This window comes from Methylobacterium sp. WL64, assembly GCF_008039945.1.
Classification (GTDB): Bacteria; Pseudomonadota; Alphaproteobacteria; order Rhizobiales; family Beijerinckiaceae; genus Methylobacterium.
On record NZ_VRVA01000021.1, the window covers coordinates 1 to 56,218 of the forward strand.

The 56,218-nt window shown below is 68.7% G+C and carries 57 protein-coding genes, 1 tRNA gene and 1 pseudogene (1 of these 59 cut by a window edge); 28 read left to right on the top strand and 31 right to left on the bottom strand.

All coding sequences use genetic code 11. From position 1 onward, the window contains the following. On the top strand, positions 1-1,107 hold a 1,107-nt coding region (locus FV242_RS12275), incomplete at its 5' end, for a histidine kinase (protein ID WP_147939129.1). A gap of 37 nt (positions 1,108-1,144) precedes the next feature. Here the strand turns inward: FV242_RS12275 and rpoH are convergent. Both rpoH and FV242_RS12285 read right to left on the bottom strand, forming a co-directional pair. Next, on the bottom strand, positions 1,145-2,038 hold the full coding sequence (gene rpoH, locus FV242_RS12280) for an RNA polymerase sigma factor RpoH (protein ID WP_147853264.1): 894 nt from the start codon (positions 2,036-2,038) through the stop codon (positions 1,145-1,147). A gap of 259 nt (positions 2,039-2,297) precedes the next feature. Next, positions 2,298-3,278 carry an RluA family pseudouridine synthase gene (locus tag FV242_RS12285; RefSeq protein ID WP_246692685.1) on the bottom strand — a complete coding sequence of 327 codons (981 nt, stop codon included), beginning with the start codon at positions 3,276-3,278 and terminating at the stop codon, positions 2,298-2,300. A 106-nt stretch (positions 3,279-3,384) separates the two neighbouring features. Between FV242_RS12285 and FV242_RS12290 the strand changes: the two genes are divergently transcribed. The 3 genes from FV242_RS12290 to FV242_RS36075 all read left to right on the top strand — a co-directional run bounded on the left by FV242_RS12290 (position 3,385) and on the right by FV242_RS36075 (position 4,559). Continuing rightward, positions 3,385-3,460 (top strand) — tRNA-Glu (locus FV242_RS12290). 307 nt (positions 3,461-3,767) lie between these two features. After that, entirely contained in the window at positions 3,768-4,133 is a 366-nt protein-coding gene (locus FV242_RS12295) for a cytochrome c family protein (protein ID WP_147939131.1), read from the top strand. A 291-nt stretch (positions 4,134-4,424) separates the two neighbouring features. Then, entirely contained in the window at positions 4,425-4,559 is a 135-nt protein-coding gene (locus FV242_RS36075) for a hypothetical protein (protein ID WP_281407059.1), read from the top strand. Positions 4,560-5,176: 617 nt separating this feature from the next. Here FV242_RS36075 and FV242_RS12305 read toward each other — a convergent pair. The 14 genes from FV242_RS12305 to pyrH form a co-directional block, all read right to left on the bottom strand. Then, a complete protein-coding gene (locus tag FV242_RS12305; protein ID WP_147939133.1) occupies positions 5,177-5,509 on the bottom strand; it encodes a hypothetical protein in 333 nt (110 codons plus the stop codon). 318 nt (positions 5,510-5,827) lie between these two features. Beyond that, complete coding sequence (locus tag FV242_RS12310) at positions 5,828-6,814, bottom strand: ABC transporter substrate-binding protein (RefSeq protein WP_147939134.1); 987 nt, start codon at positions 6,812-6,814, stop codon at positions 5,828-5,830. Between the two features lie 145 nt (positions 6,815-6,959). Then, entirely contained in the window at positions 6,960-8,225 is a 1,266-nt protein-coding gene (locus FV242_RS12315; protein WP_147908139.1) for an adenylate/guanylate cyclase domain-containing protein, read from the bottom strand. Next, positions 8,222-8,620, bottom strand: coding sequence for a response regulator (locus tag FV242_RS12320; RefSeq protein ID WP_147939135.1), 399 nt, complete (start codon positions 8,618-8,620; stop codon positions 8,222-8,224). Before FV242_RS12320 ends, FV242_RS12315 begins: the two co-directional genes overlap by 4 nt. Further along, positions 8,617-10,656 carry an ATP-binding protein gene (locus FV242_RS12325; RefSeq protein ID WP_147939136.1) on the bottom strand — a complete coding sequence of 680 codons (2,040 nt, stop codon included), beginning with the start codon at positions 10,654-10,656 and terminating at the stop codon, positions 8,617-8,619. Before FV242_RS12325 ends, FV242_RS12320 begins: the two co-directional genes overlap by 4 nt. Beyond that, a complete protein-coding gene (locus tag FV242_RS12330; protein ID WP_147939137.1) occupies positions 10,653-11,630 on the bottom strand; it encodes an ABC transporter substrate-binding protein in 978 nt (325 codons plus the stop codon). The genes FV242_RS12325 and FV242_RS12330 overlap by 4 nt, the downstream gene beginning before the upstream one ends. Before the next feature lie 119 nt (positions 11,631-11,749). After that, positions 11,750-14,062, bottom strand: a complete 2,313-nt coding sequence (locus FV242_RS12335) for a TonB-dependent receptor (RefSeq protein ID WP_147939138.1) — start codon at positions 14,060-14,062, stop codon at positions 11,750-11,752. A gap of 65 nt (positions 14,063-14,127) precedes the next feature. Further along, positions 14,128-14,520: a DUF2946 domain-containing protein gene (locus FV242_RS12340; protein ID WP_147939139.1), complete on the bottom strand. Its 393-nt coding sequence runs from the start codon at positions 14,518-14,520 to the stop codon at positions 14,128-14,130. 25 nt (positions 14,521-14,545) lie between these two features. Next, positions 14,546-15,928: a PepSY domain-containing protein gene (locus FV242_RS12345; protein WP_147939140.1), complete on the bottom strand. Its 1,383-nt coding sequence runs from the start codon at positions 15,926-15,928 to the stop codon at positions 14,546-14,548. A 39-nt stretch (positions 15,929-15,967) separates the two neighbouring features. After that, positions 15,968-16,360, bottom strand: coding sequence for a hypothetical protein (locus FV242_RS12350; protein WP_246691983.1), 393 nt, complete (start codon positions 16,358-16,360; stop codon positions 15,968-15,970). A 54-nt stretch (positions 16,361-16,414) separates the two neighbouring features. Then, on the bottom strand, positions 16,415-17,593 hold the full coding sequence (dxr, locus tag FV242_RS12355) for a 1-deoxy-D-xylulose-5-phosphate reductoisomerase (RefSeq protein ID WP_147939141.1): 1,179 nt from the start codon (positions 17,591-17,593) through the stop codon (positions 16,415-16,417). Positions 17,594-17,625: 32 nt separating this feature from the next. Continuing rightward, positions 17,626-18,483, bottom strand: a complete 858-nt coding sequence (locus tag FV242_RS12360; protein WP_147939142.1) for a phosphatidate cytidylyltransferase — start codon at positions 18,481-18,483, stop codon at positions 17,626-17,628. A 19-nt stretch (positions 18,484-18,502) separates the two neighbouring features. Next, positions 18,503-19,066 carry a ribosome recycling factor gene (frr, locus tag FV242_RS12365; protein WP_147855135.1) on the bottom strand — a complete coding sequence of 188 codons (564 nt, stop codon included), beginning with the start codon at positions 19,064-19,066 and terminating at the stop codon, positions 18,503-18,505. A 171-nt stretch (positions 19,067-19,237) separates the two neighbouring features. Next, positions 19,238-19,960 carry a UMP kinase gene (gene pyrH / locus FV242_RS12370; protein WP_147908130.1) on the bottom strand — a complete coding sequence of 241 codons (723 nt, stop codon included), beginning with the start codon at positions 19,958-19,960 and terminating at the stop codon, positions 19,238-19,240. A 188-nt stretch (positions 19,961-20,148) separates the two neighbouring features. On the opposite strand from pyrH, the gene FV242_RS12375 reads away from it, so the two are divergent. The 3 genes from FV242_RS12375 to FV242_RS12385 all read left to right on the top strand — a co-directional run bounded on the left by FV242_RS12375 (position 20,149) and on the right by FV242_RS12385 (position 22,639). After that, a complete protein-coding gene (locus tag FV242_RS12375; protein WP_147939143.1) occupies positions 20,149-21,051 on the top strand; it encodes a diacylglycerol kinase family protein in 903 nt (300 codons plus the stop codon). Next, the gene (locus tag FV242_RS12380) at positions 21,048-21,863 is read left to right on the top strand and encodes a metallophosphoesterase (protein WP_147908128.1); all 816 of its coding nucleotides are present in this window, start codon (positions 21,048-21,050) and stop codon (positions 21,861-21,863) included. The genes FV242_RS12375 and FV242_RS12380 overlap by 4 nt, the downstream gene beginning before the upstream one ends. A gap of 377 nt (positions 21,864-22,240) precedes the next feature. Continuing rightward, a complete protein-coding gene (locus FV242_RS12385; protein WP_246692686.1) occupies positions 22,241-22,639 on the top strand; it encodes a nuclear transport factor 2 family protein in 399 nt (132 codons plus the stop codon). A 216-nt stretch (positions 22,640-22,855) separates the two neighbouring features. On the opposite strand, the gene tsf is transcribed toward FV242_RS12385, so the two are convergent. From tsf to FV242_RS12405, 4 genes are all read right to left on the bottom strand, one after another. Then, a complete protein-coding gene (gene tsf, locus FV242_RS12390; RefSeq protein ID WP_147908127.1) occupies positions 22,856-23,782 on the bottom strand; it encodes a translation elongation factor Ts in 927 nt (308 codons plus the stop codon). A gap of 118 nt (positions 23,783-23,900) precedes the next feature. Then, positions 23,901-24,968, bottom strand: a complete 1,068-nt coding sequence (locus FV242_RS12395) for a 30S ribosomal protein S2 (protein ID WP_147908126.1) — start codon at positions 24,966-24,968, stop codon at positions 23,901-23,903. Between the two features lie 267 nt (positions 24,969-25,235). Beyond that, positions 25,236-25,976, bottom strand: coding sequence for a pseudouridine synthase (locus FV242_RS12400; protein WP_147939144.1), 741 nt, complete (start codon positions 25,974-25,976; stop codon positions 25,236-25,238). Next, complete coding sequence (locus tag FV242_RS12405) at positions 25,973-26,878, bottom strand: class I SAM-dependent methyltransferase (RefSeq protein WP_147939145.1); 906 nt, start codon at positions 26,876-26,878, stop codon at positions 25,973-25,975. Before FV242_RS12405 ends, FV242_RS12400 begins: the two co-directional genes overlap by 4 nt. A gap of 254 nt (positions 26,879-27,132) precedes the next feature. Here FV242_RS12405 and FV242_RS12410 point away from each other — a divergent pair, with 254 nt between their 5' ends. Then, complete coding sequence (locus FV242_RS12410) at positions 27,133-29,211, top strand: prolyl oligopeptidase family protein (RefSeq protein WP_147939174.1); 2,079 nt, start codon at positions 27,133-27,135, stop codon at positions 29,209-29,211. 77 nt (positions 29,212-29,288) lie between these two features. On the opposite strand, the gene era is transcribed toward FV242_RS12410, so the two are convergent. The 5 genes from era to FV242_RS12435 all read right to left on the bottom strand — a co-directional run bounded on the left by era (position 29,289) and on the right by FV242_RS12435 (position 33,272). Continuing rightward, the gene (gene era / locus FV242_RS12415) at positions 29,289-30,275 is read right to left on the bottom strand and encodes a GTPase Era (RefSeq protein ID WP_147939146.1); all 987 of its coding nucleotides are present in this window, start codon (positions 30,273-30,275) and stop codon (positions 29,289-29,291) included. Next, entirely contained in the window at positions 30,272-31,036 is a 765-nt protein-coding gene (gene rnc / locus FV242_RS12420) for a ribonuclease III (protein ID WP_147908157.1), read from the bottom strand. Before rnc ends, era begins: the two co-directional genes overlap by 4 nt. Positions 31,037-31,047: 11 nt before the next feature. Next, on the bottom strand, positions 31,048-31,848 hold the full coding sequence (gene lepB, locus FV242_RS12425; RefSeq protein WP_147853668.1) for a signal peptidase I: 801 nt from the start codon (positions 31,846-31,848) through the stop codon (positions 31,048-31,050). 252 nt (positions 31,849-32,100) lie between these two features. Further along, on the bottom strand, positions 32,101-32,511 hold the full coding sequence (acpS, locus tag FV242_RS12430; RefSeq protein WP_147939147.1) for a holo-ACP synthase: 411 nt from the start codon (positions 32,509-32,511) through the stop codon (positions 32,101-32,103). Further along, positions 32,508-33,272, bottom strand: coding sequence for a pyridoxine 5'-phosphate synthase (locus FV242_RS12435; RefSeq protein ID WP_147939148.1), 765 nt, complete (start codon positions 33,270-33,272; stop codon positions 32,508-32,510). Before FV242_RS12435 ends, acpS begins: the two co-directional genes overlap by 4 nt. Positions 33,273-33,648: 376 nt before the next feature. Here FV242_RS12435 and rpsF point away from each other — a divergent pair, with 376 nt between their 5' ends. The 14 genes and pseudogenes from rpsF (at position 33,649) to FV242_RS12510 (ending at position 46,260) form a co-directional block, all read left to right on the top strand. Then, a complete protein-coding gene (gene rpsF / locus FV242_RS12440; protein ID WP_147939149.1) occupies positions 33,649-34,125 on the top strand; it encodes a 30S ribosomal protein S6 in 477 nt (158 codons plus the stop codon). Between the two features lie 3 nt (positions 34,126-34,128). After that, the gene (gene rpsR / locus FV242_RS12445; protein ID WP_091712669.1) at positions 34,129-34,386 is read left to right on the top strand and encodes a 30S ribosomal protein S18; all 258 of its coding nucleotides are present in this window, start codon (positions 34,129-34,131) and stop codon (positions 34,384-34,386) included. Positions 34,387-34,513: 127 nt separating this feature from the next. After that, positions 34,514-35,545, top strand: a complete 1,032-nt coding sequence (locus FV242_RS12450; RefSeq protein ID WP_147939150.1) for a DUF2232 domain-containing protein — start codon at positions 34,514-34,516, stop codon at positions 35,543-35,545. Positions 35,546-35,586: 41 nt separating this feature from the next. Continuing rightward, complete coding sequence (rplI, locus tag FV242_RS12455; protein ID WP_147908117.1) at positions 35,587-36,159, top strand: 50S ribosomal protein L9; 573 nt, start codon at positions 35,587-35,589, stop codon at positions 36,157-36,159. Between the two features lie 303 nt (positions 36,160-36,462). Next, the gene (locus FV242_RS12460) at positions 36,463-37,950 is read left to right on the top strand and encodes a replicative DNA helicase (RefSeq protein WP_147853662.1); all 1,488 of its coding nucleotides are present in this window, start codon (positions 36,463-36,465) and stop codon (positions 37,948-37,950) included. A 204-nt stretch (positions 37,951-38,154) separates the two neighbouring features. Continuing rightward, positions 38,155-38,595, top strand: a pseudogene (locus FV242_RS12465) (DUF29 domain-containing protein); the annotation flags it as partial. Positions 38,596-38,686: 91 nt separating this feature from the next. After that, on the top strand, positions 38,687-39,136 hold the full coding sequence (locus tag FV242_RS12470) for a cupin domain-containing protein (protein ID WP_147908115.1): 450 nt from the start codon (positions 38,687-38,689) through the stop codon (positions 39,134-39,136). Positions 39,137-39,146: 10 nt separating this feature from the next. Then, entirely contained in the window at positions 39,147-40,049 is a 903-nt protein-coding gene (locus FV242_RS12475; protein WP_147939152.1) for an SMP-30/gluconolactonase/LRE family protein, read from the top strand. Further along, positions 40,046-40,948, top strand: a complete 903-nt coding sequence (locus tag FV242_RS12480; RefSeq protein WP_147939153.1) for a VOC family protein — start codon at positions 40,046-40,048, stop codon at positions 40,946-40,948. Before FV242_RS12475 ends, FV242_RS12480 begins: the two co-directional genes overlap by 4 nt. 82 nt (positions 40,949-41,030) lie before the next feature. Next, complete coding sequence (gene lgt, locus FV242_RS12485; RefSeq protein ID WP_147908112.1) at positions 41,031-41,936, top strand: prolipoprotein diacylglyceryl transferase; 906 nt, start codon at positions 41,031-41,033, stop codon at positions 41,934-41,936. Further along, complete coding sequence (locus tag FV242_RS12490; protein ID WP_147939154.1) at positions 41,933-43,003, top strand: class I SAM-dependent methyltransferase; 1,071 nt, start codon at positions 41,933-41,935, stop codon at positions 43,001-43,003. The genes lgt and FV242_RS12490 overlap by 4 nt, the downstream gene beginning before the upstream one ends. A 377-nt stretch (positions 43,004-43,380) precedes the next feature. Further along, on the top strand, positions 43,381-44,151 hold the full coding sequence (gene pgeF / locus FV242_RS12500) for a peptidoglycan editing factor PgeF (protein ID WP_147939175.1): 771 nt from the start codon (positions 43,381-43,383) through the stop codon (positions 44,149-44,151). Between the two features lie 291 nt (positions 44,152-44,442). Then, positions 44,443-45,282, top strand: a complete 840-nt coding sequence (locus FV242_RS12505) for an outer membrane protein (RefSeq protein ID WP_147939155.1) — start codon at positions 44,443-44,445, stop codon at positions 45,280-45,282. 210 nt (positions 45,283-45,492) lie between these two features. After that, a complete protein-coding gene (locus tag FV242_RS12510) occupies positions 45,493-46,260 on the top strand; it encodes a DUF2076 domain-containing protein (protein WP_147939156.1) in 768 nt (255 codons plus the stop codon). Between the two features lie 348 nt (positions 46,261-46,608). Here the strand turns inward: FV242_RS12510 and FV242_RS12515 are convergent, their stop codons facing one another. Next, positions 46,609-46,881: a hypothetical protein gene (locus FV242_RS12515; RefSeq protein WP_246692687.1), complete on the bottom strand. Its 273-nt coding sequence runs from the start codon at positions 46,879-46,881 to the stop codon at positions 46,609-46,611. Positions 46,882-46,992: 111 nt separating this feature from the next. Next, positions 46,993-47,271, bottom strand: coding sequence for a hypothetical protein (locus FV242_RS12520; protein WP_246692688.1), 279 nt, complete (start codon positions 47,269-47,271; stop codon positions 46,993-46,995). 145 nt (positions 47,272-47,416) lie between these two features. On the opposite strand from FV242_RS12520, the gene FV242_RS12525 reads away from it, so the two are divergent. The 4 genes from FV242_RS12525 (at position 47,417) to FV242_RS12540 (ending at position 49,915) form a co-directional block, all read left to right on the top strand. After that, positions 47,417-47,638 carry a hypothetical protein gene (locus FV242_RS12525; RefSeq protein ID WP_147939158.1) on the top strand — a complete coding sequence of 74 codons (222 nt, stop codon included), beginning with the start codon at positions 47,417-47,419 and terminating at the stop codon, positions 47,636-47,638. Between the two features lie 15 nt (positions 47,639-47,653). After that, the gene (locus tag FV242_RS12530) at positions 47,654-48,142 is read left to right on the top strand and encodes a CinA family protein (protein WP_147939159.1); all 489 of its coding nucleotides are present in this window, start codon (positions 47,654-47,656) and stop codon (positions 48,140-48,142) included. Positions 48,143-48,227: 85 nt separating this feature from the next. Continuing rightward, the gene (locus FV242_RS12535) at positions 48,228-48,992 is read left to right on the top strand and encodes a histidine phosphatase family protein (protein ID WP_147939160.1); all 765 of its coding nucleotides are present in this window, start codon (positions 48,228-48,230) and stop codon (positions 48,990-48,992) included. A gap of 38 nt (positions 48,993-49,030) precedes the next feature. After that, positions 49,031-49,915 carry an NAD(P)H-hydrate dehydratase gene (locus tag FV242_RS12540; RefSeq protein WP_147939161.1) on the top strand — a complete coding sequence of 295 codons (885 nt, stop codon included), beginning with the start codon at positions 49,031-49,033 and terminating at the stop codon, positions 49,913-49,915. Positions 49,916-49,979: 64 nt separating this feature from the next. Here the strand turns inward: FV242_RS12540 and FV242_RS12545 are convergent, their stop codons facing one another. The 4 genes from FV242_RS12545 to FV242_RS12560 all read right to left on the bottom strand — a co-directional run bounded on the left by FV242_RS12545 (position 49,980) and on the right by FV242_RS12560 (position 54,544). Next, on the bottom strand, positions 49,980-51,731 hold the full coding sequence (locus FV242_RS12545; protein WP_147939162.1) for an ABC transporter ATP-binding protein: 1,752 nt from the start codon (positions 51,729-51,731) through the stop codon (positions 49,980-49,982). 10 nt (positions 51,732-51,741) lie between these two features. Beyond that, on the bottom strand, positions 51,742-52,449 hold the full coding sequence (fhuF, locus tag FV242_RS12550; RefSeq protein ID WP_147939163.1) for a siderophore-iron reductase FhuF: 708 nt from the start codon (positions 52,447-52,449) through the stop codon (positions 51,742-51,744). Continuing rightward, positions 52,446-53,705 carry an MFS transporter gene (locus FV242_RS12555; RefSeq protein WP_147909817.1) on the bottom strand — a complete coding sequence of 420 codons (1,260 nt, stop codon included), beginning with the start codon at positions 53,703-53,705 and terminating at the stop codon, positions 52,446-52,448. Before FV242_RS12555 ends, fhuF begins: the two co-directional genes overlap by 4 nt. 200 nt (positions 53,706-53,905) lie before the next feature. Then, positions 53,906-54,544 carry a TetR/AcrR family transcriptional regulator gene (locus FV242_RS12560; protein ID WP_147909828.1) on the bottom strand — a complete coding sequence of 213 codons (639 nt, stop codon included), beginning with the start codon at positions 54,542-54,544 and terminating at the stop codon, positions 53,906-53,908. 137 nt (positions 54,545-54,681) lie between these two features. On the opposite strand from FV242_RS12560, the gene FV242_RS12565 reads away from it, so the two are divergent. Then, positions 54,682-55,923, top strand: a complete 1,242-nt coding sequence (locus FV242_RS12565; RefSeq protein ID WP_147939164.1) for an HlyD family secretion protein — start codon at positions 54,682-54,684, stop codon at positions 55,921-55,923. A gap of 8 nt (positions 55,924-55,931) precedes the next feature. Further along, on the top strand, positions 55,932-56,218 hold the start of the coding sequence (locus FV242_RS12570) for a DHA2 family efflux MFS transporter permease subunit (protein ID WP_147939165.1). 1,297 nt of this gene lie beyond the right edge of the window; the window shows 287 of its 1,584 coding nt (coding positions 1-287); the start codon lies at positions 55,932-55,934; its stop codon lies off the right edge, out of view.

The following is a 56,218-nucleotide window of genomic DNA, read 5'->3' on the forward strand; positions in this document are numbered from 1 at the left end:
CCGCCAACCCCGTCCCCCGAGCCCATCCTGGTCCAGACGCCGGAGCCGGTTCTACCCGCCGCGCCGCCGCCCTTCGCCCCAGCGGCTGCGCAGGAGCCGGAACTACGCGACGCGCCGATCGCGATTTCCTCACGGCGGCCGGGGCCGTCGCCGGCCGCTGCGACTTTTGAGGAGCCGCAGCCCGAGGCCGATCCGGCTCCCGACACCGGGGATGATGCGGATCCCGCGGCGGCATCGGGCGACGGCGGCAACGGTCGCCAGCGTCCACGGATCGAGGTCGTCCCGCCGCGGTCGGGGCGCTCGCGCATCCTGCGCAACGCCTTCGTGGGAAGCGTCCTGGCGATCGTGATCGGATTGATCGCGGTGGCGGCGTTCCTGCTTCGCGACCGGCCCCCGAATCTGCCGTCCGGCTCGACCGAGACCGCAGATTCGCAGCAGACGGACAGTGAAACGAAGTTCGGCGACCGGGTCGGCGGCGAGTCCGCACCCGCACCGCGGACGCCCCCACGTGCGGAGAACGGCACGCCGCCTCGCGTCGCGCCGGCGCCGGCCCAGTCAAACCTTGCCGTCGCCCAGCGTGCGGAACTGATCGAGGAGGGGACGGGCACCGACAATGCGCAGCCGACGCGGACGACCGGCCGGGTAACTTGGCGGCTCGACACGGTGAATGGCGAGCAGGGTCAGCCGCTCCAGAACGCCGTGGTCGCGACTGTGACGATCCCGGATGCCGGGCTGACGCTGGTGATGACGATCCAGCGCAATCTCGACGCGACGCTGCCGGCCTCACATACGGTGAGCCTCGCCTTCACCCAGCAGAGTGGGACGGGGAGGACGGTGCAGGATGTCGGCCTGCTTCAGGCCAAGGACGACGAGAACGGGCGCGGTTCGCCGGTCTCCGGCCTGCCGGTGCGGGTCCGAGACAACCTGTTCCTCATAGGTCTGTCGTCGCTACAGAACGACGTCGATCGCAACACGGACCTGCTGCTCCACCGCAACTGGTTCGATCTGGCCGTCCGCTACACCTCGGGCAAGCGCGCGGTGCTGACCTTCGAGAAGGGCAGCGCCGGCGCCCAGGTGTTGCAGAGCGCTTTCGACGCCTGGCAGTAATCGTGGCCGGCGCGCTCCGGCGCGCCGGATTGCACGGTCAGTGAGCCTCGATGCCGGTGCGCGGCAATTCGCGGTTGGCGATGTTGCGCTTCACCGCCTCCTGCACCTTCTCGAACGCCCGAACCTCGATCTGGCGCACACGCTCACGTGAGACGCCGAACTCGCCGGATAGGTCTTCCAGCGTGATCGGATCGTCCGCGAGGCGCCGGGCCTCGAAGATCCGCCGCTCCCGCGGGTTCAGCACGCCGAGGGCGTCGCGCAGGGCCGATAGGCGGTTCTGCCCCTCCTGTTCACGGGCCAGCACCGTCTCCTGGCTCGGGGCGTTGTCGACCAGCCAGTCCTGCCACTCACCTTCGCCTTCCTCGCGCAGGGGAGCGTTGAGCGACGTGTCACCGGACAGGCGCCGGTTCATGTCGATCACGTCCTGCTCGGGCACGCCCAGGCGAGTCGCGATCTGCTTGACCTGATCCGGCCGCAGGTCGCCCTCGTCCAGCGCCGAGATCTTCCCCTTCGCCTTGCGGAGGTTGAAGAACAGCTTCTTCTGGTTGGCGGTGGTCCCCATCTTCACGAGCGACCAGGAGCGCAGGATGTATTCCTGGATCGCCGCCTTGATCCACCACATGGCGTAGGTCGCAAGCCGGAAACCCTTGTCGGGATCGAAGCGCTTGACCGCCTGCATGAGGCCGACATTGCCCTCGGACACGACCTCGCCAATCGGCAGGCCATAGCCGCGATAGCCCATGGCGATCTTGGCCACGAGACGCAGGTGCGAGGTTACCAGCCGATGTGCGGCCTCACGGTCGCCGGCATCCCGCCAACTCTTGGCCAGCGTAAATTCTTCCGTCGGCTCCAGCATAGGGAACTTGCGGATCTCGTCGAGGTAGCGCGAGAGGCCACCTTCATTGGCGAGCACGGGCAGCGTACCGGCCATGGCATTCTCCTGGACTCTTGTCCCCCTGACGGGCGGACGCGACGGGCAACAGTGCCGTCCACTCGGGCCGCTCTTGAGCCGACCCTCCCGACAACCCATGTCATACGGGTACGTCGGACGGGCCGGTCGCGGTTGGGCACCCCCATATTGCCATCAACGCGCGACCGGCCGATTGGTCGTACCATGTCACGATCTGACGCGGCTCGCCGTGACCTTTCGCACGCCGCGCGGCTACGGTTTCATCCCCGATTCTAAGCCGTCAAGCTTTCGCCAGGGCGTTCACCAGCGCGGCGATATCGGGCGGGATCGGGCTTTCGAACCTGAGGGTCTCGCCGGTGCGCGGATGCCTGAAGCCCAGCAGTTCCGCGTGCAGCGCCTGACGTCCCAGCGTGGCGAGCGCGTCGCGTGCATCCGGCGACAGCCGGGCCGCCTTGGTGCGGAACGCGCCGCCATAGACCGGATCGCCCAGAAGCGGGTGGCCGCGATGGGCGAGGTGGACGCGGATCTGGTGCGTTCGGCCCGTCTCGAGGCGGCAGCGCACGAGGGCGACCTCCGGGTAGGTCTCGGCGACCGCGTAATGCGTGACGGCGTGCCGCCCGGCCTCCTCGGAGACCACGGCGATCTTCTCGCGGTTGTGGCGCGACCGGGCCAGGCTCGCCTGGATCGTTCCCGCTCGCGGATGCGGCACGCCCCAGACCAAAGCCGCGTAGGCCCGCTCCAACGGCCCCGTCCGGCCATGGTCCGCGAACTGCGCCGTCAGTCCCTGATGGGCTGCATCGTTTTTCGCGACCACGATCAGGCCGCTCGTGTCCTTGTCGAGGCGATGGACGATGCCGGGCCGGCGCACGCCGCCGATCCCCGACAGGCTCGCGCCGCAATGGCCGAGCAACGCGTTGACCAGGGTTCCGCTCTCGTGACCCGGCGCCGGATGCACCACCAGCCCGGCCGGCTTGTCGATCACGACGAGGTCGTCGTCCTCGTAGGCGATCACCAGGTTCACGGCCTCGGCCGCGGGTTGGGCATCCGCGGCCGGTGGCACGTCCAGGCTGATCTGTGCTCCGACGGCGACCTTCGCAGACGGGTCGCGCACCTGCGTGCCATCCCGGCGCACGCAGCCCGTGCGCACGAGATCCTGGAGCCGCGCCCGCGACAGATCCGGAAACAGCGCCACCAGCGCCCGGTCGAGCCGGATCCCCCCCTTGGCCACGGTCCCGACCCGTTCTTCGTCGTTTGCGTTCACCACGACCTCAATCTGCGCTCCACCGCACCGAACCGTGCGGAATCTCGAGAGAAGGCCCTTGCTCCCCCGGCGGGGCGTGGCTATAGCACCTGCGCGCCGCCGGAAAGCTCCCATCGTCTAGCGGTCTAGGACGTCGCCCTCTCACGGCGAAAACAGGGGTTCGATTCCCCTTGGGAGCGCCACCGGTGCATTTCTCCACATCGTTGGGTTCGGTCGGGCGCGAGCGAGCGCTCGCGCTGAACCTATTGAGCGAGCCGCACCACCTCGCCAGCCGGTTGGGTGCCGGATAGCGGGTTGTCGACCGATGTTGCGGCCTCTGACAGCAGGTTTCCTGCACACCTCCGGAATGAGTTTTCTGCATCTCGGCTTTGAATAATTTTAATCGGCGTTCCAGCCGAGCGCCGGATTAAGCGGCTTGAGCGGACGTCAACACCTCACTGCGCCAGGCTTCGCATCGCCATCCGTCCCGCCTGGCCGAAGAGGAAATCCATGCGTTCTTTCGTTCTCGGCGCTGTTCTCGCCGCCCTGATCCCGCTTTCGACCCAGGCCCAGGAGACTGGTGACGCGGCTGCCGGCGAGAAGGCGTTCGCCCCCTGCAAGGCGTGCCACAACTTCCAGAAGAACGGGGTGGGTCCGGATCTCAAGGGCGTGGTCGGGCGCAAGGCCGGCACCTACGAGGGCTACAATTACTCTGCCGCGCTGAAGAATTCCGGCCTCACCTGGGACGAGGCCAACCTTCACGAGTGGCTGAAGAACCCGAAGGCAAAGGTTCCCGGCAACAAGATGATCTTCCAGGGCTTCACCGACGACAAAAAGATCAACGACGTGATCGCCTACCTGAAGGCCCAGTCCTGAGGAGGCTCTCGATCGAAGGATCGAGCGCCTCAGCACAGATGAGCTATTCCGTGTCATTGAGGTCGGAATAATCCCTGGTGATCACAAAAAATTTGTGGCAAATATTTCGTTCGGGTAGTCATCAGGATAGCTTTACTTCGGTGACTGGTAGTGCTATCGTTTGATCGGTCGCCGGCGTAACGCACCGAGCGTCATTCTCCTTGAGCCCCGCCGGCATCTGCCGCGCGGGGTTTTTCTTGCTCTCGAATCTTTGGCGCACCGCGTCGGCGACCGAGATCGCAGAAGTCCAACTTGTCGCGACAGCGGATGACCCTGGCGGTCCTGGCCGTCGCGCGTCACCTGATGCTAGCGAAGGCCCAGCGCTTGATGGACCAGAACGACTGTCCGAAACCCTTCGAGACCCACGGCACCGTCTATCTGATCTGAGGCGGCTTGGCCTTAGAGGCTCCGACCTGTCGGACCCGCTCCGGATGCAAATTTGGGTGGAACCGCCCGACGCATGGTTGCAGGTTTACTGCGCGTTCTGCTTGTTGCGCCGGCTTTTGAACCGTTGGGCGTGTGAGTGCGTTCCCGAAGACTTCGATCAATCAGGATAAACGATGCCCATTCGCGTTCTCACGGCTGCGGCCGTCGCCAGCCTCTTCCTTGCCGGGCAAGCGTCTGCACAGGCCCCTGCCACCGCGCCCGCGGCCCCTGGAACGCCGGGCGTCGTGGCGCCTCAGAGCAGCACCACCGGCGGCAACGCTGCCGTGACGGCATCGCCGACAGGTCAGCCGGCCGATACGCGGTCCAACAGCTCCTCGTCCGCCGGAAATGCCAACCAGCCCGAGCGCGCCGTGCCCCAGGGCGGCGGCGGTGGCGGAAGCAGCAAATAACGATCGAGCCTCTTCGGGCTGCGTCGTTCAGCATGTTGAATGGCGCGACGATCAAGACGGCCTCGGATCCCGCAGTGACGCAGGGGTCCGGGGCTAACAGTTCGCCCCAAGAAAAGGGGCTGCATTTTATATCGGCCGGCTTATGAGCCGCAGCGCGTTTGCTGCCAATCAGCAGCTGAGACGGCGGCCTTCGGCCATTCCGATCTTCCGGTAGTGATACAGACCGGACTTCACCTGCCCGCTGATGACCGCACGGCGGACGTCCGGATTGCAGCGCAGATACTCCATCTCGTCGAACGCATAATCGCCTCGTCCGCCGCGGGGTGCACGATCATAATCCCGCCCGTAATCACGGCGGTCCCGCGAATCGTAGTCCCGATCGCGACGGTCATAGTCGCCGCGGTCGTAGCCGTAATCTCGGCCGCCATAGGGTTGGCCCAAGGCCGGGGCCACAGCGCTGAGGAGCGCCAGACCCAAAACGGTCGCTGAAATCGCCTTCATGCGGACTTCCTTATCGGTACGAAGCAAGAACGAGTTTAGGGAAATGTGGTTCGACGCCGGAGACGCAGTCGCTGTCTCTACGTCAGTCGCCATGTTCGTGGTCGGCCTTGCAGGACAAAGCGGCGTACCGGAATAATCTCTCATGTGCGCGGGTTCCGTCCAGGACAAAGAGCTGGAGAAGAACCACGAGACCGGTTCGTGCCGTTCACGAATGCGCGGCGTTCTGCGTGGTTGGAGGCGCCTGCGGACATCGTGTCGATCATCGCGGTGTCGCGCGGTTAAGTGCGCGCCAGGTGCCGCCCGAAACCACCATCTGTGCTAATCGATCACCTCGTCGGCCGTCGCGAGGAGCGACGGCGTGATCGTCAGGTCGAGGGACGCGGCGGTTTTCAGGTTGATCAGGGTCATGAAGCGCTCGCTCGCCTGCACCGGCAGGTCGCCGACGGACGCCCCGCGCAGGATCCGGTCGATGTAGCCGGCGGCCTGCTGGACGTCCCGGGCCACGCTGGTCGTGTAGGCCGCGAGCCCGCCCATGCGGACCTGGGCCGCGTAGGCGTAGACCGCAGGCATGCGATGCCGGGCGGTCAAGTCGATGATCTGAAGGCTGTAGACTCCGGTGATCGCATCCGGCAGCACGATAAGACCGCCATGAGGTTCCTCGGCGAAGGTGGTGATCGCCCGCTCGATCTCGGCCGCGTCGTGGACGCCGCTGGCCTCGGCCTGGATGTGAAGTTCCGGGCCGATCCGGGCGAGTTCGGCACTGTAGCCGGCAAACCGCGTGCGGTAATCCGGATTGATGATGGCGCGCGCCCGCGTCACGCCGGGGCTGAGTTCCTTGAGGAGCTGCAACCACTTTCCGACGAATGTGTAGTCGAAATTCGTGAACCCGGTCAGGTTGCCGCCGGGCCGCGACAGGCTGGCGACCAGGCCGCCGCCGACCGGATCCTGCGCTTGGATGAACACCACCGGTGTGGTCGTGGTCGCCTGCTGAAGGGCCGTCGTCCCGACGACACCTTGCGCGAAGACCAGATCGGGCTTGGCCGCCATGATCTCGTCGGCCTGCCGGCGCATCTTCGCGCTGTCGCCGTCGCCGTACCGCAGGTCCACGGCGAGGTTCTGGCCCCAGGTCCAGCCGAGCTTCTGCAGGCTGTCCTTGAGCGTGCCGACAATGATCGACACATCCGGATGACCCTCGTCGTAGACCAGGAGGACACCGAGACGGCGCCGAGCCGGGGTCTGGCCGCATCCGGCCGCGGGCCAGGCGATGGCGCCTCCGAGGCCCGCCAGGACGTCGCGTCGCCTCATGCGCGTATTCCCGGAGAACTCCGGCTGAGGCAGTCGCGCGGTCGGCCGATCGAAGGACGCGCCATCCCGCCTGCTGCTCGATTGACAGAGAACCGTGTTTCGCGTGTCGGCCATCGCGGACTGCGGGTCGAGGGCATGATCGGGCTCAACGGACTTCGATGCGCGTTCCGGACGCGCCGTTGAGCAGGCGCTTGAGATGGAACGCCGACAGGGCATCGTCGGGCCGAAGCCCGATCAAGGCTGCGAAAGCCGGCATGGCGCCGGCCTCACCCGCCTCCAGCTTGGCGAAGGCATCGAGATAACGGTCCAGCATCGCCGCGTCGTACTCAGCCTCGGTCAACGGCTCGAACGCACGCAGCGCCCCCTGCTTGCCGCGCAGGACGAGATCGCCGACCGGGCGCCCGCGGAACTGCTCCGTCCGGATCACCACGCTCTGGCTGACGCAGATCCGCGTGCCGAAAGCCTTGTTGGCGTTCTCGAGACGTGCGGACGTGTTGATGGTGTCGCCGTAGGCCGTGTAGTCGAAATACCGGCCCCCCCCGAAATTGCCCACGATGGCCGGCCCGGCATGAACGCCGATCCGGGTCGCGCCGATCTCGATCCCCCTGTCCCGCCAGCGGGCCCGGAAAGCCTCGGAGGCGGTGTCGAGGGTGAGCGCGCAGGCGACCGCCCGCGCGGCATGGTCCGGTTGGTCGCCGGGGGCCCCGAAGAGGACGTGGATGGCATCTCCGACGATCTTGGCGACCGTGCCCTCGTGCGCGAACACGAGATCGGTCATCTCGGCGAAGTAACCGTTCAGGATTTCGGCGAGCTGGGTCGGGTCCAGGCTCTCGACCAAACTGGTGAACCCGGCGATGTCGGTGAACAGCGAGGCCACCTCGCGCCGCGCGCCGCCGAGTTCCAGGCCCGACGCGTCGCCGGCCAAGCGTTCGGCGAGATTGGGCGAAAAGTAGCGCGCCAGGGAGGCGTGCGCGCGCTCGGCCAGCATCTGTCTCCGGCGACCCTCGCGCAGTGTCCCGACGTGCCGGAGCGTCCGCGCGATGGTGGTCTCGAAATCGGTGAAATCGATCGGCTTCGTGAGGAAGTCGAACGCCCCGCGATTCATGGCGGTGCGGATGTTGGCCATGTCGCCGTAGGCCGAGACGATGATCGTCGAGGGCTTGTCGTCGGATTCCTGCAGCTTGGCGAGCAGCGTCAGCCCGTCCATCCCCGGCATGTTGATGTCGGATACGACCATGTCGACGTCGCAGTTCTCGGCCAGCAGGTTGAGGGCCTCGTTGCCATCATGCGCGAACAGGAATCCGACCTGGCCGTCGCGGATCTGACGGCGGAACTTCTGGGTGATCAGCGCCTCGAGATCCGGCTCGTCGTCGACGACCAGGATCTTTGCCGGGGGTGCCTCGGCGATCATGCCGTCCCCGCGATGGCGGCCAGGCGACGGTCGATCTCACCCCGCAGCAGGTCGAAGTCGATCGGCTTGGTGATCAGATCCACCGCGCCGCCCGCCAGGACCTTCTCGCGCGTCTCCGCGTCGCCGTAGGCTGTGATCATGATCACCGGGACGTTGGGGCGTGCGGCCCGAACGAGCGGGAGGAGCTCCAGCCCGGTCATGCCCGGCATGTTGATGTCGGAGAACATCAGGATCAGGCTGGCTCCGTCCGCGGCTTTCACGCAGGCCAGGGCCTCGGGAGCCGAATGCGCGAATTCCATAGCGAAACGCCCGGCGCGCAACTCGCGGCGAAACTGCTGCCGGAACAGGTCGGTGACATCGGGCTCATCGTCCACGACGAGGATGATGACGTTCATGGCTCGCTCTTTTCCGCGGCGACGATCGGCTGCGCGGCCTTTGCGCCGTCGCGCGGCAGCGTGATCGTGAATTCGGTGAACTGGCCGGCCTCGGTGGCCACGTCGATGGCCCCGCCATGCTGCTTCACCAGGATGTCGTGGCTCAGGGACAGGCCGAGGCCCGTACCTTCTCCGGCCGGCTTGGTCGTGAAGAACGGATCGAACATCTTGGCCTTGACGCTGTCCGGGATGCCGGTGCCGTTGTCGCGCACACGGATTTCGACGCTCTCGCCCAGATCGCGGGTCGTCACCGACAGGGAAGGCTCGTAACCCGGCCCGGTTTCCACGGTCTTGCGCTTCTCGGTGGCGTAGAATCCGTTCGACATCAGGTTCAAGAGGACGCGGGTCAATTCCTGCGGGTAAACATCCGCGGCGCCGGCCGCCGGATCGAGATTGCGGTTCAGGGTGATGTTGAAGTCCGGCTGGGCCGCGCGGGCGCCGTGATAGGCGAGGTTCAGGCTCTCTTCGACCAGGGCGTTGATGTCGACCATGCGGTGCTCGCCGGACCCGGAACGGGAGTGCAGCAGCATGTTCTTGATGATTGAATCGGCGCGCTTGCCGTGCTGCACGACCTTCCCGAGGTTGCCCTTGAGCAGATCGGCGATCTCGTCGACCTCCTCGCGGATCTTCGGATCGAGCGCGGCGGGCTTAAGCGCCTCCTGCAGTTCCTCGACAAGTTCGGAGGACAGGGACGCAAAATTGTTCACGAAGTTCAGGGGGTTCTTGATCTCGTGGGCGATCCCCGCGGTGAGCTGCCCCAAAGAGGCGAGCTTCTCGGACTGGACCAGCCGGTCCTGCGCCTTGTGAAGATCGTCGAGGGACTTGTTGAGGTCGTGGGTCCGCTCCTCGACCTTGGCTTCCAGGGTCTCGTAGGATTCCTGGACGCGGCTCGCCATCAGGTTGAATCGGTCGGCCAGGGTCTCGATCTCGTCGCCGGTGCGGATCACGATGCGCTCCGACAGGTCGCCGGACCCGAAGCGTTCCGCGCCGTCCTCGAGCTGGCGGATCGGCACGACCAGGCGGTGGGCGAGGAAGGTCCCGGCGACCGTCGCAAGCATCACGCCGAGACCCATCAGGGCTAGGGTCTGGACCACTGAGGCGTAGAGCGGCGCCATCGCCTCGCTCAGCGGCACCTGCACGAACACGATCCAGTCGACCCGCGGGATGGCGGCATGGGCCGCCAGCACCGAGCCACCGTCGAACGCGGTGGCGATCCCGTAATCCGTCGTGTCGGGATTGGCGCCGGTCCGGCGGGCCGCCAGGGCGGTCGCGACCTCCGGCAGGGTGGAGAGGTCCGTGTCCCGCAGGACGAGGCTCAGATCCGGGTGCGCGATCAGCCGCCCGCTGGCTGTCACCACGAAGGCGTAGCCGCCCGCGCCGTTGTGGATGCTGCTGACCACGTCCCAGATCAGCTTCAGGTTGACCTCGGCCACGGTGACGCCGGGGTTGCGCCCGGTATGGGCGACCGAGACGGTCATGTACGGCTCGGATCCCCGCCGGAAATAGACCGGGCCGAACCAGACCTTCTCGGCGAGCGCTTGGATGAAGCGCGGCGCCGTCGAGAAATCCTTGCCGCTGCCGACGACGTCAGGTTCCAGGCGCGAGATCCGCAGCTGCTCCCTGCCGCTCGGATCGAGATAGGCGACCTCCGTGATCGCGGGCGCCTGCCGCAGCAGTCGGATGAAGTCGTAGCGCTGCTGTTCCGGAGTGATGCGGCGCCACTCGGCCCGGGTGGTCCAGCCGATTTGGCTCTCGACCTCGGAGATGAAGGATTCGACCCGCTCGGCAGCCGCGTGCGCCTTCTCGCGCTGAACCTCGATCGCGGTTCGTTTGGCGTCGCCGTAATTCAGCAGCAGGTCGACCACGCCGTTGATGAGCAGCACCAGGGTCACGAGGCCCACAAAGGCGACCGCGAACTTCGCCGCCAGCGGCAGGCGGAAGCGTCGGGCCCGGATCTCCAGGCCCGCAGGCGTAGGGACAGGGTTCACCCGCATCATTCGACGATCTCGTCCGCTTGGGCGAGCAGCGCCGACGAGATCTCCAGTCCCAGGGTCCGTGCCGTCTTCAGGTTCACGATGAAGTCGAACTTCGTCGGCGCCTGCACCGGCAGGGTCGCTGGCTTCTCGCCGTGGAGGATGCGATCCACGTAAGCCGCCGCACGGCGCACGGCATCCGCCGGGTCGGGACCGTACGACATCAGGCCGCCGCGATGCGCGAAGCGCCGGATCGCGAATACCGCCGGGACGCGATGCTGAGCCGTCAGAGCGACGATGCGGTCACCGTTGGCCTCGCTGAACGTCCCCGGGGCCACGATCAGCCCGGCCTCGCCCCGGCGCCCCAGATCCGCGACGAGCGGCTCGATCGCGTCGGCATGGCTGACCATGACGACATCCGTCTCGATGCCGAGGGAGGCCGCCGCCGTCCCGAGCGCCTCGGAATAGAAGTTGCCGCGCCGGATTTCCGTGTTGGCATTGGACAAGAGCGCGACGTGTCTGATCGTCGGCAGCGCTTCCTTGAGAGCCGCCAGCCATTTCCCGGCCAGGGACGCCTCGTACAGGGTGAAGCCGGTGACGTTGCCGCCCGGTCTCTGAAGGCTGGCGACGTATCCGGACCCGACCGGGTCGGAGGCGCCGACGAAGATGATCGGAATCGTTCGGGTCAGGGACGACACGGCGGAGAGCTGCGCGTTCAGGAACGCGAAGATCACGCGCGGCTCCGACCGCACGATCTCGGCCGCCAACGCGCGGGTATGCTCCACATCCGCCCCACCCCAGCGGTCCTCGACGCGCAAGTCCGCGCGGCCGTGACCGCGCAGGGCCGCCCGGAACAGGGCTGAGAGGGTGCGGCCCTCGGTGCCGCCGTCCGCGAACGGCCAGAGCGCCGTCACCCGGGCCTGCTCCTCGGCCCGCGCAGCCAGCGGCCATCCCGCAGTGGCCCACGACAACCCGGCAAGGACGCTGCGCCGCCTCATCCGATCACCGCGCCGGTGCTTCCGCCATCGCGACCCAAACCCTGATTCCCCCCGACGCCCGATCGAGAACTTACGGCACGCTTGCCCACGCCACCAAGGCTGAGCCCTGGACGCGGTTATCAGAATGCCAGGCGCATCCCCCCGACGATGTTGCGTGGCGCACCTGCGAACACGGACCCCGTGGTGGTCGCCAGTACGGCGGCGCCGTTCTGGAGGCCGGTCGTGCCGCTAAGTGAGTTGGCGATCGTCTGGGCCGATGCGGCGTAGGTCGTGTCGAACAGGTTGCGCACCTCCAGGTAGAGGTTCAGCCGCTTCGCGTAGCCGCCGGTCAGCTCCGTCGCATAGTGCACGTTGGCGTTGACGATCGCGAAGCCGGGTGCCTTCAGCTGGTTGGCGTTGTCGATGTAGAAATCGCCCTGCACCACCGTCTCGACGAACGCCCCGAGCCCGGCCAGCGGCCCCGCCGGCACGTCGTAGCCGACCCGGGCCAGGAGCTGGTGGGCCGGCACGCCGGGGATCTGGTTGCCCGCCCGGTCGAACCGGCGCGTGAAGCTGCCGGCACTCAGCTGCTCGGTGTACCGCGTGTAGATCTGGTCATCGAACGTGTAGGCCAGGACCCCACGCCAGCCCGGCGCGAAGGCCCAGTCGGCCCCGACCTCGAGGCCCCGATGCTCTGAGGCCGGCGCGTTGAACGTGTAGGACAACAGGCCAGCGCCCGGCGATTGCGAGACCAGCTCGTTGCGGAAGAACTCGTAGAAGCCGGTCACGCTGAAACGCAACGTCTCGGTCGGGCTCCAATCCGCCCCAAGGTCGAAGCCGAGATTCTCCTGGGTCTGAAGCTGGGTGTTGTTGCCCGGCAGGCCGGCCGATGTGACGAACAGGTTGCTGGCGGCCGGCGTGGTGTAGCCGGTGGCGACCCGGCCCCGGAGCGCCCAGGCCTCGTCCGGCCGGTAGACCAGCGCGATCTCGGGGGCGACGTTCAGGAAGTTGCGGTCGGCATCCGCCACCGTCCGGGTCGCCCCCCCGGCCGTGTAGCTGTAGGCGAGGTTGCGGCCGGTGATGGCTGTGCCCTCGGCGCTGATCCCGAGCACGCCGGTCCACCGGTCCGACAGGGCGAGCTCCAGCCGCGCCCGCCCGCCGAGATTCGACTGCACCGCGTCCTGGACGCCGATCAGCGCCCCGAGCCTCGGGCCACCATAGGGCGCCCGGTTGTAGGTCGTGCTGTGGTTGTCGATCGTGTTGTAGGCGAGCGCGACGTAGCCCACCGCCGGCAGGCCGAACAGGTCGCCGCGCCGCGTCAGGTCGGTCAGGAAGTTCCAGGCCGGGAACGAGCCGCGGCCCGAGGTCGTGTAGAACGGCTGGTTGAAGTTGCGTTCGTCGAAGCCGAGCTGCGTGCGCCAGGTGGTGAACGCGTCGATGTCGTGCTCCCAGCGTGCCGCCACGACCGTGCGCCGGTCCTTGCGGCCGAACGCGCCCTCGTCGGCGGTGACCGGCACGGTCGCACCGAATGCTCCGTTGCGGAACAGGCTGAAGGTCGTGCAGCCCGGGGCAGCGATCGCGGCCGCCGCGCAGCCGCGTTGGTACGGATTGATCCGGTACTGCGCCAGGGAGGAGCGGGCCGCGAGATTCGTGTCGAGGTTGTTGTTGATGACCTTCAGGGTGAAGCGGTTGTCCGGCGTCGGCGTGTAGCTGGCGAGCAGGTTGATGGTCTGCGTGTTGAAGCTCGAATGATCCTGATACCCGTTGGCGCGGACGTCGCTGGCGAACAGACTGATCTCGAACGGCCCGCTGGCCTTGCCGACGGTGAAGTAGGTGTTCAGGTAGCCGAAGCTGCCCGCGTCGGTGCCGATCTCGTAGCCGTCGATCTCGCGGCCGGTGCGGGTGCGGAACGCGATGGCGCCGCCCGTGGCGTAGTTGCCGAACAGTGGCGATTGCGGTCCGCGGAACACGTCGATGCGGCTGTAGGCCCGCGGGTCGGTCAAGTCGAAGCGGGACGCGCCATCGGGCTGAGTGAGGATGAAGCCGTCCTCCAGCACCACCGTATTCTTGATCACCCCGGTGGACCGGGCATTGTTTCCCCGGATCGAGATGATCACGTCGCGCCCGCCATTGCCCTGGCGGACGGTGACGCCCGGGCTGTTGGCGAGCACCGAACCGATGCTGGTCGCGGGGCGATCGGCGATGGTGTTTTCGCGGCCGATCCCGGTGACCACCTGGCCGACCGGGTGCTCGATGACCGACGGGGCCGAGCCGGGAGGGGCGGCGATGCCGAAGGGTGACGCGATGGCGGTCCGCCCGGAGCCGGGATTGGCCGCACCCTCTACGGAGAGTTCGTCGAGCGTGACGGATTGCTGCGCCGAGGCGGGGAGGGCTCCGCCGCCGAACAGCAGGGCCAACGCGCCGAACCGCGCGGCATTCTGGTGGATCAACATCCTGAATTCTCGTCTGATCGATCTGGGGACCGGACGGCACAGTCGCCGCACGGGAGCGCACGTGATCAGGCGATGAGGGGCGGCGCCCGGGGTTGGCCGGTGATGCGCTGTGGCGCGTCCGGCCGCGATGGGGGCGGGATCGACCACGCCACCGCGATCCAGCGCAGCGGCCGGGCGACGGTGGGGCTGCCCGTTAGGGGCGGGGGGACGATCCCGGCGCGACACAGCCGACAGACCTCACAGGCCGGGGGCGCGACCGGTTGCTCCACGGTGGCGCTGATCGCGTCGTCTCCCGCCGGGTGACCGCACAGGATCGCCCCGGGCAGCATCGCGGGTGCGGTCAACGCCATCCGCAGAGCGGCCATCGGGGCGAGCGCCTGCACCCAGAGGGCGAGCAGGATCAGCCCGGCTCCGAGGAATCGGGTACGCGTCCCAGGATGCGCGAAATCGGTCGTCACGGGCGTCGAGCCCGTCAGTCTGGAGTCAGGCGGTCCTACGCCGGTGGGCGACCTGAACGGCGCAGTCGATCGTGAGCATGCCCAGGATCGCGAGTCCGGTCAGGGGAAACAGCACGCCGAGCCCGGCGATCACCAGGGCGACGGTCGCCACCACCCGCCGGTCCCGCGGCCAGGGCGGCACACCGAGTCCGCCGGCTGGGCGCCGCTTCCACCACATCGTGGCGGCGGTGACGGCGAGCAGGATCGTGGCAAGGCAGAACGCCAGCATGGCGAACTGGTTGATCCGGCCCCAATGCTCTCCCTTGTGGATGCCGATCCCATACTGGATCGCGCGCGCGACCGAGCCAAGGTCGGCAAAGTGGACGTCGACCAAAGGTGCGCCGGTGTACTGATCGAGGGAGATCATCCGTTGCTGCGCGACGTCATGCGGGTAGACGGCGGCCGCGTAGACCCCGTCGACTCCGACCGGGAGCGCGAGTTCGTAGCCCCGCTCCATCCCGAGCCGCTTGAGAATGTCCGCTGCCTGATCGATCCCGATCGGTTCAGCCGTCCGCCCAGCCGGCAGCGAGCGCGGCACCGGCGCATCCTGCAAGGTCCAGCCCGCATCCGGCAGCCGCGCGCGCAGCGGCACTCTCGAGACCGGTTTGCCGGCCCACAGGATCGCCGGCTGGCCAAGGCCTGCGGCGTTCGACCAGGTCCGGAGCTGCTGCCCCCACCAGATCGACCAGGGTAATCCGGTGATCGCCAGGAACAGCAGGCCGCTGCCAGCCACGAGCCCGGTCACCGCGTGCAGGTCGCGCCACCAGACCCGGCGGCGCGGCGTACCCCGCAGGCTGACGATGCCGCCGCCCTGGCCGCGCGGCCACCACAGGTACAGGCCGGTGACGACCAGGATGATGGCGAAGCCCGCCACAACTTCGATCACCGCGTTGGCCAAGGCGCCGAAATAGCTGAGGCTGTGCAGCTGCCGCACCACCATCATGAACTCGCCGTCGCGATCCACACGGTCGAGCACCGAGCCGGTATAGGGATCGAGGTAGACGAGGCGCTTGCGTCCCCCCTCGGACAGCGTGACCACCGCCGATGCGTCGGGCGCGGCCGGGTCCGCATAGGAGACCGGCACCCCACCCGGTTCGGCCTGCAGGGCGTTGAAGATCAGGCGGTCCGGCCCGAGCGGTGCCGTCGCCTGGACGGCCACGCGGGTCCGGTAGGCGAACAGGCTGCCGTTGATCTCGTCCTTGAACAGGTAGAGCGCCCCGGTGGCCGACAGGGTGATCAGGAACGGCAGGCACAGCAGGCCGGCGTAGAAGTGCCAGCGCCACACGGCACGATAGACGGCCTCGCGGGATGCGCGCAGAGCGGCGACGGCCCCGAACGCTGGGGCATCGCCGTGCAGAAGAATCGACATGGGAACGGTCCGGGCCTGAACGATCGGGAAGCGGGATCGTCAGGCGGCGGGCGGACCTCGGGCGGAGGTGGCGGTGCGCGGCGGGCCCGTCTTCGGGCGCTCGGCTTCCGGCTGCCAGGCGAGGCGCGAAGCCGGCGCGAACGGCCACGCGACCACCGCCGGCTCGGACACGGGCAGCGCGACGCTTCCGGCCTGCACGAGCGTGCAACACGGATGGGCGTGGTGCGCGACAGTTTCGTCGTCCGGCGCCCCCGACCCGTGCTCGGCGCACAGGACCGCACCGGGCAGCCCGACCGCGCGGGCCGGCGTCGCAAAGCCGAGGAAAGCCTGAAGCAACAGCGCGTAGAGCGCGACCATCCCGATGATCGCGCGGCCTTGAACCGTCTGGGGCAGGCACCGGCGCATGGCGTCGTTGTTAGGCGTCTCCGCCACCTGCCGTCAACGGGATGCCGGAAGCGCGGAAGCGGCTTCCCACGCGACGTTCGTTCAGCCGGCTGCGCGCAACTCCGGCAGCGCCTCGGCGCTCCAGACCCGGACATGGGCGTCGATAGCCAGCGCCTCGTCCACGTCGGCGGGTGCCGTGCGGTACGGGCCGGCGAAGTGTTCGCAGGCCCGCTCGACGATGTCGCTGATGCCGTAGAATCCGATCCGGCCGGCGATGAAGGCTGCCACCGCCACCTCGTTGGCCGCGTTCATCACGGTGGGCGCCGCACCGCCAGCGGCCAGCGCCGCCCGGGCGATGCGCAGGCACGGAAAGCGCTCCTCGTCGGCCGCCTCGAAGGTCAGCGCGCCGAGCTTCACGAGATCCAGGGGCCGGCCCCGGGCGATGGTCAGGCGGTCGCCGAGCCCGAGGCAATGCGAGATCGGCACGCGCATGTCGGGCAGGGCCAGCTCCGCGGTCACGGCGCCGTCGAGCCAGTAGACGAGGCCGTGGATCACCGATTGCGGGTGCACGACCACGTCCAGGCGCTCGGGCTCGATGCCGAACAGGTGGTAGGCCTCGATCAGCTCCAGACCCTTGTTCATCAGGCTGGCCGAATCGATGTTGATCTTCATGCCCATCGACCAGGTCGGATGGGCCGCGGCCTCGGTGGCGGAGGCGGCGGCGATCCGCTCGCGGGTCCAGGTCCGGAACGGGCCGCCGGACGCCGTGATCATCATGGTGCGGACATCCGCCAGCGGCCGGCCGGCAAGCGCCTGGCTCAGGGCGTCGTGCTCGGAATCCATCGGCAGGATCGTGGCGCCGTAGCGCGCGGCGTCGCGCATGAAGGCGTCGCCGGCACAGACCAGGCTCTCCTTGTTGGCGAGCGCGACCTTGCGGCCGAGCCGGAGCGCGGCGTGGGTCGATTTCAGACCGGCGGCGCCGCTCACCGCGGCGACCACGATGTCGGCGTCCCGGGAGGCGGCCTCCATCACAGCGCTCTCGCCGGCCCCGTTGGCGATGCCGCTGCCCGAGAGCGCCTCGGCCAGCGCCGGGCCGGCGGTCTCGTCGGCCAGCGCCGCGAAGGATGCGCCGAGCTCGCGCGCGACCTTGGCCAGCGCGATCGCGTCGCGACCGCCGACGACGGCGCCGGTGCGGAACCGGTCCGGATGCTGGGCGAGCAGGTCGGCGGTGGAGCGGCCGATCGAGCCGGTGGCGCCGAACACGGTGACGACCTGGGTCACGGGTGAAACTCCCTCATCGTCATGGAATAGCGTCATGGGATCAGGCCGCTCCCGCGCAGGGCGAGATAGAGCCCGGCCAGCACGGCGACTGCGAAAAACCCGTCGAGCCGGTCCATGACGCCGCCATGGCCCGGGATGATCTTGCTCGAATCCTTGACCCCGTAGCGGCGCTTCAGACCGGACTCCGCAAGGTCGCCGGCCTGGCTCAGCACGGAGGCCAGGGCGCTCACCCCGGCGACCATCGGCAAGGAAGCGGCGCTCGGCAGTTCCAGACCGGCGAGGTCGGCGGCCATGGCCGCAAGCGACCCGGCCACGACGGCGCCGATCAGGCCGCCGATGGCGCCCGACCAGGTCTTGTTGGGCGAAACCCGGGGCATCAGCTTCGGGCCGCCGATCTTGCGGCCGGCGAAGTAGGCGGCGATGTCGGTGGACCAGACCACGGCGAACATCCAGGCCGGGCCAATGAGGCCGATCCCGGGATCGTCGCGCAGGGCCACGGGCACCGAGGCGATCGCGGCCGCCCCGAGTACGCCGGCGAGCGCACGCAGGCGGCCGGAGGCGGTGCGGGCCACCGTGGCGCAGGCCGCGGCCCCGAGGAGCAGGACGGCGATGCAGGCGAGGGCGGGTGCGCCGCCACGCTGGCACAGCAGGAGGGCGGCGAGCGTCGCCGCGCCGAGCGCGATCAGCACCTCGCGCGGCTCGGTGCGACTCATCACCATCCACTCGGCGAAGCCGATGATGCCGGCAGCGAGCCAGATCCCGGCGAACGGCCAGCCACCATAGACGAGGGCCACCAGGATCGCGGGGGCGAGCACCACGCCCGAGGCGACGCGCAGCCAGAGTTCGCGCCGCCCGGAGGGGCGTGCGGCCGGTGGGGCGGTGGGGGTCACGCGCGTCTCGGCCTTCGCCTCAGACGTGCATGATCTCCTTCTCCTTCGAGGCGAGCACGCCGTCGATCTCGGCGATGTACTGGTCGGTCGCCTTCTGGACGTCGGCAGCCTGGCGCTTCTCGTCGTCCTCCGAGATGGCGCTGTCCTTCAGGAGCTTCTTGAGGTGGTCGAGCCCATCCCGGCGGACGTGGCGCACGGCGACGCGCGCCTCCTCGGTGTACTTGTGGGCGACCTTGACCATCTCCTTGCGGCGCTGCTCGTTCATCTCGGGGATGCGCAGCCGGATGGTCTGGCCCTCAGTTTGCGGGTTGAGGCCGAGATCGGATTCGCGGATCGCCTTCTCGACGGCGGTGACCATGCTGCGGTCCCAGACCGAGATCGAGAGGAGCCGCGGCTCCGGCACGCTCACGGTTGCGACCTGTGCCATCGGCATCGAAGAGCCGTAGGCATCGACCTGGATCGGATCGAGCAGCGAGGGCGTGGCGCGTCCGGTCCGCAGGGATCCGAGATCCTTGGAGAGCGACGCGACCGCGCCCTGCATGCGGCGCTTGATGTCGTTGAGGTCGAATTCCGGTGTGGCCATGGTGGTGGTCCCGACAGATCTGACGTCGTCTTCTCGCCCGGTACGGGCAGTCGCGGCCTCAATGGCGGAATTTTCCCGGTGCCGCAAACCTCTGGAGCATCGTCCCGAAAGGTGACGACCTGTTTTTGGACACCAACGATGCGCGTCGAGGAGCGCGCGTCCCGGGCCGGATCAGGGCGCCACGAGGGTAGAGGGTGCCTCGCCGGACAGGATCCCGGCGATCGAGCTCGGCGGATGCAGCGAGCCGACCACGATCGACAGCCGGCTCTCGCGGGCGAGCGCGAAGGCTGCGGTGTCCATCACCTTGAGGTCGCGGGCGATCGCCTCGTCGTGGGTCAGGCGGTCGTAGCGCGTGGCGTGCGGGTCTTTCTTGGGGTCGGCCGAGTAGACGCCATCGACCTGCGTGGCCTTGAGCACGGCGTCGCAGCGCAACTCGGCGGCGCGCAGCACCGCGGCCGTGTCGGTGGTGAAGAACGGGTTGCCGGTTCCGCCGGCCAGGACCACCACCTGACCCTTGTCGAGGTGGTGCAGGGCCGGTTGGCGGGCATAGGTCTCGCAGATCGTCGGCATCGATACCGCCGACATGGTCCGGGCCGGCACGCCCGCAGCGTTGAGCGCGGTCTCGATCGCCAGTGAGTTCATCACGGTGGCCATCATGCCTAGGGAATCACCCGTGGCCCGGTCGATCCAGCCGGCCGCTGAGATGCGGGCGCCACGGATCATGTTGCCGCCGCCGACCACGATGGCGATCTCGGCCCCGGACTCGATCGTGCGGGCGATGTCCTCGGCGAGCGCCGCCAGCGTCGGCGGATGGAGCCAGTAGCCGTCCGGGGCGGCCAGGGCCTCGCCCGACAGCTTGAGGAGGATACGGCGAAACGGCGTCGCTTCCGGCATCTCGATCTCCGGTTCCATACCGCATCACCCGAACCCGCGAGGCTTCTACGTCAGCCGCGGGATCGGCGTCGAGGGGCGGACGCCGATCCCGGCGGGGATCACGGGGACGAAGTCCCACCGACACGCGATCGACGTGCAGCTTTGGCAGAGGAGCGGGGCACGCCATCGGGATGAACACCCGGGATTTCATGCGCATCGCACTCGTCATTAACGCCGCGTCCGGGGCCGCGGCGTCCGGCACGACGCCGGAGGCGATCCGGGAGAAGCTCGTGGCGGCCGGGATCGAGCCCCTGGGGGAGGCCGACCGCGGGGCGGCTCTGCCGGTACGGATCGCCGCCGCAGCGTCGGAGCCGGGCATCGACGCCCTGGTGGTCGCTGGCGGCGACGGCACCATCGCGTGCGCGGCCGCCGCCCTCGTCGGGAAAGCGACGCCACTCGGCATCCTGCCGCTCGGCACGCTGAATCTCCTGGCCCGTGACCTCGGCGTGCCGCTCGATATCGATGCCGCGGTGGCGGCCCTCGTCTCGGGCACCCGGCGGCGGATCGACGTCGGTGAGGTCAATGGCCGCACGTTCCTGATCAACTCTGTGCTCGGCCTGCCGGCGCGGGTGACGCGGCACCGGGAAGTCCATCGCCGGCAACTCGGCTCGCGCAGCCTGCTGCGCTGGATCCACGGGGTTTTGCGCCATCTCGTACGCTATCCGCGGCTGACCGTGACCGGCACGATCGACGGCGTGGCGCGGACCTGGCGGTTCCGGCTGCTGGCGGTGGTGATCGGCGACTATGTCGAGCGGCCCGGCCACGTTCTAGTGCGGTCACCGGACGATGCCGGGCAGCTCACCCTCTACGTCCTGTCGCAGCTCTCGCTGGTGCGAACCCTCCGCCTCGCCCTCGGCTTCGCGTTGGGCGACTGGCGGCGGCTGCCGGACGTGGAACGGCTGCCGGCCGCCAACCTGACCATCGCATCGGAGACCCGGGCACTGCGGGTCATGAACGACGGCGAGGTGATGCTGCTCCCGACTCCGCTGCGCTACCGGATTCACCGGCGGGCACTGACCGTAATCGTCCCCGGGATGGGCGAACGCCGGTGAGACGGATCAGTCACATCTCCGACCTGCATTTCGGCCGTACTGACCCGGCCGTGGCGGAGGCCCTGATCAACGAGCTGAACGCCGATGCGCCGGACCTGATCGTAGCGTCTGGCGACTTCACCATGGCTGCACGGCCGTCGGAATTCGCGCAGGCCCGCGCCTTCCTCCATCGCCTGAAGACGCCTTGGATCGGGGTGCCGGGCAACCACGACATCTCGCCGTTCCGGCTGGTCCAGCGCTTCGTGTCCCCGTTCACGCGCTATCGGCGCGCCATCGCGGCCGAGACCGAGCCGTGCTTTGAGGACGCCGAGATCGGGGTCGTCTGCCTCAACACCGCACGGCGCTGGGCGCCGGAGCCGAATTGGTCGCACGGCGTGATCCGCCGCAGCCAGCTCGCCCGAGCGGAGGCCCGTCTCTGTGCGATGCCCGACCAGCTGTTCAAGATCGTGGTCGGCCACCACCCGTTCCTGCCGCCGCCCTGGGACCCGGGAACGCGCACGGTCGGGCACGCCGACCGGGCCTTGGCCTTGTTCCGCCGGTGCGGCGTGGGGCTGACGCTCGCCGGCCACCTGCATCGGCACTATGCGCGCTACGCGGAAGGAGGGGGATCAGTCCCCGATACGCTCGACCGGACTCTGGTCCCAGCGCGCCCGGGGCGGCTGCTGACCATTCAGGCCGGCTCGGCGACCTCGACGCGCCTGCGGGGCAACGAGCCCAATTCCTATAATCGCATCATTGTCGCGGAGGGCTGCGCCACCGTCCGGGTCCGGGTCTGGGACGGGGGCGCCTGGATCGATCTAGCGCCGGCATGACTGAAGCGTTCACGCCGGCGCCGTGTTTCAGCTCCCGGCGAACAATCCGACGGAGCCCAAAAGGGTCATGACCAAACCGGACGCGAACACGCCGATCATCAGGTAGGAGAAGGTTTTCAAAGCCATGGACGGCATGTAGCGCGGCCGTATCGAACCGCGTGTGCGCTGCAGCACGGGGCGTCGGGGATGAGGATCCGAACGCAGCCCGCGCAGCGTCTTATGGGCAGCGATGGGCGGAGATCAGCCCGGCCGCTCATAGGCAAGGTTCGGACCGAAGCAGGCACTTCAGTTCTTCGCAAGACGCCGTCCGGACCTTCTAACTCGCCGTATCCGAGGTTACGCTCGCAACCCGGATTGCCACCGCGAAAGGAAGTGCCGTGCCGGACGGAACGACTGCATTGAAGCCAAATGAACCGGACTACGACCGCCTGCTTCGGGCGAACCTCGAACGGGTGTTCAACGAACGCGACAGCGCCAAGCGTGATCACGCGTTGGATGAACTCTTCGTTGCCGATCCGGTCATGTATGAACCGGCCGACGTCGTCAGGGGACGCGCCGCAATTTCCGCCGTCGCCGGTAAGCTCCTCGAGGAGTTCGGGTCAAACTTCCGCTTCGTGCCTGATGGCGCTGCGACCGGGCATCACGGGTTCGGCGTTCTGCGCTGGCATGCCGGCCCACAGGATGGCCCGGTCACCCTCACCGGCTCGGACGTTGCGGAAATCGTCGAGGGTCGGATTACGCGCCTTTGGGTGATGCTGGACCCGCCGACACAGTAGAGGCGCTTGCTGGACGTCGACACGGTGCATCAGATGCCGCGATGAGCGTCCGCTCGAGGGCCGTGATCGATCGGTGTCGAGGGAACGATTCGAGCCCGCCACCGCCCTGGAACGGCCAAGCCGCGTCGTTCAAATCGTGGCCCCACCCATAAATAACCCCGCCCAGCTCGCGCCGGGCGGGGTTTCGAATTTCCGAACCCAAAGGTCCGAAAAGGATCAGGCGCGGCCGGCCTGCTGGGCGACTTCGGTGGCGAAGTCCGGGCCCTCTTCCTTCTCGATGCCTTCGCCCAGGGCGTAGCGGACGAAGCCGGTCAGGGCGACGGCGCCGCCGACCTTGCCGGCGGCTTCCTTGAGCACCTGGCTGACCGTCTTCGAGCCGTCGTGCACGAAGGGCTGCTCCAGGAGGGTGACCTCCTTGTAGTAGCTCTTGAGGCCGCTCTCGACGATCTTGGCGAGCACGTGATCCGGCTTGCCGGCGTTCTTCTCGCGCAGGATGTTCGACTCGCGCTCCAGGGTTGCGGCGTCGACGCCCGACGCGTCCAGCGCCACCGGGTTGGTGGCGGCGACGTGCATGGCAATCTGGCGGCCGAGCGCCGACAGGGCCTCGACGTCACCCTCGGACTCGAGCGCCACCAGCACGCCGATCTTGCCGAGGCCGTCGGAGACCTGGCTGTGGACGTAGGAGGCGATCACGCCCTTCTTGATCTCGAGCTTGGCGACCCGCCGCAAGTTCATGTTCTCGCCGATTGTGGCGATCAGGCTCTGCAGCTTCTCCGAGACGGTCTCAGTGGCGCCCGGGAAATGGGCGGCCTGGAGACCCTCCAGCGTGCCGTCGGTGTTGAGGGCGATCTTGGCGGCTTCGCGGGCGAAGGCCTGGAAGGCGTCGTTGCGGGCGACGAAGTCGGTCTCGGAATTGACCTCGACGATCGCGGCGTGATGGCCGGCGGATTCCACGGCGACCAGGCCTTCGGCGGCGACGCGGCCGGCCTTCTTGGCGGCCTTGGCGAGGCCCTTCTTGCGCAGCCAATCGATAGCCGCCTCGATGTCGCCCTGCGTCTCGTTGAGCGCGCCCTTGCAGTCCATCATGCCCGCGCCGGTCTTCTCCCGGAGCTCCTTCACCATCGCGGCGGTGATGTTGGCCATGGCGGTCCCTTTCGTATGGTCTGGATGAGAGAGGCCCGGCACGCGGGTGAGCGGCCGGGCCCGATAAGGTTGGATCCGCGACACCCCGATGGCCGGGGCGTCGCGAGGTCCGGAAGGCTTACACCGCGGCGGCGGCCTCGACGAAGCCGCGAGCCTGCGAGACCCACGAGTCGCGGTCGATGCGGCCGTTGAGCTTCAGGTCGGAATCGACCTTGGCGACCTCCTCGGGCGTCATCGCGGCGATCTGCCAGTAGTGGTAGATGCCGGCATCGTTGAGCTTCTGGACGATCTGCGGACCGGCGCCGTGCAGCTTGGTCAGGTCGTCAGGCGCGCCGCGCGGGGCGGCGAGCAGCTCGAAATGCTCGGTGGTCTCGGCGAGCATCGCCACGTCGGCCGGATCGAGCGCGTCGGACTCGACCGAGACGGCGGCGGCGTCGTTGGCCGGCAGCTCCTCGGCCTGCGGCTCCTCGGAGGCGCCCAGATCGACGCCCGACGAACCTTGGGCCCGCGAGATGCCGTCGATGGCGGCCTTCGCGATCAGGTCGCAGTAAAGCGCGATGGCGCGGCCGGCGTCGTCGTTGGCCGGAACGATGTGGGTGATGCCGTCCGGGTTGCAATTGGTGTCGACGATCGCGGCCACCGGGATCCCGAGGCGGTTGGCCTCCTTGATCGCCAGCTGCTCCTTGTTGGTGTCGATCACGAACAGCAGGTCCGGCACGCCGCCCATGTCCTTGATGCCGCCCAGTGCCTTCTCCAGCTTGTCCTTCTCACGGGACAGCATCAGGCGCTCCTTCTTGGTCAGGCCCGGGCCGCCGGTCTCGAGCGTCTCGGTGACCTTGCGCAGGCGCGAGATCGAGCCCGAGATGGTCTTCCAGTTGGTGAGCATGCCGCCCAGCCAGCGGGAGTTCACATAGTACTGGGCCGAGCGCTTGGCGGCGTCCGCGATCGTGTCGGCGGCCTGGCGCTTGGTGCCGACGAACAGCACCCGGCCGCCCTTGGCCACGGTGTCGCTCACCGCCTGAAGCGCGGTGTGCAGCGCCGGCACGGTCTGGGCCAGGTCGATGATGTGGATGTTGTTGCGGGTGCCGAAAATGTACGGCTGCATCTTCGGGTTCCAGCGGTGCGACTGGTGACCGAAATGGGCGCCCGCCTCGAGCAGCTGACGCATAGAGAAATCGACGGCCATATCTTTTTACTCTCCGGTTGGATCCGCCGCGGAGGGATGCAGCCGCCCGAAAGATTCGGTCGGCCACCGGAAGACGCCTCATTCAGGCATGAGGCCGGCTCCGCGTGTGGGATGGGCGGGCGCTTAGCAGAGGACGGGGCTCGATGCAAGGATTCGGGTGACGCGCAGGGAGCGGCTCGAGGCGTTCGCAACCGGTCGCGCTCGGCTCTGACGATGCTCCGATGGCTGCCGTCGCATTCGCTATGCTGACGTTCGCCGGAGGCCGCTTCAAGGGGCGGCAAACACCGCCGCAACATCGGGTTCGTTCATCACCCGATACCCCCCGGCCGGAAGGTCGGTCGGCAGGTCGAGCCCCCCGATTCGGTCCCGATGCAGCGCCACGACATGGTTGCCGATCGCCGCGAACATCCGGCGGACTTGGTGGTAACGGCCCTCGGTCAGCGTGACCGCGCAATGAGTCGGATCTTCCACCTCCAACTGCACCGGCAGCAACGGCCGGTCCTCACCCTCCAGCATCAGCGTGCCGGACGCGAAGGTGGCCGCTTCGGTCCCGTCGAGTGGCCGGTCCAGGGTGACCCGGTAGCGCTTCGCCACGTTCGCCTTGGGGGCGATGATCCGATGCAGCAATGCGCCGTCATCGGTGAGCAGCAGCAGGCCCGAGGTCTCCTTGTCGAGGCGCCCCACCGTCGAGAGCGGCGGGTCGCGCCGCCGCCAGCGCTCCGGCAGCAGCCCGTAGACCAGCGGGCCGGCCTCCTTGTGCGAGCAGGTCACGCCCAGCGGTTTGTGCAGCATCAGGCACAGCCCCGGCAACGGATCGACCGGTGCGCGGTCGATGGTCAGCCGCTGCGGGAGGTCCGGATCGAGGGCGATCCGGTCACCGGCATCCGCCACCTCCGCGCCGTCCAGCAGGATCGCGCCGCCCCGCGCCAGATTCTGGATCTCGCGGCGCGATCCGTAGCCGAGGTTGGCGAGCAGCTTGTCGAGCCGGACGGACTTCGTCGCCTTCATCGGCGCGCCTCGTAGACCCGGTAGCCGCCGGCCTGCACCGTGACCGCGACGTCGCGGAAGGCCGCCCCCAGGGCGGTCTCGTACGGGAGGTGCGCGTTGGCCACGAGCCACAGCGTGCCGCCCTTCCGCAACGCCTCGGCGGCCCGGGCGATGAACGTCCGGCCGAGCGCCTGGTCCTCGGTGCCGCCATCGTGGAACGGCGGATTCATGACGACGAAATCGAGGCTCCCCGGTACCGTGCCGCCCGCCCGGATGTCGGCCCAGACGATCGTGGCGCGCGGGTCGGCGACGTTGCGATGCGCCATGTCTACGGCGCGGCGATCGACCTCGACCAGCGTCAGCGCCGTGACGGCGGGCGAACCCAGGATTACCCGGGACAGGATCCCGAGGCCGCAGCCGAGATCGGCGCCCCGTCCCTTCATCGCCGGAAGGTTGGCCAGGAGCAGCGCCGTGCCGGGATCGAGCCGATCCCAGGAGAAGATGCCCGGCTGCGTGCACAAGGCCAGGTTGTCGACGTGGCGCGGCCCGCCCTCGTCGATCGCGGCCGCGAGCCCGGCCGGTTCCGGCGGCCGCACCAGCGTGCAGATCCGGTGGTGGCGGCGCGGCTCGTCGGCCGCTTGGCATTCGAAGGCGGCCAACTCCTTGGCCAGCCGGGCACCACCCCGGTCCTTCGGGGCGAGCGCAATCATCCGGCCGCCGGGCACGAGGGCCCGCAACGTATGGGCGAGGACGTAGCGCCGCTCGATAGTGCCGGGCGGTGCCAGCACGGTCGCGGCGTCGAGGCTGCCCTCGGACAGATCTTCGAGCCGGGCAGAGCCGGGGATCAAGGGGGACAGCTGGACGGCGTCACCGGGGACCTCGGCGAGGTCAACCGGCGGCAGGCCGTAGACGGCGTGGCGCATGAATGATTCAGGATCTGGAGAGCTGGCATCGGAACGCGAATCCACGGCGGAGCGGGAAACCCGCGCCCGACTCGGATCATCCGGGGGGAACGATGCCTGTTACACTGGAATGGGCCCGGAAGCCCAGCCTCAGGATCCGCGCACCTCGCCGTCCGATCCCGACCGAGCCTCCAACCGGCAACCGGTGCGTGTGTGCAAACTGACGCGGCCACAGCCGTTCACGAAACCCCGGATCCGGGTCTATCGTGTCCGCCATGACCGTTCCGATCGATCCGCGCCCGTCCCTGCAGCATCCGGACGACGATCCCTATCTCTGGCTGGAGGAGATCGACGGGCCGGAGGCGCTGGCCTGGGTCGAGGGGCGCAACACCGAGACCCTCGCCCGCTACGGCGATGCCGCCTTCGCCCGGGACCGCGACCTCGCGCGTGCGATCCTCGATCGGCCGGATCGGATCCCGCTGGTATCGCGGCGCGGCGGACAGCTGTACAATGTCTGGAAGGACGCCGAGCATCCCCGCGGTCTGTGGCGGCGCACCGACGAGGCGAGCTTCCGGACCGGGGTGCCGGACTGGGACATCCTGCTCGATCTCGACGCCCTGGCCGTCGCGGAGGGCGAAGATTGGGTCTGGGCCGGATCGTCGATCCTGAAGGACGGCCATGACCGAGCCCTGCTCTCCCTCAGCCGGGGCGGCGGCGATGCCAAGGTCGTGCGCGAATTCGACCTGACGGCCCGCCGCTTCGTGGCCGACGGCTTCGTCCTGCCCGAGGCGAAGGGCGGGGCTGCCTGGCTCGACCGCGATACGCTGCTGGTGTCGAGCGCCTACGGCGACGGCATGGCCACACGTGCGGGCTACCCGCGCACCATTCGGATAGTATCGCGCGGCTCGGATCCACAGGCCGCCGCGGTGCTGTTCGACGTGCCCGAGACCAGCATGGCCGCATGGGCCTCGGTCGATCGGGAGACGGGCGTCGAGCGGCTCGTCTTCATCGAGCAGGTCGGCTTCTTCGATACGAAGATCCACTTGGGCGACCGGACTGGCCCGCGCACGGAGCTCGACCTGCCCTCCGACGCGGATGTGCAGATCGACCGGGATTACCTCGCCGTGCGACCGCGCCGGCCCTGGTTCGTGGACGGCGTAGAGCACGCGACCGACACCGTGCTGGCGCTGCCGCTTTCCGGGTTCCTGGCCGGACGTCGCGACTTCGCGGTGCTATGGCAACCGGACGAGCGCCGGGCGCTCCAGGACGTGTTCTGGTCGGCGGGGCGCCTGTTCGTGCATGCGCTCGACAATCTGCGCCCGACCTACACGGTTTGCACGCCGGGGGACGATACCTGGACGACGCAGCCGTTGGAGGGGCTGCCGGCGCTCGGCAGCGTCAATGTCTGGCCCCTCGACGGCGATCCCGAGGAGGCGGACGGCACGCTGCTGGCGCTGGTGCACGACCCCGTGACGCCCGCGACGCTCCTCATCATCGCGCCGGATCTCGGAGGACCCGCGGTCTTACGCGCAACGCCGCCGGCCTTCGACGCGCGTGGATTGCGCGTGACCCGGCATGAGGCGATCTCGGTCGACGGAACGCGCGTTCCCTATGTCCAGACCGGCCCGGAGGGCCAGACCGGCGAGGCCCCGGTGCACATGACCGCCTACGGCGGTTTCCGGATCCCGCTGCTGCCGAGCTACGCGCCGGTTCTCGGGAAGCTCTGGATGGAGCGGGGCGGTACGAACGTCGTCGCCAATATCCGCGGCGGCGGCGAGTTCGGGACGCGCTGGCACGATGCCGGCCGCCGCGAGGGCAAGACCCGGGCGCATGACGACTTCGCAGCGGTCGCGGCCGACCTCGTCGCGCGCGGCGTGACGCGGCCGGGCCGGATCGCCGCGGAGGGCGGATCGAACGGCGGCCTGCTTATCGCCAACATGCTGACCCGCTATCCGGAGCGCTTCGGGGCCCTGTTCTGCACGATCCCGCTGATCGACATGCGCCGCTACACCAAGCTCCTGGCCGGGGCGAGCTGGATCGCCGAATACGGCGATCCGGACGACCCGCAGGACTGGGCGTTCATCCGTGCGATCTCGGCCTACCATGCGGCTGAAGCAGACCGGCCCTACCCGCCGATCCTGCTGGCTACGAGCCGCCGTGACGACCGCGTGCATCCGGGCCACGCACGCAAGATGGCCCGGAAGCTGAACGCGCTGGGCTATGACGCGGCCTTCTACGAGCCGGCCTCGGGCGGACACGGCTACGGCAAGGACAATGCCGAGGCGGCGGCGTTCATGGCGCTGGGCCTGACCTTCCTGCGCCGGTCGATCGGCTGGTCCGAACCGGACGCCTGACGAACGCGAGAGCCCTGAATGTCTCAGGGGCTCAGCCGCCGAACCCCGCCAAAGGGCCTCGCCCCTTGATACCCGGCTCAGCCGCGCGGGAATTCGAGACCCATCTCGCGGTAGCGGGCCGGGTCGTCGGCCCAGTTCTCCCGGACCTTCACGTGCAGGAACAGGTGGACCTTCGTGTCAGCCGCCTCGGCGATTTCGATGCGGGCCGCCTGGCCGATCGCCTTGATGGTCTGGCCGCCCTTGCCCAGGACGATCGAGCGCTGGCTCTCGCGCTCGACGAAGATCGTCTGCTCGATCCGCACCGACCCATCCGGCCGGATCTGCCACTGGTCGGTCTCGACCGTGGACCGGTATGGCAATTCCTCGTGCAGCCGGTCGTAGATCTTCTCCCGGGTGATCTCGGCGGCGAGCATGCGCAGCGGCGCGTCCGAGACCTGATCCTCCGGATAGAGCCACGGGCCCGGTGGCATCCGGGCGGCGAGCGCCCGACGGAGATCGCCGACGCCATCGCCCTTGAGCGCTGAGATCATGAAGGTCTCGGCAAAGGGAGAGGCCGCATTGAGCTTGGCGGCGAGATCGAGCAGCCGCTCGCGCGGGATCAGGTCGATCTTGTTGAGGATCAGCATCTTCTCGCGCTTCACCCCGCCCAGTCGGCTCAGGATCGCCTCGACCTCGTCGTCCAGGCCCTTGCGGGCGTCGACCAGCAGGCACACCGCATCCGCGTCGGCGGCGCCGCTCCAGGCCGAATGCACCATCGCCCTGTCGAGCCGACGCTTCGGCGCGAAGATGCCGGGGGTGTCGACCAGGATGACCTGGGCTGATCCCTCGATCAAGATGCCGCGCACCAGCGCCCGGGTCGTCTGCACCTTGCGTGAGACGATCGAGACCTTCGTGCCGACCAGGTTGTTGAGGAGCGTCGACTTGCCGGCATTCGGCACGCCGATGAGCGCGACGAAGCCCGCCCGGGCATCGGCGGGCGTGCCCGGGAGCGCCGAGGGGGCCTTCGGTGCCGAGCCCTCGGCCGGGCCGTCATCCTGTGCGTCGTTGTGATCGTGATCGGTCATGCTGTCTCCGTCGGTCCCGCCTCGGGGACGGTACCGATACCCTCGCGCTCCATCAGCGCGCGGGCGGCCTCCTGCTCGGCGACACGCTTCGAGGTGCCCTCGCCGTGTCCCGGCTCGAGCCCCTCGACCTGTACGGCAATGCGGAACCGGGGCGCATGATCCGGGCCGGTGCGCTCGACCACCGCGTAAATGGGGATCGGCAGGCTCCGGCCCATTGCCCATTCCTGCAAGGCGGATTTCGCGTCGCGGCCGCGATGGGCCGACAGGGGCTCGGTCGGGTGGAAATGCGCCTCGACGATCAGGCGCGCCGCGTCGAAGCCGGCATCGAGGTAGACCGCCCCGAGGATCGCCTCGCACACGTCGGCCAGGATCGTCTGGTTGCGGCGACCGCCGCCCATCACCTCGCCCTGGCCGAGGATCAGGTGCGGCCCGACCTCCCAGGAGGCCGCCACCGCCGCGCAGGTCTCCCGGCGCACGAGGCCGGCCAGGCGACGCGACAGGTCACCCTCGTCGGCGTCCGGAAAGGCGGCATAGAGCCGGTCCGCCACCGCCAGCCCGAGCACGCGGTCGCCGAGGAATTCCAGGCGCTGGTAGCTGCCGCCGCGTCCGATGGCCTTGCTGGTATGGGTCAGGGCCCGGGTCAGCAGGTTCTGATCGGCGAAGGTGTGGCCGATCCGCTCCTCCAGGACGCCGAGCGGCGGCCTGGGCTTGTGGGAACGCCGCGCCCGGGAAGACGGTCGGGCCTGTCCAGCCTCGTCCAAGTCCGGGCCGTTCAATGGATGGTCGAGAACAGGCGCGACCAGCGCACGTGGGCCGGCCAGTTCCAGAGCTGCCAGGCCGGGGTGCCCTCGTCGATCGAGAAGAAGATCATCTCGGCGCGCCCGACCAGGTTGGCGAAGGGCACGTAGCCGACGCTGGCGAGATCCCGCGAATCGGTGGAATTGTCCCGGTTGTCGCCCATCATGAAGAAATGACCGCTCGGCACGGTGTAGAGTTCGGTCTTGTCCCAGAACCCGTTGTCGCCGTCCCGCTCGATCACCCGGTGGACGACGCCGTTCGGCAGCGTCTCGAGGTATTGGGGCACCTTGGTCGCCTGGCCGTAGGGATCGGTCGTCTCGTAATCCGCGATCCGCTCGCGCTTGACCGCCTTGCCGTTGATGTTGAGCACGCCGTCGATCATCTGGATCTTGTCGCCCGGCAGCCCGATCACGCGCTTGATGTAATCGGTTGCATTGTCCTTGGGCAGCTTGAACACCGCGATGTCGCCGCGCTTCGGCTCGGCCGCCCAGACGCGCCCATCCGCCTGAATCGGAATGTATTCCGACAGCGGAAGCGAGTACTTCGAGTACCCGTAGGAGTACTTGGATACGAACAAGTAATCGCCGATCAGCAGCGTCGGCACCAGCGAGCCCGACGGGATGTTGAACGGCTGGAACAGCAGCGTGCGCACCACGAGGGCGATCAGCAGCGCCTGGACGCCGACCTTCAGCGTCTCGCGGATGCTGGCCCAGGTGCCGGTCTCGACCGGTTTCGTCAGCGGCTTGCCGTCGTGATCCACGCGTGCGCGTTCCATCTTCAGACTCAGATTCCGTCGCCGGAGCACGCCCCGGCTCTTCCGTTATCGTACGATGGTCCCGGAAAGCCTGCTTCCGCAATCCCGCATCATACGCCCGCCGCCAGCAGGGCACGGCCCCGCCGCTCGCGGCGGATCAGCGGTTGTCCCGAGGAATGCGCCGCAATCGTGTCCGCTGCGTGCGGCGGTCTAGACCAAGCGCGAGCCCCCCGCAACGCGCGAGGGGTGCGGGGTAATCCGCCATCCCGGATCTTAACCGGATGACGTAGTCGGCAGCGCCTCAATGATCACGAAGGCTTGAGCCATCGGCGGGTCGTCCGTCAGGCTGACGTGCAGGCGGCCCTCATGCCCCACGGGCAGCAGTTCGGAGAGGCGTGCGGCGGCGCCACCGGAGAGCCGCAGGGTCGGCTGGCCGGAGGGCAGGTTCACCACCTCCATGTCGCGCCAGAACACGCCGGCGCTAAGGCCCGTCCCCAGGGCCTTGGCACACGCCTCCTTGGCGGCGAATCGCCTGGCATAGCCGGGCGCCCGCGCGGCGCGGCGATCGCAGCGCGCCCGCTCCCCGTCCGTGAACACCCGGTGTGTGAAGCGATCGCCGTGCCGCTCCAGCGTCCGGGCGATCCGGTCGATGTCGCAGAGATCCGAGCCGATGCCGATGATCATGCGCGCCGGCCACGATCCATCGCGGCCCGCATGTTCCGGACAGCCTGGGCGAGCCCTACGAAGATCGCGTCGGCGATCAGCGCATGGCCGATATTCAGCTCCCGGATCTGCGGCAGCGCCGCCACCGGGCCGACGCTGTCGACCGTGAGCCCGTGGCCGGCATGGATCTCAAGGCCGAGGCCGGCGCCGTGCTGGGCGGCCCGCGTGATCCGGGCCAGCTCGTGGGCGATGCGCCCGTCGTCCCCCGCCACGGCGGCCTCGCAGTAGCTGCCGGTGTGCAGCTCGACGACCGGAGCGCCGAGCGCGGCGGCCGCCTCCATGATCGCCGGTTCGGGCTCGACGAACAGCGACACCCGGATGCCGGCCTCGGCGAGGGCCCGGATGCGGGGGGCGAGATGAGGGCGGCCGCCGACGATGTCGAGGCCGCCCTCGGTGGTGCGCTCCGCACGTTTCTCCGGCACCAGGCAGGCGGCGTGGGGCCGGGTCGCCAGGGCGGTCGCCACCATCTCGTCGGTCGCGGCCATCTCGAAGTTCAGCGGCACCGTGAGGTCGCGCTTCAGCGCGGCGATGTCGGCGTCCCGGATGTGGCGGCGGTCCTCGCGCAGATGCGCGGTGATCCCGTCCGCTCCGGCCTCGACCGCCAGGAGGGCCGCGCGAACGGGATCGGGATACTGCTCGCCGCGTGCATTGCGCACGGTGGCGACGTGGTCGATGTTGACGCCGAGGCGCTGCTTCTCGAAGGGCGTGTTCTCGGACGTCATGGGCTCATCGGTCCCGGGGCCGGCCTGCTCCGGCAGGCGCCCTCGAACCGCCGATATGCTGGCGGCGCGCCCCATCGGCAAGACGGACTGGTACGTTGGCAGAGCGGACGCGTCCGGACCTGCCGCCCTTGCCAGTGCGGGAAAAAACCAGTATGCGCCGCCCCTCGCGTTCGCTCCGGCCGGGGGCTGAACGGACGGTGCCGCTCGCGGCATAGGGTCTTGAACGACCCGTCGTCCGGTGTCTCCGCCTTCGATCAACCGCTCGGGCCTGAAAATCGGCTCGAAGGGCTTGGCGCCGAGCGTCTCGCGAAATGAACCGGCCCGAACCAGCTGCCTTCGGGCGGCCGGGCTCCTTTTGACACTGAAAGGCCCGAATATGCCTCTCTACGAGCACGTGCTCTTGGCCCGGCAGGACGTGACGTCCCAGCAGGTCGAGACGATGATCGACACCTACAAGGGTGTGATCGAGCAGAACGGCGGCCGCCTCGAGAAGATCGAGATGTGGGGCGTGAAGTCCCTGGCCTACCGCATCAAGAAGAACCGCAAGGCGCATTTCGCGCTCCTCAACATCGACGCCCCGCCGGCTGCCATCGCCGAGATGGAGCGCCAGATGCAGATCTCCGAGGACGTGCTGCGCTTCATGACCGTCCGGGTCGAGGATCTCGATCCCGAGCCGTCCGCGATGATGCAGAAGCGCGACCGCGACGACCGCAAGGATCGCGAGCGCGGCCGGCGTCGTGACGATGACGGCTTCGGCGGTGGTGGCGGCGGCGGCTTCGGCGGCGGCGACCGTCCGGACCGTGGCGATCGCGGTGGCGATCGTCCCGAGCGTACGTTTGGCGGGGAGGCCTAAGCCATGGCATTTGGTGCTGGTGCGGGTGCTGGCGGCGGACGCCGTCCCTTCTTCCGTCGTCGCAAGACCTGTCCGTTCTCCGGCGCGAACGCGCCGAAGATCGACTACAAGGACGTCAAGCTGCTGTCCCGCTACGTGTCGGAGCGCGGCAAGATCGTGCCGTCGCGCATCACTGCGGTGTCGGCCAAGAAGCAGCGCGAGCTCGCCCAGGCGATCAAGCGCGCCCGCTTCCTCGGCCTGCTGCCCTACGTGATCAAGTAGGCTGATTCGACCGTCCGGCCCGGGCTAGACCCGGGCCGGTCCTCACAGAGCGATCTGGCATCGCTCGATCGTTGGGGCGCAGTGTCGCCTCTAACCCTGCCTTGATGGCAGCGGGACAGCGGAATCCATGGCACAACATATCGGCATCGGTATCGGCGCGGGCCTCGTCTCCGCACTCCTGTTCGGAGTGTTGTTGAAGGCGACCCCGCTGGCGATCGTGCTCTACCTCGTGGCGCCGCTGCCGATCCTGATCGTCGGCCTGGGCTGGAGCCACAAGGCGGCGTTGGCCGCCGCAGCGGCCGGCAGCCTGGCGCTGGCCCTGGTGATCGCGCCCTTCATGGGCCTCGCCTACGCCGCCTACATCGCCCTTCCGGCCTGGTGGCTCGCTTATCTGACCCTGCTCGGCCGCGAGACGTCTTCCGGCCTCGAATGGTACCCCACCGGCCGCCTGCTCGGCTGGACCGCCGCCACCGCGGCGCTGGCGTTCATCGCCATTGCGGTTCTGTCCTCGCCGAACCACGCGGCCTTCGACGCGCAACTGCGCGGGCTCGCCCGTACGCTGGTCCAGGTCCGCGATCCCGCTGCCCGTCCGACGCCGGACCGTCGTGCCGAGGTGCCCCAGCCGGAGGTGACCGAGTCCGGTTCGGACCCCGCGTCGGACACGGAGCAAGCACCCAAGGCCGGCGCCGACGAGGCCGAGGTGACCCGGACCGAGGTCGCGGACGCGCTCGCGCGCGTCGTCCCGGCCTTCGCGGCCAACGGTCTGGCTTTGCTCCTCACCTTCTATCTCTGGGCCTCGGCCAGGATCGTGAAGATCTCCGGCCGGCTGCCGCGGCCCTGGCCGGACCTGCCGGCGACCGCAATGCCGCGCACCACCCTGGTGACCCTGGCCGCGGCCGTGCTGATGTGCTTCGCCCCCGGCTACGTCGGCGTGTTCGGCGTGGCGCTCGTGGGGGCGTTCAGCGCGGCTTTCGCGCTCCAGGGTCTCGCGGCGTTCCACGACCGCTCGCGCGGCCGGCCCGGTCGCGGGCTGATGCTGTTCGGCATGTACCTCATCCTGTTCGTGACCCAGGGTGTGGCCCTGGTGGCACTCACCCTGTTCGGCTTGGCCGACACCGCCCTCGATCGCCGACGTCCCAAGGACAACCCGGCGCCGTGAGTCCCCGGCCCGCGAGGCCGACCAACTGAAGGAGAAAAACGATGGAAGTGATCCTGCTCGAGCGCGTGGCCAAGCTTGGCCAGATGGGCGAGACCGTGAACGTCCGCCCGGGCTTCGCCCGCAACTTCCTGCTCGCCCGCGGCAAGGCCCTGCGCGCGACGGAATCCAACAAGAAGCACTTCGAGTCGCAGCGCGCCCAGCTCGAGGCCCGCAACCTCGACCGCAAGAAGGACGCCGAGGCCGTCGCCGAGAAGCTGAACGGCCAGAGCTTCATCCTGATCCGCCAGTCGGGCGAGACCGGCGTGCTCTACGGCTCCGTCTCCACCCGCGATCTCGCCGAGGTGGTGGCCAAGGACGGCTTCACGGTCGATCGCGGCCAGTTCATCCTGAACCAGCCGATCAAGACCCTCGGCCTGCATAACGTCCCGGTGGTCCTGCACCCCGAGGTCGATGTCCAGGTCACGGTCAACGTCGCCCGCAGCCCCGAGGAGGCCGAGCGTCAGGCCCGCGGCGAGTCGGTCACCGAGCGCGAGGCGTTCAACCTCGACGACCTCGGCCTAGAGGTCGGCATGGCGTTGGCCGATGCCGGCGAAGGTGCCGACGACCGCGGCTGATTCTCTCGGGACGACCGGTTTTCGCCGCTCCGCAAGGGCCCTCCGGGTCGCGCGGGGCGGCGCAGGCCGGAGCCCTGTATACCGGTGAAGACTGGGGATCGGTCCCTCCGAGACTTGACACGTTCCAGTTTTGTTCCAGCATGGACGCCCGCCCCTCGCGAGAGTCGGCGGGCGTCCGTTCGTCCGGGCCGGGGCCGGACGAACCGGCCGTCGGCTAGGCTTCAGTAACCATACTGAGGCCAAGGTCGCGCGGTGTGATCCTGGTGCGCCCGCCGCGGCGCCTGAATTCGGAGTCGTCCGCCGATGGCCCTGCCCAATGCGCTCACGGCCAAGCTGGAAGCGGTCCAGGCCGAGTACCGCGTCGCCCCGCACAACATCGATGCGGAGCAGGCGCTGCTCGGCGCCATTCTGGTGAACAACGACGCCTATTACCGGGTGTCGGACTTCCTGCTGGCCGAGCACTTCATGGAGGATGCCCACCAGCAGATTTTTTCCGTGGCGGCGTCCCTGATCCGGGCCGGCAAGCTCGCCACGCCCATCACTATGAAGACCTATCTGGGCGACGCCGATTTCGGCGGCCAGACGGTGATGCAGTACCTCGCTCGGCTTGCCGCCGACGCGACTACGGTGATCAACGCCGGCGCCTACGGCCGCACGATCTACGACCTCGCCATCCGCCGTCGCCTGATCACCATCGGCGAGGATCTGGTGAACGGGGCCTACGAAGCTCCGGTCGAGCAGGCGCCCCGCGACCAGATCGAGGAGACCGAGCGGCGCCTCTACGAGCTCGCCGAGGCCGGCAAGTACGATGGCGGCTTCCAGAAGTTCTCCGACGCGCTCACCGCCGCGGTCGACATGGCCGCGAAGGCCTACCAGCGGGACGGCAAGCTCTCGGGCATCGCCACCGGCCTGTCCGACCTCGACGCCAAGATGGGCGGCCTGCAATCCTCCGACTTGATCATCCTCGCGGGCCGCCCGGCCATGGGCAAGACCTCGCTGGTGACCAACATCGCCTTCAATATCGCCAAGGCGTATCGCGGCGAGAAGCAGGCGGACGGCACGATGCAGACCGTCAACGGCGGGATCGTGGGGTTCTTCTCCCTTGAAATGTCAGCCGAGCAGCTCGCCACCCGCATCATCGCCGAGCAATCGGGCGTGCCGTCCTACAAGATCCGCCGCGGCGACATCCGGCCGGAGGATTTCTACAAGATCACCGACGCCGCGCGGGATATGCAGACGATCCCGTTCTACATCGATCAGACCGGCGGCATCTCGATCGCCCAGCTCGCTGCCCGCGCCCGGCGCCTCAAGCGCCAGAAGGGGCTGGACTTGCTGATCGTCGACTACCTGCAGCTGCTCTCCGGCTCCGGCAAGCGCAGCGACAACCGCGTGCAGGAGATGACCGAGATCACCACCGGCATGAAGGCGCTGGCGAAGGAGCTGGCTGTGCCGATCATCGGGCTGTCGCAGCTCTCGCGTCAGGTCGAGAACCGCGACGACAAGCGCCCGCAGCTCTCGGATCTGCGTGAATCGGGCTCGATCGAGCAGGACGCCGACGTGGTGATGTTCGTGTTCCGCGAGGAATACTACGTCAACAACAAGAAGCCGCGGGAGGGCACGGAGGAGTTCTTCGCCTGGGAGGCAGAGATGAACCGCGTCCACGGCAAGGCCGAGGTGATCCTGGGCAAGCAGCGCCACGGTCCGACCGGGACGGTGGAGCTGCAGTTCGACGCGAACATCACCCGGTTCTCGAACCTCGCCCAGAGCGAGCGGCTGCCCGAGCAGATGTGATAGAGACTCGTCCCGAAAGGCGGCAGCCGAATTTCGGGAAAAGGTCACACGGATCAAAAGGCTACCGCATCTTGTGGGTTCTGATACCCGGCATGATGCGGTCGTGTGGCGATGACCGTGTGAACGGGCGGCTGCGAGGATGTGGTCGTGACAGATCCGAACCGGGCGCCGCAGAAGCTGTAGCCGGCGCGGTACGAGGACGATGTCTATGCCTGGACGCAGGAGCAGGTGCATCTCCTTCAGGCGGGTGCTTGGGCGCGTCTCGCCATCGAACATCTTGGGGACGAGATTGCCGAAGTGGGCCGCAGCGAACGCCACGTGCTGACGAGCGCCGTCTGCGTGATCCTGCTTCACCTACCGACGTGGGATCATCAGCCCACGCGGCGGAGCCGCAGCTGGATGACGTCGATACCGACGCAGCGCAGCTTAGTGGCGGAGCGTCTTGAGGACAGCCGAAGCCTCAAGTCGCAGATCCAGGCGTTCATGAATCGGGCCTATCATCGCGCGCGGATCGAGGTGGCAGGGGAGACTGGGCTTGATGAGGGCGCCTCCCCGCCGTTCTGCCCCTACGACTTTACCGCGATCATGACCCGGCCGATTCCCTGGCTGCCGGACGACGGCGAGCCCCGATCGACGCGCAGGTAGGGTCGCCCCCGGCGGTCTGCGGTCGCTGCGAACCATCGCCGGATCCGGCCGTTGAGCGGAAGACGAATGTCCCGCCGCCGCAGGATCGACGATGACCGAGCCGACCCCTCCCAAGATGCCGTATTGGCACGTCTATACCGACGGGGAGGGGGTGAGCCGCCAGGAGCTCTTTTCCATCGAGCGCTTCACGTTCGAAGGGATCAACCCCGAGACCGCGCCGCAATGGAACGACAAGATGGACCCGGCGCCGTCGGTGGTGACCTTCACGGTGCTGCCGGTGGGTTGGGTCGGCGAGTGGCATGAGAACCCCCGACCGCAATGGATCGCGATCCTGTCTGGCCGCTGGTTCGTGGAGACCATGGACGGCCACCGGGTCGAGATGGGCCCGGGCGAGCTGATGATGGGCGAGGACCAGAACACCAGGGTCCGCGATGGTAAGAAGGGCCACCTCTCGGGCACCGTCGGCGACGAGCCCTGTACCATGATCGTGACGGGGCTCCAGGTTGAGCCGACCGTCAACCAGCCCGGCCGCTTCAAGTAGGGCCCGCGGCATGGACGGCTTCGAGCTGACGCAGCCGCGCTTCAAGGCGTATGTGCTGCCGAACGCGCCACTGGAAAAGCTCGCCGACGGCTTTCGCTGGACCGAAGGCCCTGTCTATTTCGGCGACCGCAACGAGTTGCTGTTCTCGGATCTTCCCAACAACCGGGTGATGCGCTGGACGGATCAGGCCGGGCTGAGCGTCTATCGCGAGGGAAGCGACTTCGAGAACGGCCACACCCGGGATCGCCAGGGGCGGCTTCTGTCCTGCTCGCATCGCGGCCGGCGGATCCACCGGACCGAACTCGACGGCCGCATCACCAGCCTGGTCGAGCATTATCAGGGGCGGCGGCTCAACTCGCCCAACGACATCGTCTGCAAGTCCGACGGCACGATCTGGTTCTCGGATCCGCCCTACGGCATCCAGACCGATTACGAAGGCGGCAAGCAGGAAGCCGAGCTTCCTGCTTGCCTCTACCGGTTCGACCCCCGCGACGGGTCGCTGCGCGTGGTCGCAGACGACTTCCAGGGTCCGAACGGCCTGTGTTTCTCCCCCGACGAGCGTAAGCTGTACGTTGTCGAGACCGGGCTGCAATTCGCAACGGACCCGATCCAGCACGTGCGCGTGTTCGACGTCGCCGAAGATGGCGGCCTGTCCGGTGGGGCGATGTTCTGCAAGATCGCGCCCGGCAATGCCGACGGGATCCGCTGCGACGAGCATGGCAATGTGTGGTCCAGTGCCGGCGATGGCGTACACTGCATCGACCCCGGCGGCGAATTGATCGGCAAGATCCTGGTGCCGACGACGGTCGCGAACCTCACCTTCGGTGGCCGCAACGACAGCCGCCTGTTCCTATGCGCCTCGCATACGCTGTACGCGATCTACACCAACGTGCGCGGGGCGCGGCTGCTATGAGCGGCGTCCGGGCCATCGTCGGCTTCGGCCGCACCGTGGCGGACCTCGCCGTCACGGAGGCCTTTTATCGCGACGGTCTCGGCTTCGAGCGGATCGCTCCGCCGGAACCGGTGCCGACCGCCCAGGCCGAGGCGATGGGTCTGACGGGGCTGCAGGCCCGGCAGCTGCGCCTGCGTCTCGGCGGCCAGATGGTGACGTTCCTCACGGTCGAGCCCCCCGGCGCGGCTTACCCGGTCGATCCTGCGGCGACCGATCCGTTCTTTCAGCACCTCGCGATCCCGGTGCGCGACATCGATGCTGCGATGGCGCAGCTCGGCCGGGTCGAGACGACGCCGATCAGCCAGGGCCGCGCGCAGGTCCTCCCCGCGTCCTCGGGTGGCGTCACCGCGTACAAGTTTCGCGATCCGGACGGGCATCCTCTGGAACTGATCTTCTTCCCTGATGGGGAGCCAGCCGCGCGCTGGCGCGCCGCGCCGGGCCTGTTCCTCGGGATCGACCATTCGGCGATTACCGTCGCCGATCTCAATCGGACGCTGTCGTTCCTCACCGGCGCCCTGAACCTGCACGTCGCGCAAACCGGCCTGAACCGGGGGCCCGAGCAGGCGCGGCTCGACGGCCTCGATGATCCCGTGGTCGACGTGATGGCGCTCACGCCGCCCGCACCCGCGCCGCACATGGAACTGCTGCACTACCGTCAGCCGGCCGGCTCGAAGCGGTCAAACACGGTGTTCGGCGCGGCCGACCGTGCCTCTACGCGATTCGTCTTTTCCGTGGCCGATATGGACGGGCTGCTCGAGGTACTCCGTGTCGCAGGGTTTGCACGTCGTTCGTCCGTGGATGGCGAGGCTGCCTATTGTGTGGGACCGAATGGCCATGGGTTCCTGTTCGTGAAGGCTTGAGCCCGCGGACGGACGCTGCGTGTTGCGCACTTGACGCGTCGCCCCTCCGGCGTCCAATCCGGCCGCCCCGGAGGTCAGACCGATGCCGTTCCTCGCACTGCCCTTTCCGGCCATCGATCCGGTGGCGCTCGCGATCGGGCCGATCACGATCAAATGGTACGCGCTTGCCTACATCGCCGGCCTGATCGGCGGGTGGTACTACGCGCGCCGCCTCGTGATGGCCGACAGCCTGTGGGGTGTGGTCAAACGCCCGCAGGTGGTCGACATCGACGACTTGGTCGTCTGGGTCGCGCTCGGCGTCGTGCTGGGGGGGCGGATCGGCTACGTGCTGTTCTACAATCTGCCGATGTACCTCGCCGACCCGATGGAGATCCTGGCGATCCGCAACGGCGGCATGTCGTTCCACGGTGGCTTCCTGGGCGCGATCCTGGCCTTCCTGCTGTTCGCTCGAGCCAAGAAGCTCAACGGCTACACCCTTCTCGACATCGGCGCCGTGGTCGTGCCGATCGGCCTGTTCTTCGGGCGGATCGCGAACTTCGTGAACGGCGAGCTGTGGGGCCGCGTCGCGCCCGACTTCGCTTACGCGATCGTGTTCCCCACCGGCGGGCCGCTTCCGCGCCATCCGAGCCAGCTCTACGAGGCGGCAACCGAAGGGCTGCTGCTGTTCATTGTCATGGCGTTGAGCGTCCGCCGGTTCGGCTTCCGCAAGCCCGGTCTGCTCGGCGGGATATTCGTGTTCGGCTACGCCCTGGCCCGGACGATCTGCGAGTTCTTCCGCGAGCCGGACCGGCAGCTCGGCTTCCTGTTCGGCGACCATCTCGGGCCGATGGGCGGCGGCGTGACCATGGGCATGCTGCTCTGCGTGCCGATGATGATCGTCGGCCTCACCTACATCGTTCTGGCGGCGACAGGGCGGACCCGTCCGCGCAACGCGGTGGCGGCGTCCGACCCACGGGAGGCGGCGCGCGAGGCGCCCGCGAAGGCGTGACGCCGCTCGGAGCCGAGATCGCGGCGCTGATCCGGCACGGCGGCCCGATCGGCGTCGACCGCTACATGGCCCTGTGCCTGGGACACCCGGTCCACGGCTATTACCGCACCCGCGATCCGCTTGGGGTGCAGGGTAACTTCACCACGGCGCCCGAGATCAGCCAGATGTTCGGCGAGCTGGTCGGCGCCTGGGTGGCCTACGTTCACGGGCGAATGGGGCGGCCGGACCCGCTCATTCTGGTGGAACTCGGCCCCGGTCGCGGCACGCTGATGGCCGACGCCCTGCGAGCCCTGAGGGTGGCGGCCCCGGGCGTGCGGGTGTCGCTTCACCTGGTCGAGACCAGTCCGGTCCTGCGGGACGTGCAGGCGCGCGCCCTGGCCGGAACGGATCCCACTTGGCACGCAGGCCTGGAGACTCTGCCCGAGGGTCCGGCGATTTTCATCGCCAACGAGTTCTTCGACTGCCTGCCGGTCTGCCAGTTCGAGCGCCGGCCGAGCGGTTGGCACGAGCGGCAGGTCGGCCTTGGGCCGGAAGGCGGGCTCGTCTTCGGGCTAGCCCCCGAGCCCGCGGTGGAGATCGAGGCCCCGGGCACGGAAGGCGCTCTGCTGAGCGTCCCCGGTGCCGGGCTCGCGCTGATGCGGACGCTGGCCCGCCGGCTGCGCGCGACCGGCGGCACGCTGCTGGCGATCGATTACGGCCATGTTCGGCCGGGCTTTGGTGATACCCTCCAGGCTCTCGCGGGGCACCGCTTCGCCGACCCGCTCGCGGCACCGGGCGAGGCGGATCTCACGCATCACGTTGATTTCGCGGCCCTGGCCCGGGCCGCCCGTGCCGAGGCGGCAACGATCCTCGGTCCGGTGGAGCAGCGGGAATTCCTTCTTGCCCTCGGTCTGCTGGAGCGCGCCGAGCGGTTAAAGGCGCGCGCTACGGCAGATCAAGTGCTTACGATCGATTCGGCCGTGGAACGGCTGACGGATGCTAGCCTGACCGGCATGGGCAGCCTGTTCAAGGTCCTGGCGGTAACCGGCCAGGATCTCGGGCCGCTGCCCGGATTTCCCGAAGCCTGAGGCTTCGCGTCCGGACGGCGGCTGAGGATGTGGTCAGCCGAACGAGCCGAAACCTGCGTCGGATCCACTCGCGGCCCGCGGGGTTGGCGGTGCCGGCGGGTTCAGGTCAGACGGGTCGATGTCGCCGCGCTCGCGCACGACGGGATGCTCGGCGGTGCTGGGGCTCCGGTGTTCCGGAACCTCGGGCGCCCTGGTCTCGATCGGGGAGTCGTTCTCGGTCCGTCGTGACATTGCGATCCTTCTCGGAAGAATCCGGAACCCGGACTCATGCTGCAATGCAGCAAGAATCTGACGGTTCCACGACATCGTCAAGGGCCGGCCGTTCCGCTATCGAGCGCGGCAGCACAACCGCTAGGGAGCCGACCGTGACCGCAGGCATGTCCATCGAGGCGCCGGAACTTTCGTCGCATGCCGGTCTGCGCCATGCCTTCTTCACGCGGGCCGGCGGCGTCTCGGAGGGCGTCTACGCGTCGCTCAACGGCGGCCTCGGCTCGCACGACGCACCGGAGCATGTGGCCGAGAACCGGACCCGGATGTGCGCCCAGTTGGGCCTGGCGTCGGACCGCCTCGTGAGCCTCTACCAGGTCCATTCTGCCGTGGTCGTCACCGTGGAGGCCCCGTTCCCGGCTGCGGACCGCCCAAAAGCCGACGCCATGGTGACGCGGGTCCCGGGCCTCGCCCTGGGCATTGCCACGGCCGATTGCGGCCCGATCCTGTTCGCCGATCCCGAGAACGGGGTGGTGGGCGCCGCCCACGCCGGCTGGAAGGGTGCGTTGACAGGGGTGATCGCCACGACGGTGCAGGCCATGGAAGCCCTCGGTGCGCGTCGGCAGCAGATCGTAGCGGTGCTTGGGCCGACGATCGGGCAAGCCTCCTATGAAGTCGGCCCGGACTTCATCGCGCGCTTCCGCGCCGAGGCTCCCGGCCAGGAGCGCTTCCTGGGGGCGGCGAATCGCGATGGGCATGCGCAGTTCGATCTTCCGGGCTTCATCCTGGCAAGACTCGGCGAGGCGGAAATCGGCGAGGCCGCGATGCTCGGCCTGTGCACCTACGCGGACCCGGAGCGCTTCTACAGCTATCGCCGGACCACGCATCGCGGAGAGGCGGATTACGGGCGGCTGATCTCCGCTATCGCACTGACCCCATGATGGTATCGGACGACGCCCAACGCCAGCGTGGCCATTGCGTCCAGGGGGGTGCGACACTTTGTCAAACGAAAATCGCGCGAAAAAGCGTGGCCATAAGCGAACCTTGACCATTCGAGCGCGTTTTGACCCACGAGGTGCCGGGGAAAAACGGCGGATTGCCAGAGGGGCCGCGATGAGCGGTCGGCGATACCGCCCGCGTAAAGCAGCCCTGGAACCGCTGGACGATTGTCAGATCCGCGTTCCGTATCGGTCCCGAGAGGCCGAAGCGGAGCAACCCGTGAGGACCAGAAGATGAAATCCCTGCTTCGCGCCACCACCGCCCTCGCGGGCGTCGCTCTCGCTGGCTCGGCCTTCGCCGCCGACCTGCCGCGCCGCGCCGCCCCGCCGCCGATCTTCACCCCGGTGCCCGTGTTCACCTGGACCGGCGCCTACTTCGGTATCAATGCCGGCTACGCCTTCGACGCCAGCAGCCGCTCCAACAATTCGGTCTTCGGCATCCCGGCCCCCTACGCCGCCGTCGGCACCACCGCCACCTTCCGCGACCGCAGCCAGGACGGCTTCTCGGGCGGCGCCCAGGTCGGCTACAACTATCAGTTCACCCCGGGCTCGGGCGTGGTCGTCGGCATCGAGGCCGACGCCCAGTACCTCGACTTCGGCCGCAACCGGAACAACGCCTTCATCAGCGGCGCCGTCGCCCCGGGCTACTACGTCACCGACCCGCGCGGCCTGTCGAGCCTCGACTATTTCGGCACCGTGCGCGGCCGCCTCGGCTACGCCTTCGACCGCACCCTCGTGTACGGCACAGGCGGCTTCGCCTACGGCTCGGGCAGCGCCGACCGCTCGTTCGGCGGCTACGCCGGCAACGACAGCTTCCGCACCGGCTACGCCGTCGGCGGCGGCATCGAGTACGCGCTCCCCACCGACTCGTTCCTGAACTTCTTCCGTTCGAGCGCCGTGACGCTCAAGGTCGAAGGCCTGTACGTCAACCTGGATCGCGGCAACCGCAACCAGGGTGCCCTGGTCGTCAACGCCGCCAACCTCGTCCCGGTGGCCTACAGCGCCATCGGTCGTCGCGACGACGAGTTCGCCGTCGTCCGCGCCGGCCTGAACTACAAGTTCGGCTCGTACTAAGATCTGAGTTCGGCGCGCTCCCCGCGCCGGCCTCGTGGGAACAGGTGAGAAAGCCCGGCCGAAAGGTCGGGCTTTCTTGCGTCGGGGGCCTGCACGCGCTGAGATGAAGTTTTCGCAACCGCCCATGACAAAGCGTCACCGCACACCCATGTCCTCTGCGGCCGTGCGGCGCGTTCGAGCCCGCGGGTACGACTCGAGGAGGACGACTCCATGAATAGCGAAGAACGCGACGTCATCTCCGGTATCTTCCAGCGTCTGGAGCAGGCCCAGACCCAGCCCCGCGACGCGGAGGCCGAGCGCTTCATCGCCGACAAGCTCCGCACCCAGCCCTATGCTCCCTACGCAATGGCTCAGCTGATCTATGTGCAGGAAGAGGCGATCAAGAGCCTGAACCAGCAGCTCGAGCAGGCGCGCAGCCAGGCCGCTCCGGCTCAGTCCTCCGGTGGTGGCGGGTTCCTGTCGAGCATCTTCGGTGGCGGTGGCAACCAGCGCCAGGAGCCGCAGCCCGGCTACGGGCAGCAGCAGCGGCCTGGCGGCCAGCCCTGGGGCGGCGCGCCCCAGGGCAATCCCCAGCAGGGCTATCCCCAGCAGGGTTACCCGCAGCAGCCGGGCTACCCGCCGCAGCAGCAGGGCGGTCCGTGGGGCGGGCAGCCTCAGGCAGCTCCGGCCCGGGGCGGTGGCTTCATGGCTACCGCGCTCCCGATGGCGGCCGGCGCGGCCGGCGGCATGCTGCTCGGCAGCGCGCTGTCGAACGCCTTCGCGGGTGGGCATTCGAGCCTCGGCAGCGCCGCGGCAGCAGGCCTTGGCGGTGGCGGTGAGACGGTCGTGAACAACTACTACGGCGACGGCGGCAACCAGGATCTCGGCTCGGCCCTCGACGGCGGCGGCGGCAGCGACTTCCAGGATGCCAGCTTCAGCGATCCCTCCGGTGATTTCGGCGGCGATCTCGGCGGTGGCGACGACAGCGACTGGACCTGATCGATCCAACCAGACCGAAACGAGGCCCGGTCGCGCCCATGCGCGGCCGGGTTTTTTCTTGCCGACTTGGACGACTATGCGAGGCGGCTACAATTTCGAACGCAATGTCTACAAGGCGACACTGGCCGAAGCTTCGATGTTCAGTCGTGTCGACTTCAGCGCGCGAGCTTGAGCCGATCCGACGCGGCCGGACTTTGTATCGTGGCCGGCGTCGCTCCAGGTTCCGGTCCTGAACTCTCCCAGTGGGCGAAGGCGACGCTGGCGAGAATGAGTGCGATGGCGACCGGGAACAGGAAGCGTGACATGGGCCGGAAACCGAGGTGTGGGGCCTCGGTTCCGGCGGTGCGGCTATCGGGCCGGAGCCGTGGTGCCTGTGCCAGCTCCGACGCCCGGCCGCGCGGTGCCGGTGCCCGGCACAGTCGCCGCACCCGCCGCGCCCGTTGTGGTGCCGGTGGTCGCGGCAGGTGCGCCCTCGTTCATCTTCTGGCTGTTGCTCTTGACCGAACCGGGATTGTTCATGTTGCCGGTCGCACTGCCGCCGCCGGCGGGCTGCTGGGCGTAGGCGGTACCGGTCAGGGCGACGGCGAGCGCGGCCGCGAAGCCGTAAGTCTTGATGCGCATGTGCGTTTCCTCGGTTCGGCCCGTCTTCGGGCTCCTAAGACAACGCGGCCGGACCCGGTCTGTTCGCTGGGGATGTGACTTCACCTGAGGCGGAGCAAAGGAGCGGCGTGGTCAGCGGCTCGGCGGATCGATCCACACCCGCGGGCCCGGGACCGCGGGATGGGCCGGGGCCTCGCTTTTCCGGGCCGGCCGAATCGGGGCAGCGTCGGCCTTGGTCGCCGGCGTGATCGATCCGGTCGTCAGTGGATCGGCCCAGGACGATGCGAGTTCGGCGACCTGCAAGGGCGGCGCCGGCAAGTTGCTCTGATACCCCGCCACGATGGCAGCTAGCCCGGTGCCGACCAGGACGAGGGCCAGCCCGTCGATGATCCTATGGCCCAGTCTCGGCATATCACCCACGCGTGTTGAGGAGCCTCCTGGCTACGACCGTAGGCTTAACGAACTGTGCCCTGATCCGGCGGATCGGCACGGGCCTGCGCAACGATCCGGGTCGCCGGGCGCTTACCGCGACACGATCCGATGAGAGGCGACATCCGTGGAAGCCAGTGACCTGAAGCAGCACCCGCCCTTCCGGGTGATCACGTCTCGCGATGGCCATGAGGTCATCTCCGAGGATGTCGAGACTGAAATCGCCGCGCGGACCCGGTTCGCGTCGGCGATCGACCTGTGCAAGACCCGGGACGACGCGCATTCCCACCGCGTCACTCTGCAATCCGCCGGCGCGACGATCGCGGTCTGGCCTGAAGCCTGCGCGTGATCGAGAGAATTGGCCATGCGTGATTTGTTGCCGAGGGCCTCGAGCCTTGGGGCTCTGCTCATCGCGCGCAAGCAGACGCTGGCGGTCGCCGAGTCGTCCTCCGGGGGGCTCGTCGCGGCGGCGCTCCTGTCGGTGCCTGGCGCCAGCGCGTATTTCCTCGGTGGCGCCATCGTCTACACGGCCGAGGCCCGCGCCTGCCTGCTCGGCATCGACGCCGCTGCGATGGCCGGCCTGCGCTCGGCCTCCGAAGGCTATGCCGCACTCCTGGCCCGAACGGTCCGGGAACGGCACGGCGCGACCTGGGGTATCGCCGAGACCGGCGCCGCCGGCCCAAGCGGCAACCGCTACGGCGATGCGGCCGGGCACACCTGCCTGGCGGTCAGCGGACCGGTCACGCTGGTGTCCACGATCGAGACCGGCGGCGCGGACCGGGTCGCGAACATGCGGGCCTTCGCTGGCGGCCTCCTCGATCTGCTGGACCGGGTTCTCACGGAGGAGCGCTGACCGGCGCGGGGCGTCGGCGGGCCGGAACGGGCCTGTCGGCCCGACGTTCCGCCTTGTCGAACCGGCCTCGCTCCAGGAGATCCACGTGCCTCAGAGATACCCGCTTAAGTTGTGGGTCGTGCGCCATGGCGAAAGCTCCGGGAACGTCGCCCGCGACGCAGCCCAGGCTGCGGGCGCCGCGCGCATCGACATTCCGGAGCGCGACGTGGACGTGCCGCTCAGTGCGCTCGGCCATTCTCAGGCGGAGGCTCTGGGGCGCTGGTTCGCCAGCCTCCCCGACGACGAGCGCCCGAACCTCGTCCTCGCCTCGCCGTACCGGCGCGCGGTCGAGACGGCCGAGGGGATCCGCAGGGCGGGCGGCGTCGCATCGGCGACGCCGCGGCTCCTCGTGGACGAGCGGCTGCGCGAGAAAGAGTTCGGCATCCTCGACCGGCTGACGCGGATCGGGATCGAGAGACACCATCCCGAGCAGGCCGAACTGCGCCGCGATCTCGGCAAGTTCTACCATCGCCCGCCGGGCGGCGAGAGCTGGTGCAACGTGATCCTGCGCTTGCGCAGCGCCCTGGACACGGTCGGCCTGCACCATGATGGGCGCCGGATCCTCCTGGTCGCCCACCAAGTGGTTGTGCTGTGTCTGCGCTACCTGTTGGAGGAGATGACCGAGGCCGAGATCCTGGCGATCGACGCCCGGGGGGACGTGCCGAATTGCGGCGTGACCGAGTATGCATTCTCGGCCTCCGCGGCACCCGGCGGCGGGCTTGTGCAGATCCGCTACAACTTCGTTGCACCCCTTGAGGCGGAAGGCACTCCCGTTACCTCCGAACCCGGTGCCGACGCGACTGCGACGTAACTCGTGCACGGCGGCAGCCTGAGCGCCCGGGGGAAACCATGAGCACCGTCACGCCGGTCACCGAGCACATCCTCCGCAGCATGGCCCCGCCCGAGCCGGACGGCGACAGCAAGGACGGACGTGGCCGCGTCCTCATTGTGGCCGGATGTACGGGCCTGCCCGGCGCGGTGCTGCTGGCGGCCCATGCGGCACTCCGGGTCGGCGCCGGAAAGCTGCAACTTGCGGTCTGCCAGGACCTGGCGATCCCGATCGGGATCGCGGTGCCGGAGGCGCTGGTCGTCGGGCTCAAGCAGACCGAGGACGGTGGCATCGACCGATCCTGCGCCGAGGCGCTCGCGAAGCGGGCGGCCCGCGTCGATGCGGTTTTGGTCGGACCCGGCATGTCCGAGGATGCCCACGCAGAGGGCGTCACCGAGGCTCTGGTCCGCGGAGCCGCCGAGGCCGCGCTCGTCCTCGATGCCAGCGCCCTTGCCGCGTTGCGTGCCGTCCCCGACCTGACGCGGAGACTGACCAAGCCGGCAATCATCACCCCGCATGCCGGCGAGATGGCGCAACTCCTCGATGAGGATCGTGCGGCGATCGAGGCGGATCCATTGGCAGCGGCCCGACGCGCGACCGAGCGCTTTGGCACGGTCACGGTCATGAAGGGTGGCCGAACCCATGTGGTCGCCCCGGATGGCCGCGCCTGGTGCTACGAAGTCGGCCATGTCGGGTTAGCCACGTCGGGCTCCGGCGACACGCTCGCGGGCCTCGTCGTCGGCCTGCTGGCCCGCGGTGCCGAGCCGGAGGCGGCCGCCCTTTGGAGTGTGTACGCCCACGGCGAGGCCGGGCGCCGGCTCGCGCGCCGCTACGGCGGCATCGGGTTCATGGCTCGCGAGATCCCGGGGGAGATCCCTTGCATCCTAGCCGAGGTCATGACGTAGCGGTTTGCCGACGGCACCGGACCGGAGCGTTCGCAACGGCAGAGGATGGCGTCGACGCTGCGCCTCACTCCGCCGCAGTCGCGGAAAATTCGCCTTCCGGAGACGAACCGAACTGTGCCGCGTGCAGGCGGCGATAGACGCCGTCGGCATCGAGCAATGCCGCGTGCCGCCCCTGCTCGACGATGCCGTCCTCACCCAGGACCACGATGCGGTCGGCGTCGCGGATCGTCGCCAGCCGATGGGCGATGACCAGGGTCGTGCGGCCCTGTGCGAGGTCGGCCAGGGCCTGCTGGATCTCGCGCTCGGTCTGCGTGTCGAGGGTCGAGGTCGCTTCGTCGAGGATCAGGATGGGCGGATTCTTGAGGAACACCCGCGCGATGGCGATGCGCTGCTTCTGCCCCCCGGACAGCCGCACCCCGCGCTCGCCCACCACCGTGTCCAGCCCGGTGGGCAGGCTGTCGATCAGCGCGCCGAGCCGGGCGCGGCGGGCCGCCTGGTCGATCTCGGCCTCGGTGGCGTCGAGGCGTCCGTAGGCGATGTTCTCGCGGATCGTGCCGGCGAACAGGAACACGTCCTGCTGAACGATGCCGATCTGCCGCCGGAGGGAGGCGAGGGTGAGGGCGCGCACGTCGATGCCGTCCAAAGTCACCCGCCCCGCCGCGACTTCGTAGAAGCGCGGCAGCAACGCGCAGAGCGTCGTCTTGCCGACGCCCGACGGGCCGACGAAGGCGATTGTCTCCCCCGCGGCGATGGCCATGTCGAGCCCGGCGAAGATCGGGCGGCTCGCGTCGTAGCCGAAGCTCACGCCCTCGAAGCGGATGTCACCGCGCAGGGTCCCCGCATCGATGGCGTCCGGCCGGTCGACGATATCGGGTTCGGTGGCCAGCAGGTCCTGGTAGCGGCGAAAGCCCGCCACCCCCTTCGGATAGGTCTCGATCACCGCGCCGATCTTCTCCAGCGGGCGGTAGAAGACGCCGACCAGCAGCAGGAAGCCGACGAAGCCGCCGGCGGTCAGGTCGCCGCGGACCACGAAGGCCGCGCCGCCGAGCAGCACTGCGATCTGGACTAGGCGCAGGCCGAGATAGTTGATCGACAGGCTGGCCGCCATGAGCCGGTAGGCTTCGAGTTTGGTGTCCCGGTAGCGGGCGTTGTCGCGGGCGAACAGGGCGCGCTCGTGCTGCTCGTTGGCAAACGCCTGCACGACCCGCATGCCGCCGACATTCTCCTCGATGCGCGCATTGAAGGCGCCGACCCGGCCGTATTGCGTCTGCCAGTTCCGGGTCATGCGGCCGCCGTAGCGCAGGCTCACGAAGGCGATGACCGGCAGGATTGCACCGGTGATCAGCGCCAGGGTCGGGTGAACCCAGACCATGAGGGCGAAGGCCCCGATGAGTGTCATCACGGCGATGAACAGATCCTCGGGCCCGTGATGGGCGACCTCGCCGATCTCTTCCAGATCCTTCGTCACCCGGGCGACGAGGTGACCCGTCTTCTGCCCGTCGTAGAACCGGAAGGAGAGCTTCTGCAGGTGATCGAAAGCCCGAGCCCGCATCGTGGTCTCGATGTTGATGCCGAGCACGTGGCCCCAGTAGGTCACCACCACCATCAGGCCGGCATTGGCCACGTAGACCAGAGCGAGGCCGCAGGCCGCCAGCACGATCAGGCTCCAATCCTGCTGCGGCAGCAACCGGTCGACGAAGACCTTCACGGCGATCGGAAAGCCGAGTTCCAGCAGGCCGGACAGCACGGCGCAGCCGAAATCCGTCAGGAACAGCGTCCGGTGCGGCCTGTAATAAGCGAGGAAGGCCTTCAGCATGGCGGACGGGTCAACGCTTGGTGGCGCGTTCGAGGGGGCAGAGCGCCCCGCAGGACGGGACGCCCGGAAGGCGGTGGCGCAGGCAGCAGACTCGCCGGCGCCGGCAGCCCGACGCATCCGCGCACAGGGCCTGCGCGAGGGGGTTCCTACCGCAGGCGAGCGGACCGCGCCATCCGCGCCCGGTGGCGGCGGCCGTGCAGGCCAGTTCATCTGCGCCGCCGAGTTCTCCGGCGACGTAGTCGAGGATCACCGCGGCGTTCCCCCACAGGACCCGGGGGGCGATGCCGCATCGGGCGTGGCACATCTCGACGAACGGGCTCAGGTGCCCCTCGACCAGACCCGCCAGGCCGGACGCGCAATCCGACGACCGGCAATCCGGGGTCTCCGCCGGGACCAGGAGGCGGGCGGGCCGGCCGGCATCGTCGAGTTCGAGACGTGTCGTGTCGAAGCCCAGCGGCAGCGGGCGCCCGAGGCGGATCAGGGCGGTCAGGGCCGGTGTCGCGAGAGCTGCCAGGTAGAACTGGCTCCAGTACGAGACCAGGACGCGCCGGTCGGCGGCCCCGTATCCGGCTCCGAAGGTTGCCAGCGTCGCGTCGAACACGGCCGGCTCGCGCAGCGCGGCGACGGGAAGCGCCGTGGGACCGCCGGGCCCGACGGCGACGCCGCCCCGGTACGCCTCCAGGGAGGCCGGGACGCATGCGGCGATCTCGGCGATCATCGTGCCCCAACTCCGTCGGCCCGCAGGGTCCGATCGACCGTCACCACCAGCGCCGCCACCGCGGCGGCGTAGATCGGCAGCGCGGCTCCGAAATAGGAGGGCCACCCGATCCACTCGGCCAGAGCCGGGGCGGCGACCCGGAGCGGCATCGCCGCGAAGAATGCTGCGCCGAACAGCAGCGCATAGTCCGTGGCCGGCCTCGGCCCCTGCGCCCAGCGGTAGATCATGTTGAACACCGGCACGCCCAGGATCCCACCGCAGACGAAGTTCAGGATGGTCGCCGCGACCGCAACATCCACTGCGCCGGCGGCACAGGCGGATGCCATCACGCCGCCGGAGGCGAGGACGCCGACCGCCCCGATGGCGATCAGCCGGGCCGTGCCGAAACGTGCGGCGAGGCCGCCCGCGACAAGCGCCATGACGAGGTTGATCGCCGGCAGCACCGTGCCGGTGAGAAAGCCGACCTGCGCGAGCGGCACGCCGAGATCGAGCAGCGCCAGCGTGTTCGGCCCCGACAGGAGGTAGGCGGCGGCGAAGTAGGAGCCGAGTACCAGGATCCGCGCGCCGAGGGCGCGCAGGCGGGCGAACGACCCCGACCACCGTTCCGGCAGACCGCCGGACCCGCGGAGCCGGGCCTCCGGGTAGCCGAGGATCGGCAGGAGACAGAGGGCGTCGAGCGCGGCGCAGGCGAGAACGGCAACCCGCCATCCAAGGATATCGTAAGAGCCGACCAGGACGCCCACGCCGAGGATGCCGCCGAGGGACGCCCCGCAGAGCTTGGCCGAGGCGACGAACGCCCGTCGCTCCGCCGGGATCGTCTCAACGACCAGGGCCTCCAGGGCGATGTCCATGGTGGCGACGCAGGCGCAGGCCGCGATCGCCAGCAGGAGCAGCGCCGACACCGGCCAGTGCTCGCCGAAGCTCAGGACGCCCAGCAGCAGGACCGTCACGCCCTGTGCGGCGACGATCCATCCGACCCGGTGGTCGAGGAACGGCAGGCGGATCCGGTCGATGGCACCGGCCCACAAAAAGGTCAGGCCCACCGGCAGGTTGATGAGCTGCAACAATCCGACTTCGGCGAGATCGAGCCCCCGGACCCGCAGGATCAGCGGCGCTCCGCCGGCGAGGAATCCGAGGGTCGCCCCGAAGGTCATGTACAGGCAGAAGAACGGCGCGAGGGGGCGAACGCCCGCCAGGGACCCGCCCAGACGCAGCCCGACCTCGGCGTCGCTTGCCCGGGTCACCGGGTGCAGCATCGCATGCGCCGTCCGGCCTCGGGATCTTTGCCCCAAGCCTCATCGTGCCCCGATCGAGGTCCGTGTCGGCAGCGCCAGTTTATAATCAAACTAATTCAATATTCTTCTTTCGGTATACATGTTTAAACCGTGCGGATCGGACCCGGCAAGCCTTCGATGCTGGACAATATGCGCGCGGAGACCCGCGACATCGACCCGCCCTACCGCTCCGGCCCATACCCGGCCAGGAACACCCGGACTGCGCCGTCGACCTGATATCGGATCTCGGCCGCGCCCGCCGCATCGCCGGCCGCAAAGAGCAGCCGCGTCATCTGGCCGGCCTGGCAGAGGTGCAGGAAGTGCCTTGCCGCGAGTTCGGTGTCGGCGACGCGGAGCCGGCCGGCCCGCACCTGGGCGTCCAGATAGCTAGACAGCCGCGCCACGCCGCAGGCCGGACCGGCCTCGTAGAAGGCCTGTCCGAAGCGCGGGAATTTCTCGCAGGCGCCGATCACCATACGGACCACCGCCACGTGCTCCGGCCGACCCATCTCGGTCAGGAAGCTGGCGCCGAGTTTCGTCAGCACGGCCGGCACGTCGGGATCGTCGGCGTCCAGGGTGAACAGGGCCTCGGCCAGGCTGCTCTTCTCCCGGATGATCAGCGCCTCGAACAGATCCTCCTTGCTGTCGAAGTAGACGTAGAGCGTGCCCTTCGAGACGCCGGCCGCCCGGGCGACCTCGCCCATGCTGGCTCCGTCGAACCCCGCCGCTAGGAAGACCGTGCGCGCGCCGTCGAGGATCTGTCGCCGCTTGTCGCTTTCGATCGGTGACGATCCCCGTTCCAGCACCGCGCCCTGAATCATCACCCACTCCGCGTCCAACACGCCGTTTCCCTTGACCGAACCGTTCGGTCAATTTACCCTGAAGTGAGATTCGACGTGCGTCAAGGCACGTCCGTTGTGTTGACCGAACGGTTCGGTCATCAGGTCAGAGGCGTACGATGTCCCTACGCGAGGATGGCGACCGGTCCGGTGCGCACAGCGAGCCATCGGACGAGGAGCGTGCCGAAGGGCCCGCACCGGCGACCGTTCAGCCCCGTCCCGCCGTGATGTCCACGACGGCCCCGATCGTTCAGGAACCCGGACCGGCCAGGAAGCGCCCGCTCCGGCGCATGGTGCTTCTGGGAGTTCTGGCTGCAGCCCTGTCCGGCGGCGGCTACGAGGGCTGGCAATGGTGGAGCGTAGGGCGGTTCTTCATTTCGACCGACGACGCCTATGTGCAGGCCGATATCTCGGTCCTGGCCGCCAAGGTTTCCGGCTATCTCGAATCCGTGCCCGTGGTGAACGGCCTCTCGGTCAAGAAGGGCGACGTGATCGCCAAGCTCGACGACGGCGATTATCGCCTCGCGCTCCAGGCCGCGCAGGACAAGCTCGCCACGCAGGAGAGCACGATCGTACGGATCGGGCGGCAGGTCGAGGCCGCGCAGGCGCAGGTCGCCCAGGCCTCCGCCCAGATCGACGCGAGCCGCGCCGATGCCGTTCGCGCCCAGGCCGACTTCGCCCGGGCGACCCAGATGCAGGCGGATTACGTCGCCAAGTCGCGGATCGACCAGGCCCGCGCCGACCGGGACCGGACCGAGGCTTCCGTGAAGGGCATGGAGGCCGGGCTGCTGGCGGCCCGGGCCAACGTCGACGTGCTCCAGGCCCAGAAGCGCGAGGCGGAGCGCCTGTCGGCCGAGTTGCGCACCGCGGTCGACCGCGCCCGGCGCGACCTCGACTTCACGGTGATCCGCGCCCCGTTCGACGGCGTGGTCGGCAACAAGGCGGTCGAGGCTGGCGCCTATGTGGCGCCGGGCACCCGGGTCGCGGCCCTGGTCCCGCTCCAGAGCGTGCGCATCGACGCGAACTTCAAGGAGACGCAGGTGCAGCGCATGCGCCCGGGCCAGCCGGTGATCGTGACGGTGGACGCCTACCCCGATCGCGAGATCCACGGGGTGGTCGAATCGTTCTCGCCGGCCTCCGGTTCGGTGTTCAGCCTGCTGCCGCCGGACAATGCCACCGGCAACTTCACCAAGATCGTCCAGCGCCTGCCCGTGCGGGTGCGCGTGCCCGATGAGATCTCCCGCGAGGGGCTGCTGCGGCCCGGCCTCTCGGCCGAGGTGCGGGTCGATACCCGGACCGGCACCGACCGCTCGGTCCTCGACCAGGCCGCGAACCGGCGGTTCGACGCGGCAAGCCGCTGAGCCCGACCATGGCCGCCACCGCCGCCGCCATCCCGGCCGGAGCCCCGGCCGCCGAGCCGCCGATGGACCGCCGCCGCATGGTGGCGTTCTTCTGCATGGTGTTCGGGATGTTCATGGCGATCCTGGACATCCAGATCGTCTCGGCCTCCCTCAACGAGATCCAGGCCGGCCTTTCGGCCTCCGGGGACGAGATCCCCTGGGTCCAGACCAGCTACCTGATCGCCGAGGTCATCTCGATTCCGCTGTCGGGTACCCTGTCGCGGGTGCTCTCGACGCGCTGGATGTTCGCGATCTC

Coding starts and splice junctions, on each gene's coding strand:
- rpoH (WP_147853264.1), bottom strand. CDS start 2,038: ATGGCCGGTACGCTGCCCGTGCTCGCCAATGAAGGTGGCCTCTCGCGC.
- FV242_RS12295 (WP_147939131.1), top strand. CDS start 3,768: ATGCGTTCTTTCGTTCTCGGCGCTGTTCTCGCCGCCCTGATCCCGCTT.
- FV242_RS12305 (WP_147939133.1), bottom strand. CDS start 5,509: ATGAAGGCGATTTCAGCGACCGTTTTGGGTCTGGCGCTCCTCAGCGCT.
- FV242_RS12310 (WP_147939134.1), bottom strand. CDS start 6,814: ATGAGGCGACGCGACGTCCTGGCGGGCCTCGGAGGCGCCATCGCCTGG.
- FV242_RS12315 (WP_147908139.1), bottom strand. CDS start 8,225: ATGATCGCCGAGGCACCCCCGGCAAAGATCCTGGTCGTCGACGACGAG.
- FV242_RS12320 (WP_147939135.1), bottom strand. CDS start 8,620: ATGAACGTCATCATCCTCGTCGTGGACGATGAGCCCGATGTCACCGAC.
- FV242_RS12325 (WP_147939136.1), bottom strand. CDS start 10,656: ATGATGCGGGTGAACCCTGTCCCTACGCCTGCGGGCCTGGAGATCCGG.
- FV242_RS12330 (WP_147939137.1), bottom strand. CDS start 11,630: ATGAGGCGGCGCAGCGTCCTTGCCGGGTTGTCGTGGGCCACTGCGGGA.
- FV242_RS12335 (WP_147939138.1), bottom strand. CDS start 14,062: ATGTTGATCCACCAGAATGCCGCGCGGTTCGGCGCGTTGGCCCTGCTG.
- FV242_RS12345 (WP_147939140.1), bottom strand. CDS start 15,928: ATGTCGATTCTTCTGCACGGCGATGCCCCAGCGTTCGGGGCCGTCGCC.
- frr (WP_147855135.1), bottom strand. CDS start 19,066: ATGGCCACACCGGAATTCGACCTCAACGACATCAAGCGCCGCATGCAG.
- pyrH (WP_147908130.1), bottom strand. CDS start 19,960: ATGCCGGAAGCGACGCCGTTTCGCCGTATCCTCCTCAAGCTGTCGGGC.
- FV242_RS12375 (WP_147939143.1), top strand. CDS start 20,149: ATGCGCATCGCACTCGTCATTAACGCCGCGTCCGGGGCCGCGGCGTCC.
- tsf (WP_147908127.1), bottom strand. CDS start 23,782: ATGGCCAACATCACCGCCGCGATGGTGAAGGAGCTCCGGGAGAAGACC.
- FV242_RS12395 (WP_147908126.1), bottom strand. CDS start 24,968: ATGGCCGTCGATTTCTCTATGCGTCAGCTGCTCGAGGCGGGCGCCCAT.
- FV242_RS12400 (WP_147939144.1), bottom strand. CDS start 25,976: ATGAAGGCGACGAAGTCCGTCCGGCTCGACAAGCTGCTCGCCAACCTC.
- FV242_RS12405 (WP_147939145.1), bottom strand. CDS start 26,878: ATGCGCCACGCCGTCTACGGCCTGCCGCCGGTTGACCTCGCCGAGGTC.
- FV242_RS12410 (WP_147939174.1), top strand. CDS start 27,133: ATGACCGTTCCGATCGATCCGCGCCCGTCCCTGCAGCATCCGGACGAC.
- era (WP_147939146.1), bottom strand. CDS start 30,275: ATGACCGATCACGATCACAACGACGCACAGGATGACGGCCCGGCCGAG.
- lepB (WP_147853668.1), bottom strand. CDS start 31,848: ATGGAACGCGCACGCGTGGATCACGACGGCAAGCCGCTGACGAAACCG.
- acpS (WP_147939147.1), bottom strand. CDS start 32,511: ATGATCATCGGCATCGGCTCGGATCTCTGCGACATCGACCGGATCGCC.
- FV242_RS12435 (WP_147939148.1), bottom strand. CDS start 33,272: ATGACGTCCGAGAACACGCCCTTCGAGAAGCAGCGCCTCGGCGTCAAC.
- rpsF (WP_147939149.1), top strand. CDS start 33,649: ATGCCTCTCTACGAGCACGTGCTCTTGGCCCGGCAGGACGTGACGTCC.
- rpsR (WP_091712669.1), top strand. CDS start 34,129: ATGGCATTTGGTGCTGGTGCGGGTGCTGGCGGCGGACGCCGTCCCTTC.
- FV242_RS12450 (WP_147939150.1), top strand. CDS start 34,514: ATGGCACAACATATCGGCATCGGTATCGGCGCGGGCCTCGTCTCCGCA.
- rplI (WP_147908117.1), top strand. CDS start 35,587: ATGGAAGTGATCCTGCTCGAGCGCGTGGCCAAGCTTGGCCAGATGGGC.
- FV242_RS12460 (WP_147853662.1), top strand. CDS start 36,463: ATGGCCCTGCCCAATGCGCTCACGGCCAAGCTGGAAGCGGTCCAGGCC.
- FV242_RS12470 (WP_147908115.1), top strand. CDS start 38,687: ATGACCGAGCCGACCCCTCCCAAGATGCCGTATTGGCACGTCTATACC.
- FV242_RS12475 (WP_147939152.1), top strand. CDS start 39,147: ATGGACGGCTTCGAGCTGACGCAGCCGCGCTTCAAGGCGTATGTGCTG.
- FV242_RS12480 (WP_147939153.1), top strand. CDS start 40,046: ATGAGCGGCGTCCGGGCCATCGTCGGCTTCGGCCGCACCGTGGCGGAC.
- lgt (WP_147908112.1), top strand. CDS start 41,031: ATGCCGTTCCTCGCACTGCCCTTTCCGGCCATCGATCCGGTGGCGCTC.
- pgeF (WP_147939175.1), top strand. CDS start 43,381: ATGTCCATCGAGGCGCCGGAACTTTCGTCGCATGCCGGTCTGCGCCAT.
- FV242_RS12505 (WP_147939155.1), top strand. CDS start 44,443: ATGAAATCCCTGCTTCGCGCCACCACCGCCCTCGCGGGCGTCGCTCTC.
- FV242_RS12510 (WP_147939156.1), top strand. CDS start 45,493: ATGAATAGCGAAGAACGCGACGTCATCTCCGGTATCTTCCAGCGTCTG.
- FV242_RS12515 (WP_246692687.1), bottom strand. CDS start 46,881: ATGCGCATCAAGACTTACGGCTTCGCGGCCGCGCTCGCCGTCGCCCTG.
- FV242_RS12520 (WP_246692688.1), bottom strand. CDS start 47,271: ATGCCGAGACTGGGCCATAGGATCATCGACGGGCTGGCCCTCGTCCTG.
- FV242_RS12530 (WP_147939159.1), top strand. CDS start 47,654: ATGCGTGATTTGTTGCCGAGGGCCTCGAGCCTTGGGGCTCTGCTCATC.
- FV242_RS12540 (WP_147939161.1), top strand. CDS start 49,031: ATGAGCACCGTCACGCCGGTCACCGAGCACATCCTCCGCAGCATGGCC.
- FV242_RS12545 (WP_147939162.1), bottom strand. CDS start 51,731: ATGCTGAAGGCCTTCCTCGCTTATTACAGGCCGCACCGGACGCTGTTC.
- fhuF (WP_147939163.1), bottom strand. CDS start 52,449: ATGATCGCCGAGATCGCCGCATGCGTCCCGGCCTCCCTGGAGGCGTAC.
- FV242_RS12555 (WP_147909817.1), bottom strand. CDS start 53,705: ATGCTGCACCCGGTGACCCGGGCAAGCGACGCCGAGGTCGGGCTGCGT.
- FV242_RS12560 (WP_147909828.1), bottom strand. CDS start 54,544: ATGATTCAGGGCGCGGTGCTGGAACGGGGATCGTCACCGATCGAAAGC.
- FV242_RS12565 (WP_147939164.1), top strand. CDS start 54,682: ATGTCCCTACGCGAGGATGGCGACCGGTCCGGTGCGCACAGCGAGCCA.